Origin of the sequence: Bordetella sputigena, assembly GCF_965137885.1 — a bacterium.
In the GTDB taxonomy this organism is placed as follows: domain Bacteria; phylum Pseudomonadota; class Gammaproteobacteria; order Burkholderiales; family Burkholderiaceae_B; genus Bordetella_C; species Bordetella_C sputigena.
This window is the reverse complement of sequence record NZ_CBCSCA010000007.1, coordinates 1-57,671: the sequence shown is the minus strand read 5'-3', so window position 1 is coordinate 57,671 and position 57,671 is coordinate 1. Positions and strand designations below refer to the sequence as shown.

The 57,671-nt window shown below is 68.0% G+C and carries 42 protein-coding genes (1 of these 42 running past the window's edge); 13 read left to right on the top strand and 29 right to left on the bottom strand.

Annotation, left to right across the window (positions count from 1 at the left end):
* Positions 1-186, top strand: partial view of a GntR family transcriptional regulator gene (locus tag ACNA0R_RS14940; protein ID WP_415826812.1) — the final stretch only. Its footprint begins 525 nt before the window's first position; the window shows 186 of its 711 coding nt (coding positions 526-711); its start codon lies off the left edge, out of view; its stop codon occupies positions 184-186.
* A 1-nt stretch (position 187) separates the two neighbouring features.
* Here ACNA0R_RS14940 and ACNA0R_RS14935 read toward each other — a convergent pair whose 3' ends face one another.
* From ACNA0R_RS14935 to ACNA0R_RS14910, 6 genes are all read right to left on the bottom strand, one after another.
* Positions 188-1,345: an acetyl-CoA acetyltransferase gene (locus ACNA0R_RS14935; protein ID WP_415826811.1), complete on the bottom strand. Its 1,158-nt coding sequence runs from the start codon at positions 1,343-1,345 to the stop codon at positions 188-190.
* On the bottom strand, positions 1,342-1,758 hold the full coding sequence (locus tag ACNA0R_RS14930) for a Zn-ribbon domain-containing OB-fold protein (protein ID WP_415826810.1): 417 nt from the start codon (positions 1,756-1,758) through the stop codon (positions 1,342-1,344). The genes ACNA0R_RS14935 and ACNA0R_RS14930 overlap by 4 nt, the downstream gene beginning before the upstream one ends.
* Positions 1,759-1,770: 12 nt before the next feature.
* Positions 1,771-3,060: a CaiB/BaiF CoA transferase family protein gene (locus ACNA0R_RS14925; RefSeq protein ID WP_415826809.1), complete on the bottom strand. Its 1,290-nt coding sequence runs from the start codon at positions 3,058-3,060 to the stop codon at positions 1,771-1,773.
* 10 nt (positions 3,061-3,070) lie between these two features.
* Complete coding sequence (locus ACNA0R_RS14920; protein WP_415826808.1) at positions 3,071-4,057, bottom strand: Bug family tripartite tricarboxylate transporter substrate binding protein; 987 nt, start codon at positions 4,055-4,057, stop codon at positions 3,071-3,073.
* 66 nt (positions 4,058-4,123) lie between these two features.
* Positions 4,124-4,558: a MaoC family dehydratase gene (locus ACNA0R_RS14915; protein ID WP_415826807.1), complete on the bottom strand. Its 435-nt coding sequence runs from the start codon at positions 4,556-4,558 to the stop codon at positions 4,124-4,126.
* A 10-nt stretch (positions 4,559-4,568) separates the two neighbouring features.
* The gene (locus tag ACNA0R_RS14910; protein WP_415826806.1) at positions 4,569-5,042 is read right to left on the bottom strand and encodes a MaoC family dehydratase; all 474 of its coding nucleotides are present in this window, start codon (positions 5,040-5,042) and stop codon (positions 4,569-4,571) included.
* A 199-nt stretch (positions 5,043-5,241) separates the two neighbouring features.
* On the opposite strand from ACNA0R_RS14910, the gene ACNA0R_RS14905 reads away from it, so the two are divergent.
* Positions 5,242-6,015: an IclR family transcriptional regulator domain-containing protein gene (locus ACNA0R_RS14905; protein ID WP_415826805.1), complete on the top strand. Its 774-nt coding sequence runs from the start codon at positions 5,242-5,244 to the stop codon at positions 6,013-6,015.
* A gap of 75 nt (positions 6,016-6,090) precedes the next feature.
* Here the strand turns inward: ACNA0R_RS14905 and ACNA0R_RS14900 are convergent, their stop codons facing one another.
* From ACNA0R_RS14900 to ACNA0R_RS14890, 3 genes are all read right to left on the bottom strand, one after another.
* Complete coding sequence (locus ACNA0R_RS14900) at positions 6,091-6,417, bottom strand: XRE family transcriptional regulator (RefSeq protein WP_415826804.1); 327 nt, start codon at positions 6,415-6,417, stop codon at positions 6,091-6,093.
* Between the two features lie 156 nt (positions 6,418-6,573).
* Complete coding sequence (locus ACNA0R_RS14895; RefSeq protein WP_415826803.1) at positions 6,574-9,498, bottom strand: autotransporter outer membrane beta-barrel domain-containing protein; 2,925 nt, start codon at positions 9,496-9,498, stop codon at positions 6,574-6,576.
* 226 nt (positions 9,499-9,724) lie between these two features.
* A complete protein-coding gene (locus ACNA0R_RS14890; protein WP_415826802.1) occupies positions 9,725-11,956 on the bottom strand; it encodes an NADP-dependent isocitrate dehydrogenase in 2,232 nt (743 codons plus the stop codon).
* A 361-nt stretch (positions 11,957-12,317) separates the two neighbouring features.
* Here ACNA0R_RS14890 and ACNA0R_RS14885 point away from each other — a divergent pair, with 361 nt between their 5' ends.
* Entirely contained in the window at positions 12,318-13,520 is a 1,203-nt protein-coding gene (locus tag ACNA0R_RS14885) for a cytochrome P450 (protein WP_415826801.1), read from the top strand.
* A gap of 59 nt (positions 13,521-13,579) precedes the next feature.
* Here the strand turns inward: ACNA0R_RS14885 and ACNA0R_RS14880 are convergent, their stop codons facing one another.
* From ACNA0R_RS14880 to ACNA0R_RS14850, 7 genes are all read right to left on the bottom strand, one after another.
* Positions 13,580-15,187 (bottom strand): gamma-glutamyltransferase family protein, encoded by a 1,608-nt coding sequence (locus tag ACNA0R_RS14880; protein ID WP_415826800.1) that lies wholly within the window; start codon positions 15,185-15,187, stop codon positions 13,580-13,582.
* Between the two features lie 32 nt (positions 15,188-15,219).
* The gene (locus tag ACNA0R_RS14875; protein WP_415826798.1) at positions 15,220-16,230 is read right to left on the bottom strand and encodes a Bug family tripartite tricarboxylate transporter substrate binding protein; all 1,011 of its coding nucleotides are present in this window, start codon (positions 16,228-16,230) and stop codon (positions 15,220-15,222) included.
* 118 nt (positions 16,231-16,348) lie between these two features.
* The gene (locus ACNA0R_RS14870; protein WP_415826797.1) at positions 16,349-17,350 is read right to left on the bottom strand and encodes an isopenicillin N synthase family dioxygenase; all 1,002 of its coding nucleotides are present in this window, start codon (positions 17,348-17,350) and stop codon (positions 16,349-16,351) included.
* Positions 17,351-17,399: 49 nt separating this feature from the next.
* Entirely contained in the window at positions 17,400-18,113 is a 714-nt protein-coding gene (locus ACNA0R_RS14865) for an SDR family oxidoreductase (protein WP_415826796.1), read from the bottom strand.
* A gap of 13 nt (positions 18,114-18,126) precedes the next feature.
* Entirely contained in the window at positions 18,127-20,886 is a 2,760-nt protein-coding gene (locus tag ACNA0R_RS14860; protein ID WP_415826795.1) for a branched-chain amino acid ABC transporter ATP-binding protein/permease, read from the bottom strand.
* Positions 20,883-21,761, bottom strand: a complete 879-nt coding sequence (locus ACNA0R_RS14855) for a branched-chain amino acid ABC transporter permease (protein WP_415826794.1) — start codon at positions 21,759-21,761, stop codon at positions 20,883-20,885. Before ACNA0R_RS14855 ends, ACNA0R_RS14860 begins: the two co-directional genes overlap by 4 nt.
* 28 nt (positions 21,762-21,789) lie before the next feature.
* Complete coding sequence (locus ACNA0R_RS14850; protein WP_415826793.1) at positions 21,790-22,977, bottom strand: ABC transporter substrate-binding protein; 1,188 nt, start codon at positions 22,975-22,977, stop codon at positions 21,790-21,792.
* Positions 22,978-23,274: 297 nt separating this feature from the next.
* Here ACNA0R_RS14850 and ACNA0R_RS14845 point away from each other — a divergent pair, with 297 nt between their 5' ends.
* From ACNA0R_RS14845 to recD, 5 genes are all read left to right on the top strand, one after another.
* Positions 23,275-24,198, top strand: coding sequence for a polysaccharide deacetylase family protein (locus ACNA0R_RS14845; RefSeq protein ID WP_415826792.1), 924 nt, complete (start codon positions 23,275-23,277; stop codon positions 24,196-24,198).
* Between the two features lie 134 nt (positions 24,199-24,332).
* On the top strand, positions 24,333-25,055 hold the full coding sequence (locus ACNA0R_RS14840; protein ID WP_415826791.1) for a GntR family transcriptional regulator: 723 nt from the start codon (positions 24,333-24,335) through the stop codon (positions 25,053-25,055).
* A gap of 121 nt (positions 25,056-25,176) precedes the next feature.
* On the top strand, positions 25,177-28,971 hold the full coding sequence (recC, locus tag ACNA0R_RS14835) for an exodeoxyribonuclease V subunit gamma (RefSeq protein ID WP_415826790.1): 3,795 nt from the start codon (positions 25,177-25,179) through the stop codon (positions 28,969-28,971).
* Positions 28,964-32,986 (top strand): exodeoxyribonuclease V subunit beta, encoded by a 4,023-nt coding sequence (recB, locus tag ACNA0R_RS14830; protein ID WP_415826789.1) that lies wholly within the window; start codon positions 28,964-28,966, stop codon positions 32,984-32,986. Before recC ends, recB begins: the two co-directional genes overlap by 8 nt.
* Positions 32,986-35,355, top strand: a complete 2,370-nt coding sequence (recD, locus tag ACNA0R_RS14825; RefSeq protein ID WP_415826788.1) for an exodeoxyribonuclease V subunit alpha — start codon at positions 32,986-32,988, stop codon at positions 35,353-35,355. The genes recB and recD overlap by 1 nt, the downstream gene beginning before the upstream one ends.
* A 26-nt stretch (positions 35,356-35,381) precedes the next feature.
* Here recD and ACNA0R_RS14820 read toward each other — a convergent pair whose 3' ends face one another.
* Together ACNA0R_RS14820 and ACNA0R_RS14815 are read right to left on the bottom strand one after the other, a co-directional pair.
* A complete protein-coding gene (locus ACNA0R_RS14820) occupies positions 35,382-37,376 on the bottom strand; it encodes a hybrid sensor histidine kinase/response regulator (RefSeq protein WP_415826787.1) in 1,995 nt (664 codons plus the stop codon).
* A gap of 197 nt (positions 37,377-37,573) precedes the next feature.
* Positions 37,574-38,476, bottom strand: a complete 903-nt coding sequence (locus ACNA0R_RS14815) for a LysR family transcriptional regulator (protein ID WP_415826786.1) — start codon at positions 38,474-38,476, stop codon at positions 37,574-37,576.
* A gap of 156 nt (positions 38,477-38,632) precedes the next feature.
* On the opposite strand from ACNA0R_RS14815, the gene ACNA0R_RS14810 reads away from it, so the two are divergent.
* The 4 genes from ACNA0R_RS14810 to ACNA0R_RS14795 all read left to right on the top strand — a co-directional run bounded on the left by ACNA0R_RS14810 (position 38,633) and on the right by ACNA0R_RS14795 (position 44,456).
* Entirely contained in the window at positions 38,633-39,619 is a 987-nt protein-coding gene (locus ACNA0R_RS14810; RefSeq protein ID WP_415826785.1) for a Bug family tripartite tricarboxylate transporter substrate binding protein, read from the top strand.
* Positions 39,620-39,684: 65 nt separating this feature from the next.
* The gene (locus ACNA0R_RS14805; RefSeq protein ID WP_415826784.1) at positions 39,685-41,742 is read left to right on the top strand and encodes a hydantoinase/oxoprolinase family protein; all 2,058 of its coding nucleotides are present in this window, start codon (positions 39,685-39,687) and stop codon (positions 41,740-41,742) included.
* On the top strand, positions 41,735-43,447 hold the full coding sequence (locus ACNA0R_RS14800) for a hydantoinase B/oxoprolinase family protein (protein ID WP_415826783.1): 1,713 nt from the start codon (positions 41,735-41,737) through the stop codon (positions 43,445-43,447). Before ACNA0R_RS14805 ends, ACNA0R_RS14800 begins: the two co-directional genes overlap by 8 nt.
* A 157-nt stretch (positions 43,448-43,604) precedes the next feature.
* Complete coding sequence (locus tag ACNA0R_RS14795) at positions 43,605-44,456, top strand: oxidoreductase (protein WP_415826782.1); 852 nt, start codon at positions 43,605-43,607, stop codon at positions 44,454-44,456.
* Between the two features lie 29 nt (positions 44,457-44,485).
* Here the strand turns inward: ACNA0R_RS14795 and ACNA0R_RS14790 are convergent, their stop codons facing one another.
* The 6 genes from ACNA0R_RS14790 to ACNA0R_RS14765 all read right to left on the bottom strand — a co-directional run bounded on the left by ACNA0R_RS14790 (position 44,486) and on the right by ACNA0R_RS14765 (position 52,249).
* A complete protein-coding gene (locus ACNA0R_RS14790) occupies positions 44,486-44,815 on the bottom strand; it encodes a DHCW motif cupin fold protein (RefSeq protein ID WP_415826781.1) in 330 nt (109 codons plus the stop codon).
* A gap of 89 nt (positions 44,816-44,904) precedes the next feature.
* The gene (locus ACNA0R_RS14785; RefSeq protein WP_415826780.1) at positions 44,905-47,868 is read right to left on the bottom strand and encodes a hypothetical protein; all 2,964 of its coding nucleotides are present in this window, start codon (positions 47,866-47,868) and stop codon (positions 44,905-44,907) included.
* A 231-nt stretch (positions 47,869-48,099) separates the two neighbouring features.
* Entirely contained in the window at positions 48,100-49,635 is a 1,536-nt protein-coding gene (locus ACNA0R_RS14780) for a DHA2 family efflux MFS transporter permease subunit (RefSeq protein ID WP_415827047.1), read from the bottom strand.
* Between the two features lie 224 nt (positions 49,636-49,859).
* Complete coding sequence (locus ACNA0R_RS14775) at positions 49,860-50,960, bottom strand: HlyD family secretion protein (protein WP_415826779.1); 1,101 nt, start codon at positions 50,958-50,960, stop codon at positions 49,860-49,862.
* 63 nt (positions 50,961-51,023) lie between these two features.
* Positions 51,024-51,626 carry a winged helix-turn-helix transcriptional regulator gene (locus ACNA0R_RS14770; protein ID WP_415826778.1) on the bottom strand — a complete coding sequence of 201 codons (603 nt, stop codon included), beginning with the start codon at positions 51,624-51,626 and terminating at the stop codon, positions 51,024-51,026.
* A 140-nt stretch (positions 51,627-51,766) separates the two neighbouring features.
* On the bottom strand, positions 51,767-52,249 hold the full coding sequence (locus ACNA0R_RS14765; protein WP_415826777.1) for a YajQ family cyclic di-GMP-binding protein: 483 nt from the start codon (positions 52,247-52,249) through the stop codon (positions 51,767-51,769).
* A 192-nt stretch (positions 52,250-52,441) separates the two neighbouring features.
* Here ACNA0R_RS14765 and ACNA0R_RS14760 point away from each other — a divergent pair, with 192 nt between their 5' ends.
* Positions 52,442-52,960: a DUF2127 domain-containing protein gene (locus ACNA0R_RS14760; RefSeq protein WP_415826776.1), complete on the top strand. Its 519-nt coding sequence runs from the start codon at positions 52,442-52,444 to the stop codon at positions 52,958-52,960.
* A gap of 93 nt (positions 52,961-53,053) precedes the next feature.
* On the opposite strand, the gene cysW is transcribed toward ACNA0R_RS14760, so the two are convergent.
* The 5 genes from cysW to ACNA0R_RS14735 all read right to left on the bottom strand — a co-directional run bounded on the left by cysW (position 53,054) and on the right by ACNA0R_RS14735 (position 57,393).
* Positions 53,054-53,884 (bottom strand): sulfate ABC transporter permease subunit CysW, encoded by an 831-nt coding sequence (gene cysW, locus ACNA0R_RS14755; protein ID WP_415826775.1) that lies wholly within the window; start codon positions 53,882-53,884, stop codon positions 53,054-53,056.
* 51 nt (positions 53,885-53,935) lie between these two features.
* Complete coding sequence (gene cysT / locus ACNA0R_RS14750) at positions 53,936-54,784, bottom strand: sulfate ABC transporter permease subunit CysT (protein WP_415826774.1); 849 nt, start codon at positions 54,782-54,784, stop codon at positions 53,936-53,938.
* Between the two features lie 148 nt (positions 54,785-54,932).
* The gene (cysP, locus tag ACNA0R_RS14745; RefSeq protein ID WP_415826773.1) at positions 54,933-55,940 is read right to left on the bottom strand and encodes a thiosulfate ABC transporter substrate-binding protein CysP; all 1,008 of its coding nucleotides are present in this window, start codon (positions 55,938-55,940) and stop codon (positions 54,933-54,935) included.
* A gap of 110 nt (positions 55,941-56,050) precedes the next feature.
* Positions 56,051-56,842, bottom strand: a complete 792-nt coding sequence (nudC, locus tag ACNA0R_RS14740) for an NAD(+) diphosphatase (RefSeq protein WP_415827046.1) — start codon at positions 56,840-56,842, stop codon at positions 56,051-56,053.
* Between the two features lie 56 nt (positions 56,843-56,898).
* The gene (locus tag ACNA0R_RS14735) at positions 56,899-57,393 is read right to left on the bottom strand and encodes a peroxiredoxin family protein (protein WP_415826772.1); all 495 of its coding nucleotides are present in this window, start codon (positions 57,391-57,393) and stop codon (positions 56,899-56,901) included.
* Positions 57,394-57,671: the final 278 nt, after the last annotated feature.

The following is a 57,671-nucleotide window of genomic DNA, read 5'->3' as shown; positions in this document are numbered from 1 at the left end:
CCCACGCGCCGGGCCACGCATCATGATCACAATGCCATCATCGACGCGCTGGCGCGCCGCGACCTCGACGCGTGTACGGCATTGCTGAAGAAGCACATCGGTCGGCGCCAGGACGAAATCGTTGAAGCCGCGCATGCCCGCGTCGCCCAGCTTTTTACGCAAAGGGCGACCCGCGGACGAGCGTGAATCAGAGCGTCGCCGCGCCGCCCAGGATCACCGTGCTCTGGCTGGACAGCGTGCCGCCATTGCCGTGCGCCAAGGCCGTCTCGCAGCCGGCGATCTGGCGCTCGCCGCAATCGCCGCGCAGCTGACGTACGGCTTCGATCAAGGCGAAGATGCCGTACATGCCGGGGTGGCAATACGACAGGCCGCCGCCGCTGGTATTCACCGGCATTTCGCCGCCCGGGGCGATGCGGCCATTCTCCACGTAGCGTCCGCCTTCTCCCTTGGGACAGAAGCCCAGGTCTTCCAGGAATAGCAGCGTGGTGATGGTGAAGGCGTCGTACAGCTGCGCCACGTCCATGTCGCTGGCCGCCAGGCCCGCCATGCGGTAGGCCAGGGCGCCGGATTGAGCGGCCGCGGTGGTGGTCAGGTCGGGCATCGCGGAAATCGAGTAATGGCTGATCGCCTCGCCCACGCCGAGCACGTACGCCGGCGCGCGCCGCAGGTCACGGGCGCGTGCGGCGCTGGTCACGATCAGCGCCCCGCCGCCATCCGTGACCAGGCAGCAGTCGCGCAGCGTCAGCGGTTCGCTGATCATGGGCGATGCCAGCACCTCGTCGACGGTCAAGGGCTTTTTCTCCCACGCCGCGGGATTGCGCAAGGCCCATTGCCGCGCCGCCACGGCGATTTCCGCCAGCTGCCGCCGCGTGGTGCCATATTCATGCATGTGGCGGGACGCCGCCAGCGCATAGGAACTGGCCGTGTACAGCGGGCGGTAGGGCGTTTCGTGCGGATTGAGGTCGGGCGCGGCGACGTTGGCGCGCCCCATGCTGCGCTGGGTGCTGCCGTAGGCGATCAGCGCGACCTCGCACAGGCCGGCCTCGATGGCCGCCTGGGCGCGGCCGACCATCGTCATGAACGAGGCGCCGCCCATATTGGTGGCGTCGTGATGGCGCGGCTGGATGCCCAGGTACTCGCACAATGCCAGGGTGGGCATGCGGCTTTGCGATGTCGTGGCGAATACGGCGTCCACGTCGCGCAGGGACAGGCCGCAGTCGTCCAGCGCGCGTCCCGTGGCCTGCGCCATGAGGTCGACAGGGCCGAGGCCGGGCGCGACCTTGCCCAGGTCGGATTCGGCGGCGCCGGCGATGGCCACGCTGCCGCGACGCAATGGCTGGTTCATGCCGCCTCCCGCGAGCCGGAGAAGCCGGGCGAGTCCAGCGGGTCCAGGCGCTCGAACACAGGATACGGCTCGCCGCCGTCGGCGGGAGCGTGGGCGCGCATGCGTACCCGCATGCCGATCGCGGGCGATTGCGCCGCATCGCCTTCCACCCGGCTCATCAGGCGAAAGCCTTCATCCATATCCACCAGCACCACGTTGTAGGGATCCTGATCGCGGGGATGCACGATGGTGACGGCGTGGAGGGTGCCCAGGCCCGCGCTGACGCGCCATTCCATGTCCTGCTCGCGCGCACCCGAGCCGGGGGCCAGCACGCGCGGCGGAAACGCGGGGCGTGCCGTCGCCGGGTCGTATTGATAGGCAAGCCGGCCCGCCGCCAGATGGCGGCGGTAAATGGCCAAGGGAGATTCCTGCATGGCTGCTCCGTCTCAAACGATGCGCCGCTCGCGCAGCTCGGCGATCTGTCGCGCGGTATAGCCGAGCAAAGTGCCCAGCACTGCTTCCGTGTTGTCGCCCAGCCGCGGCGGCGGCAGGTCGTAGCGCGGCGGCGTGTCGCGCAGCCGCAGCGGGCTGGCGATGGTCGATACCACGCCATCGATGTCGGCGTTCGCCGGCCGCGGGATGTCGACGCGCAGCCCGCGATGCACCACCTGCGGATCCTGGAATACCTGTTCGTAGTCATTGATGCGGCCGCAGGGCACGCCGCTGGCCTCCAGGCGCTGCAGCCAATCGCCCGCGGTCCGGTCCAGCATGGCGCGGGCCAGCATGGGCACCAGCGTGTCGCGGCCCTGGATGCGGCCGGTGACCTTGTGCCAGCGCGGATCGGCGGCCAGGTCCGGCCGTTCGATGGCGGCGCAATAGCGCTGCCATTGATCGTCGTTGCCCACCGCCACCACGATCTCGCCGTCGGCCACGGTGAAGACTTGGTAGGGCACCAGGCTGGCGTGCGCATTGCCGTAGCGGCGCGGCGCCTTGCCGGTGGCGAAGTAGCCGGTGACCTGGTTGCCGCCCAGCGCGACGATGCAGTCCAGCAAGGCCATGTCGATGTACTGGCCCAGTCCCGATACGTCGCGATGATTGAGCGCGGCCAGGATGGCAATGGTGGCGTACATGCCGGTGATGACGTCGGCGATGGCGATGCCGGCCTTCTGCGGGCCGCCGCCGGGCAGGTCATCGCGTTCGCCGGTAATACTCATCAAGCCGCCGATCGCCTGGAAGACGAAGTCGTAGCCCGGCTTGCTGGCGCTGGGTCCGTCCTGCCCGTAGCCGGTGATGGAGCAATACACCAGGCGCGGATTGATGGCGCGCAGGCTGTCGTAATCCAGGCCATAGCGCTTCAGGTCGCCGATCTTGTAGTTTTCGATGACCACGTCGCTCTGCGCCGCCAGGTCGCGCGCGATGCGCTGGCCTTCGGGTGTGGAGATATCCAGTGTCAGCGATTTCTTGCCGCGATTGGCGGCCGCATAGTACGTGGAGTCGCGTGTGTCCTGGCCGGCGCCGTCGCGGATCCAGGGCGGACCCCAGCCGCGCGTGTCGTCGCCGGTGCCCGGGCGCTCCACCTTGATGACCTCCGCGCCCAGATCGGCCAGGTTCTGCGTGCACCAGGGGCCGGCCAGGATGCGCGACAGGTCCAGTACCCGGATGTGCGACAGGGCCTTCCTGGTCTGCCGGCCCGCGGGATCCTGGTCGCCCGCGGGGATGTTGCTCGTTGCCGTCATTCCGCTGTTCCTACTGGATGGTGATGTGGGCGTCGTTGATGACCTTGGCCCACTTGTCCATTTCGGCGCTGACGAAGCGGGCGAATTCCGGCTGCGTCATCGTGCCCGGTACCGCGCCCTGCTGCGCGAACTGTTCCTTGATTGCCGGCGTGTTCAAGGCCGCCAGGACGTCGTGCGACAGCTTCGCGCTCAGCTTCGGGTCCATCTTGCCGGGTGCGTACAGGCCGAACCAGGCGGTGGCTTCGAAGCCCTTGATGCCGGCCTCGTCCAGCGTCGGCACGTCGGGCAGTGCGGCGGAGCGCGTCAGCGATGTGACGCCCAGCGCGCGCAGCTTGCCGGCCTTGATGTGCTGCAGCACGCCGGGTACCGAGTCGAACATCACCGGAATCTGCCCGCCCAGCAGGTCGTTCAGCGCCGGCGCCGCGCCCTTGTAGGGAATGTGGACCATGCTGACGCCCGTCATCGATTTGAACAGTTCGCCCGACAGATGGTTGGCGCCGCCCGTGCCGGCCGAGCCGAAATTCACTTTGCCCGGATTGGCCTTGGCGTAGGCGATCAGGTCCGCCGCGGTGTTGATGCGGTTGCGCTCGGCGAATTCCGTGTTGACCACCAGCACGTTGGGGACGGCCGCCACCTGCGCGATCGGCGTGAAGTCGGTCTTGCTGTCGTAGCGCAGGTTCTTGTACAGCGCGGGGTTGATAACGTGGTGCGTGGCGGTGACCATCAAGGTGTAGCCGTCGGCCGGCGTGCGGGCCAGCTGTTCGGAAAAGATGGTGCCGCTGGCGCCGGGCTTGTTCTCGATGACCACGGGCTGTTTCCATTCCGCGCCCAGGGCGTTGCCCAGCATGCGCGCCAGGATGTCGGTCGTGCCGCCCGGCGGGAAGGGCACGACGATGCGAACCGCGTGGTCGGGGAAAGTCTGCGCGGCGGCCGTCAGCGGCCCCACGCATAGGGCGCCCAGGAACAGGGCGGCCGCGTTGCGCAACCATGTCTTCATTTTCTGTCTCCTCGTTGGTCCTCTGCCTGCACGTCGCGCGCGCGATGCGAGCGGTGCAGGCTGCGTTCAGTGCGGGAACTCCACCATGGCTTCGCCGACGGCCACCGTTTCGCCGCGCTGGTTCAGCACTTGCACGTCAAGGGTGGCCCAGCGGCTTTTGTCGGTCTTGCGGGTGGCGGTGACCACGCCATGCGGCGTGATGGTGTCGCCCGGCTTGACGGGAGCCTTCCAGCGCGTTTCCAGCCGGCGCTGCACGCCGCCGCGTTCGTACAGCCAGTCGGTCAGCATGCGCGTGATGACGCCGAAATTGTTCATGCCGTGCATGATGATGCCGCCGAAATTGGTCTTGCCGAAGTTGCCCTGCATGTAGTTGTCGTCCCAGTGCAGGGGGTTGTAGTCCAGCGAGGCCTCGCAGAACGCGCGGATGGATTCGCGCGTGGGCGTGAAGGGCTGGCCCTCGATCTTGTGGCCGGGCGCGAGCGTGTCGAATGCTTGTGTCATCGTTGTCTCCTTACATGGGGCGGATGGTCCAGCCGCGGCCGGAGCAGATCACTTCGTTGTTCTGGTTGAAGAAGACGTTGTCGTGCACGACGAACAGGCGGTCCTTGCGGATGAACTTGTCCAGCGCGCGGGCCTCCAGCCGGATGACGTCGCCTGGCCGTGCCGGCTTGTTGTAGCTCCAGGACTGGCCGGCGTTGACGGTGCCGGGACTGCGCATCCAATCGTCGGTGGGTGTGCAGGCGAACATCAGCAGGATGTGGATGGCGGGCGGGGCGATCAGGCCTTTATAAGGCGACTTCTTGGCATAGTCTTCGTCGAAGTACAGGGGGTGCATGTCGCCCACGACTTTGCAGTACTTCTGGATGGCTTCCAGCGTCAGCGTGTAGGGGATGGTTTTGCGGGGCTCGCCGGGGACGATGTCGTCCCAGATCTTCCGCGCCGCGGCGTCTTTCCAGAAATCTGTCTCGAATGTGGTTTGTGTCATGGCCTTTCCAGGGCGGGTGTTGGGAGGAGCCGCGCGTCCGGACGTCGGCCGCCGCACGGACTTGCGCGATGCGGTCGGGCTGCTTATAATGACCGCTAAGCGGATATATTCATCCGCTATACGGTCATTGTGGGGAGTCGGGGCACGAGTGTCAAGCACGCGCGTGCCCGTTCGTCCCATCGTGACCTTTGGAGCATTCATGGCAACGCCGGAAAGCGAGTCCTTCGTCCGCACGTTCGCGCGCGGGCTCAAGATCATCGAAACCATGGGACAGGGGGATGCGCGCCAGACGCTGGCCGACGTCGCGGCGGCGGTGGAGCTGCCGCGCACGGCGGTGCGGCGCTTCCTGATGACGCTGATCGAGTTGTCTTTCGTGAAGACGGATGGCAAGCACTATTGGCTGACGCCGAAGGTGCTGCGGCTGGGCCTGTCGTACCTGTACACGCTGCCGTTCTGGCGGCAATCGCAGCTGGCGCTGGAAGAACTGGGCGCGCGCATCGGGCAATCCTGCGCCGTGTCGGTGCTGGACGAGGAAGACATCGTCTACGTGCAGCGCCTGCACACCAAGCGCATCCTGTCCATGAGCCCCTCGCTAGGCAGCCGGCTGCCCGCCCATGCCGTGTCGATGGGGCGCGTGCTGCTGTCCGGGCTGGAGGATGATGCGCTGGACGCGTATCTGCAAAGCGCGAAGCTGAAGAAGTTGACGACGATCACCGTGGTCGATCGCGATCGCCTGCGCGAGGCCATCGTGCAGGCGCGCGAACGCGGCTATGCCTGGGTGGATGGCGAACTGGACGACTCCATCGCCGGCCTGGCCGTGCCGGTGCGCGACCAGGACGGCACCATCGTCGCCGCCATCAACGTCAGCCTGCCGGCCGGCGCCTATCAGGAGGACGCCGCCGTGGCGGAGTTCCTCCAGCCCTTGCGCCAGACCGCGTCGCAGCTACGGTCGACGATGGTGGGATTGCGGTAGCCGTTGCGCAGGGCGCAGCGGCGTGCCGGTTCATGCCGGCTGCTCGATGCCGGCGGTGGGTTGCCGACCACCGATTCAGGCCGCGGCGTTCTCATCAATCTCCGAGAAATTGCTTATCTTCACCGAGCCATCGGGAAAACGCGCGATCACATCAAGCTCGCCTCCCATGGCCTCGATATGGCTGCGCAGCGTGGAGATGTACATGTCGGTACGTTTCTCCAACTTGGCGATGGAGGGCTGCTGCATGTGCAGCAGTTCGGCGAGCATTTTCTGCGACAGTCCGCGCGCGTGCCGCAGTTTCTGCCAGGGCATCTCCGCCAGCATCGACTGCGCCTTCGCCTCGGCATTCGCCCGAATCTCCGGGTCAAGTCCGGCACGCAGCAACGAAAATTTCTTGGCCATGTATCCCTTCCATTGAATGCACGACGTTGCCAAGGAACGCTCCGCGGGAAAGGCGTTGTATCCATACGCAATGGAAGGTTCCGCCGCGATGTGCGCGGCGGTCTTTCATGTATCAACGTCCGAAACGTATGGCGTGTGCCGATAGCGCTGCAGCGTTCAGAACCGCACTTTGACGTTCGCCATGACGCCGTTCTGGCGGACGCCGTCGCCGAGTTGGCCCTGGTACGACAGGTCCACGCGGACATTCTTGGCGACCTGGACGTTGAGGCCGGCTTGCAGGATGGCGGCGTCCTTGGCGATGGGGACGCCGGAAACGGTGAACGGCGATCCGGCGGGCAGGGATTGCGTGGCGGTGGGCGTGGTGTCGCCGAAGGCGTGGCGCCAGCCCAGCATTGCGTGCAAGAGCGCGGTGGTGCCGCCGGCTTCCACCGCCTTGGTGGCGCGCAGGCCCAGCGTGGTGTAGGTGACGCCGGTGTTGTCGCTACGGCCGGACAAGCCGGTGTCGCCGCCTTCGTCGAAGCCCTGCGTGTGCAGGTTGGCGTAGGCGACGCCAGCAAAGGGCTCGAAGCTGGCGGTGCCATACCGCAAGGTGTAGCCGGCTTCGCCGAAGATCTGCGCCGTGTTGCCGTCGTAGGAGGCCTGGTTCGTGGTCCCCGCGAAGCCGGCGAAAGCCACGTCGCGCTGCGTATCGATCCGATGCCAGGTATTGGCGGCGCCGAAGCGCAGGCCCAGCGCGCCGAGCTGCGTGCCAGCGTAGGCCGCTAGCGTATAGCTGTCGACGTCGGCGCTGCTGGAACGGCCATCCACGTTCAGGTCCGTGCGGTCGTAGCCCGCGGCCACGCCGGCGCGCCATGTGGAAGCCACGGGAAAGTCCGCGCCCACCATGAAGCCGCCGATGCTGCGCTCCAGTTTGGCGGCGTTGCCGTTGCCGTCGATGTCCCCCCAGGCGCCATAGGCCTGGCCCCATACGGCTGGACGGCCGGATGCGGGCAGCACCGCGCCCGCGCTTCCCGCGCTGGCCACGCGCGGCGGCTCGGCCGCGTTGTCCGTGAAGGACGCACGCAGGCGATCGTTGATCGCATCGCGGGCGAAGTGGCTGTCTTCCAGCAGGGAGCTCTTCAGGCTGGCGTGGATCTCGCCGGACAGGCTGTCGAACGCGGCGCGGGCGTCGCGGGGATCGTTCATCAGCGCGATGGTGTCGTGCACGAGCTGTCCATAGGGTTGACTGTCGGCGCCGCGTGCCGCCGCCCGCTGGTTGCCGGTCTCGGCAACGTCGACGTAGCGCGTGGCATTGCGATCGAAGGCCAGATAGACATTGTTGGGGTCGTAGGACAGCGCCGGCTGCAGGAACAGCATCTGCGTCGCGCTCGACACCGATCCATAGCTTCCCGTCACGCCCTGTACGGCGGACAGGATGGTATAGCGCAGGCCCGGGGTTATCTGCGTGCCGGGCAACGGCGTCACGATCACGTTGCCCGCCACCGAGGCGCTGCCCGAGACCTTGATCAGGTCGGACGCGCCGCCATTGGCGATCTCGGCCTGGTACGTCGAACCCGCGAGTTGGGCATAGTTGCCGGTAAACGTCAGGGTGCCGATCGAATGCCCCGGCGCGATGGTGCCGGCCACGTTCGCGCTGCCCAAGGTCCCATTGCCGTTCAACAGCGCGCCCTGGCCGATGGTCAGCGTGCCGGCCAGCGTGCCTTGCACATCCAGGGTGGCGCCCTGGCCGATGCTGACGCCGTTGGCGTATTGCTGGTTGCCGGTCAGCACCCAGCTGCCGCCGCTGACGGTCAGGTTCTCGAAGTTGATGCCGCCGGCGAAGGTGCCGCTGCCTATCAGGTTCACCGTATCGCTGCCGGCGCCGCCATCCACGAGCCCGACGATGCGCGAGCCGGTCAGGATGTTGAGCGTGTCGTTGCCGCCGCCCAGGTCCAGTGCCAGGCCGTTGCCGCCTTCGATCAGGCCCGAGTTGGTGACCGTGTCGGCCTGGTTGCCGATGATCTTGACGCCGAAACCGGTAACGCCGCGTACCGTGCCTTCGTTGACCAGCGTGGTCGCATGCGGCGCGGCGCCTTCCGCGCTGTCGTCGATCAGGATGCCGTTGGTCTGGCCGCTGATCAGGGACTGCGCGGTCAGGTTGCGAATGATGCCGCCGCCTGCCGCGATGCCTTCGCTGTTGTTGGGCGAGCCGTCCTTTTCGCCTTTGGCGCCGGCGCCCTGGATGGTGCCGGTATTCGTGATATCGGCCTTGCCGTCGATATCCACGCCATCGCCGTCGCCGTTTACCGACGTGCTGTCGATGGCGCCGATGATGGTGCCGCGGTTCACGACGGTGCCATCGCCGTCCGATCCGACGCCGGAGCCATTGCGGCCGATGATGGCGCCGCCGGCTTCGTTGATGACGTCGACATTGACGTCGCTGGTAATACCGTGGCGCGCGCCCGAAATCAGGCCGCCCGCATAGTTGTGGACGGCGGCGGCGTGGCCCTGCATATCGACGCCGTCATTGGACGGGTCGTCTTCCGGATCGCCGGAGGTATTGGCGGGCGCGGAGGACACGATCGCGCCCCAGTTGTTGACCAGCCCGCCTTCGCCCGGCCGCACGGCATCGGCGTCCTTGGCCTGGATCAGGCCACCGGCGCGGTTATTGATGATGACGTTGCCGGCGGTATTGATCTTGTCGAAGTCGATGGCCTGGCCGCTCTGCGACGTAATCGTGCCGGCGTTCTCGATGACGATGCGGCCGACCCGGACGTCGTTATTGATGCGGACGCCGTCATCGCTGGTGGTGATGATGCCGCCGGCCTTGTTCGTCAACGTGAAGTTGAAGGACGACCCCGCGGTGCTGCCGCTGGTATCGATGCCGCGATTCCCGGACTTGATCGTGCCCGAGTTGGTGATCGACACGCCCTGCGTCGGGACAGCCGAATTGATCGTCAACGAGGTGCCGGAGGTATTGATCGTGCCGCCGCTTTCCACGGTGACGCTGTCGCTGCCTTGGATGGTGCGGCGTGTCGTATCCGTGACGCCGCTGCCGATGACGACCGGTGGCGACACCGCCTGCGCGGAGAAAGACGTCATCACAGACGCCAATGCGGCGGCCAGGGTGGCGGGCGCCATCGGGCGCTTCAACTTCGGCATGTCTACAGCCCTTTAGGTAGATAGGTCAAAGGGCTGTAACGCTACGTGACGATTATGACCGGGCGGTTAAAGACTGAATGCTTGGTGAACGGAATGATTGATCAACAAATGAAACGGCCCCGGGTTCGACCCGGGGCCTGCTTTCAACGCGACGCGCGTAAGGACCTTACGCGTCCAGCTGCTTCAACGCCTGGTTCAGCGTGGCGCTGGGCCGCATGGCCTTGCTGGTCTTTTCCGTGTTCGGGCGGTAGTAGCCGCCGATGTCCTGCGGCTTGCCTTGCGCCGCGGCCAGTTCCTGCACGATCTTGGCTTCGTTGTCCGACAGGGTCTTGGCGATGCCGGCGAACTTCGATTGCAGCGCTTTGTCTTCCGTTTGCGCCGCCAGGGCCTGGGCCCAGTACAGCGCCAGGTAGAAATGGCTGCCGCGGTTGTCCAGGCCGCCGACCTTGCGGGCGGGCGACTTGTCGTTGTCCAGGAACTTGCCGGTGGCTTCGTCCAGCGTCTTGGCCAGCACGCGGGCGGCCGTGTTGTTGTGGACGTCGGCCAGGTGTTCCAGCGACGCGGCCAGGGCCAGGAATTCACCCAGCGAATCCCAGCGCAGGAAGCCTTCCTCGACGAACTGCTGCACGTGCTTGGGCGCCGAACCGCCCGCGCCCGTTTCGAACAGGCCGCCGCCGGCCATCAGCGGCACGATGGACAGCATCTTGGCGCTGGTGCCCAGTTCCATGATGGGGAACAGGTCGGTCAGGTAGTCGCGCAGCACGTTGCCGGTGACCGAGATGGTGTCCTGGCCCTTGCGTATGCGCTCGATCGAGAACTTGCATGCCTCGGTGGGCGTCATGATGCGCAGGTCCAGGCCCTTGGTGTCGTGGTCCTTCAGGTAGCGCTCGACCTTGGCGATGATCTGCGCGTCGTGGGCGCGGTCCTTGTCCAGCCAGAAGACGGCGGGCGTGCCGGTGGCGCGGGCGCGGTTCACGGCCAGCTTCACCCAGTCCTGCACCGGTGCGTCCTTGGTCTGGCACATGCGCCAGATGTCGCCGGCTTCCACCGGCTGCTCCAGCAACACCTTGCCGGACTCGTCGACCACGCGCACGGTGCCGTTGGCCGGAATCTGGAAGGTCTTGTCGTGCGAACCGTATTCCTCGGCCGCCTGCGCCATCAGGCCGACGTTGGGCACGGTGCCCATGGTGACGGGATCGAAGGGGCCGTTCTTCTTGCAGTCGTCGATCACCACCTGGTAGATGCCGGCGTAGCTGCGGTCGGGAATCACGGCCTTGGCATCGTAGGCCTTGCCGTCCGGACCCCACATCTTGCCGCCTTCACGGATCATGGCGGGCATGGAGGCGTCGACAATGACGTCGCTGGGCACGTGCAGGTTGGTGATGCCCTTGTCGGAGTTCACCATGGCCAGGCGCGGACGCTTGGCGTATTCGGCTTGCATGTCGGCTTCGATCTCGGCGCGCTTGTCGGCGGGCAGGCCGGCGATCTTGGCGTACAGGTCGCCGATGCCGTTGTTGGGGTCGAAGCCCGCTTGCTTGAGCGTGTCGGCGTGCTTGGTCAGCACGTCCTTGTAGAACACGGACACCACGTGGCCGAAGATGATGGGGTCGGAGACCTTCATCATCGTCGCCTTGAGGTGGACGGAGAACAGCACGTCCTGCTTCTTGGCGTCTTCGACCTGGGCTTCCAGGAAGGTACGCAGCTTGTTCTTGCTGAGAACCGCGGCGTCGATGATTTCACCGGCCTTGACGGGGGTCTTTTCCTTCAGCACCTTGGTGGCGCCGTCGGCGGTGGCCAGCTCGATGCGGACGGCGCCGGCATTGGCGATCAGCGCGGATTTTTCGCTGCCGTAGAAGTCGCCGCTGTCCATATGGGACACGTGGGTCTTGGAGTCGGCGGACCAGGCGCCCATCTTGTGCGGGTGCTTGCGGGCGTAGTTCTTGACCGACAGCGGCGCGCGGCGATCGGAGTTGCCTTCGCGCAGCACGGGGTTCACGGCGCTGCCCTTGATCTTGTCGTAGCGCGCCTTGACGTCCTTGTCCTTGTCGTTGGCGGGCTCGTCCGGGTAATCGGGCAGCTTGTAGCCCTGCTGCTGCAGTTCCTTGATCGCGGCCTTCAATTGCGGCATCGAAGCGCTGATGTTGGGCAGCTTGATGATGTTGGCTTCCGGCGTGGTCGCCAGGCGGCCGAGTTCCGCCAGGTCGTCGGAGATCTTCTGGGCGTCGGTCAGCAGTTCGGGGAAGGCGGCGATGATGCGGCCGGACAGCGAAATATCGCGGGTTTCGACGGCGACGCCCGACGAGCGGGTGTAGGCCTGGACGATGGGCAGCAGCGAATAGGTGGCCAGGGCCGGGGCTTCGTCGGTCAGCGTGTAGATGATCTTCGACGTGGTAGACATTTGCTCGTGAACCTCACTCAAACGGTGGAATGGCGGAAATGTTGTCCGGTCCCTGCGACGTGTCCGGCTGGCCGGTGTACGGGCCGCGGGCATGCTCGCGGCGCGCCGCGGCCTGGCGCCGGGATGGCGACCGCGGTCGCGTGCCGTGTCCATATACAACAGGGCGGGGGTCGTTACAGATTCTAGCACCGGCGTCCGGCGCGCCGCCTGGAGCGGCGCCGGCCCGGTTACGGCTTGTCCCTCTTTCAGGAAAGTGTGGGGGACCGCGATGGAATAAACGCCATGAAGTCCGTGTTAACTAGCGCGTTGGATACGCGCCGGGCCCGCCTGGCCGGCGCGGTTTCGAGCTTGGAGCTGTCTTATGAATCTGCAGGACTTGTCCACCCCCGAGTTCTATCGCGATCCCTACCCGCTGTACGAGAAAATGCGCGCGCGCGGCAAGCTGTTCAATGTCGCCCCCCATATCCTGATGACCGGTCATTACGACATGATCGATGCCATGCTGGTGGATCGCCGCATGGGCAAGGGCTATATGGAGAGCATACGCGCCCGCTATGGCGAAGACGGGCCATCGCAGCCTATCTTCCAGGGACTGGCGCGCATGTTCCTGATGATGAACCCGCCGACGCATACCCGTCTGCGCGCGCTGTTGATGAAGGCCTTCGATGCCCGCCGGGTGGACGGCCTGCGCCAGGTCTGCCAGGAAGTCGCCGACGAACTGATCGGCGCTTTTCCGCGCGGCCAGGCTTTCGACCTGGTGCCTGCTTACAGCCAGCCGCTGCCGGTGCGGATCATCTGCCGGTTGCTGGATATTCCGGTCGAAGACGCCGACATGCTGGAGCGCGACGTCAGCCAGCTGGTGCAGGCGCTGGAAGCCGCGCCCTTGGCCGCCCCGGCGCTGGCGCAGGTCAACGCCGCCATGCTGAAGGTCGAGGATTATTTTCGCGGCGTCGTGGAGGCGCGGCGCCGCCGGCCGGGCGAGGATCTGGTGTCCGTGCTGCTATCGGTGCGCGAGGATGGGCAGGGGCTGACCGAAGATGAAATCGTGTCGAACGTGATCCTGCTGTTCGTCGCGGGGCACGAGACCACGGCCAACATGATAGGCAACGCCCTGATCGCGCTGCATCAGCATCCGGACCAACTGCGGCTGCTGGCGCAGCGGCCGGAACTGCTGCCGAAAGCCATCAACGAGTGCATGCGCTACGACAGCTCGGTGCAGTTCCTGACCCGCGTGGCGTTGGAAGACACGGAGGCCGGCGGCATCGCGCTGCCCAAGGGATCCATCGTCTTCATGAGCCTGGGCGCGGCCAACCGCGATCCCGGCCGCTTCGCCGAGCCCGACCGCCTGTCGATCGAGCGCGAGGAAACCGGCAACCGGCTGCTGCCCTTCGGCGGCGGCATCCATTACTGCCTGGGCGCCAGGCTGGCGGCCATGGAACTGCAGATCGGCCTGGGCAGCCTGCTGGAGCGCCTGCCCGGCATGCGCATCGTCGACCTCGATGACCTGCGGTGGCGCAAGCGCAATACGGTGCGGGGGGTGGAGGCGCTGGTGGTGACGCATTGATGAGTGCTGCCCGGAATGAAGTCCGGGCCGCGTCCTGATCCATCAGGCCAGACCTGGCCTCAGCACCCCACCGGATAGCCATCCTTGCGGTGATCCGACGCCGCCAGATAGCCGCCGCTTTCCAGCCGCATCGCCATTTGCGCGCAGCCGAATTCGGTGTCGAAGCGGGGGGATAGGCTGATATCGTGGCCCATGTCCTTCAGGCCCCGCAGGGTTTCCGCGGGCGTGTTCCATTCCATCGCCACGCCGCGGTTGTCGTCCTTGATGCGGAAGCGCGGGGCGTCGCTGGCGGCCTGGGGGTTCTGGCCGTAGTCGGCCAGGCGGCAGAGCACCTGCGCGTGTCCTTGCGCCTGCATGGAGCCGCCCATCAGGCCCAGCGTCATCAAGGGCTCGCCGCCCCGCATGACGAATCCGGGAATGATGGTGTGGAAGGGCCGCTTGCCCGGCCCGACCTGGTTGGGATGGCCGGCGCGGGTGCTGAAGCCCCAGCCGCGGTTGTGCAGGGCGATGCCGGTGCCGGGCACCACCACGCCGGAACCGAACCCCTTGAAATTCGATTGGATGAAGGAAACCATCATGCCGTTGCGGTCCGCGGCGGTCAGGTAGACCGTGCCGCCGCCGTGCGGGTTGCCGTGGCCCGGGTAGGACGCGCGGCGCGGGTCGATGGCGCGGGCGCGGCGCGCCAGGTAATCGCGATCGAGCAGATGGGCGGCGGTGACCTCCGTCATGGAAGTCGGATCGCCCACGTGGGCATACATATCCGCGAAGGCCAGCTTGATGGCTTCCAGTTGCAGGTGCACGCTGGCCGCGGAGTCCACCGGCAGGGCGCCCAGATCGAACGTGTCCAGCATGCCGAGCGCCATCAGCGCGCCTATGCCCTGGCCGTTGGGGCCGATCTCCACGAGTTCGACGTCGCGGTACTTCATGCGGATGGGCTCGACCCAGTCGGCCCGGTGCGCCGCCAGGTCGGCTTCGGTGATACTGCCGCCGGTGTTGCGCGCATGGGCGGCGATGGCGGCCGCCAGTTCGCCATGGTAGAAGGCGTCGCCCTTGGTACGGGCGATCTTCTCCAGGGTGTCCGCCTGGCCGGGACATATGAAGCGTTCGCCGGGCAGCGGCGCGCGGCCGTTCGGCGCGAAGGCTTCGGCATAGCCGGGTTGCGAGACGAGCCCCGGCACCTGCGCCTGCCATTGGCGCTGCACCGTGGGCGAAACCAGGTAGCCGTCGCGGGCCAGGCGGATGGCGGGCTCGAACAGGTCTTCGAAAGGCAGCGAGCCAAACCGTTCGCTGGTCGCGCGCCAGGCCGATACCGCGCCCGGCACGGTGACCGCGTCCCAGCCGCGGAAAGGCATGCTGTCCAGGTGCGCGAAGCGATCCGGTGTCCAGGCGGCCGGCGCGCGGCCGCTGGCGTTCAGGCCGTGCAGTTCCTTGCCGTCCCAGATGATGGCGAAGGCATCGCCGCCGATGCCGTTCATGCAAGGTTCCACCACCGTCAGCGCGATGGCCGTGGCCAGGGCGGCGTCCATCGCATTGCCGCCGCGCATCAGCATGCTCAGCCCGGCGCTGGCGGCCAGCGGCTGCGAGGTGCTGACGACGTTGTCGGCCAGGACCGGCATGCGCTGCGAGGTGTAGGGAAAGGACCAGAACTCCGGCTTGAACGTCGTCATTGGAATTAGCCTAGGCGTGGGGAGGAGCCATCTTACTGGATGGAGATCTTCGCTTCCTTGACCACGTCCGACCAGGTTTTGTGTTCCTTGGCGATCGCTTCGGCGAACGGCGCCGCGGGGGTGTAGATCAGTTCGGCGCCCTGCGCCACCATGGCGGCTTTCAGGTCCGGCAGGGCCAGCACCTTCTGCAGCGCCTGCGAAATGGTATCGATGGCGGCCTGTGGGGTGCCCTTGGGGGCGACGAAGCCGAACAGATTGTCGGCCTGCACGCCGGCGATGCCGGCTTCCTTCATGGTGGGTACGTCGGGCAGCAGGCCGACGCGCGACCCGGACGCCACCGCCAGGACCTTCAGCTTCTTGGCCTGGACCAGCGCCATGGAGCCCGGGATGCTGTCGAACATGAAGCTGGACGAGCCCGACACGAGTTCGGGCAGGGCCTGGCCGCTGCCTTTGTAGGGGATGTGCGTGACCTTCACGCCGGTCTTCAAGGCGAAGAGCTCGGCCTCCAGGTGCGACAGCGTGCCGGTGCCTTGCGACGCGAAGTTGTACTGCCCCGGCTTGGCCTTCAGATAGGAAACCAATTCCCCCACGTTGCTCACGGGCAGGGTTTCCGGCACCACCAGGATGTGCGGGACGATGCCGACGCCCGCGATGGGCTTGAAGTCCTTGCTCAGGTCGGCCGGCCAGTTCGGGTACAGCGCGGCGGCGACGGCCACATTGGTGACCGCGGCGAAGTACAGCGTGTAGCCGTCGGCGGGCGCCTTGGCGGCGGCCTGGATGCCGATGGCGCCGCCGGCGCCGGGCCGGTTCTCCACGATGACGGATTGCTTGAGTTCGGCGGACAGCTTCTGGCCGATGGCGCGCGCCAGCACATCCGTGGCGCCGGCCGGCGGGAAGGAGATGATCACCTGGATGGCGTGGTCCGGGTAGGCGGCGCGGGCGGCGCCGACATGGCCGGCGGCCAGGCCCAGCGTCAGCGCGAGCATGCCCAGCAGACGGACGGCCAGTTGCCGGGGCGAGAAGGCGGATGATGGAGTACGCATGCGTGGTCTTTCCAGATAAAGCGCGCCCACGGATGGCGGGCGCGCATGGGCACGATTACGTGCGGAGTGGTGGCATCCGGTCATAAGCAATAGCCATGCCATTTTCCGATGGGACGGCCTACATCGTGGCGTTCTGCGTGGCCACGAACATGGCGCGCAGGTGTTCGCCCGACGTGGTGGGCGGGTATTTCGCGGGCACGCCGTCGCGCGCGCAGGTCGGCAGGCACTCGATGCGCGCGTCGTAGTTCGGATTATGGAAGAACACGATGGACTGGCGCCGGCTTTCCGCCTGGGCATCCGGCGGCGGGTTCACCACGCGGTGCAGCGTGGACACCCAGCGATCGTTGGTCCAGCGCGCCAGCAGGTCGCCGATATTGATGATGAAGCAGTCCGGCACGATGGGCACGTCCACCCATTGGCCTTCGGCATTGAACACCTGCAGACCGCCAGGCCGGTCCTCGGTGGCCAGGATGGTCAGGCTGCCGTAGTCCGAATGCGCGCCGGCGCGGATCTGCCCGGGTTGCGGCGGCTTGTCCTGCGCGGGGTAGTTGCGCAGGCGCAGGCGGCTGATGTGGCGGTCCACTTTGTCGTCGAAATAGTGTTCGTCCAGCTCCAGCGCCAGCGCGAAGATGCGCATCAGCGTGCGCGCCAGGTCGCCCATCGCGCGGTAGTACTCGGTCCAGGTCGCTTGCAGATCGGCGGGTTCGTCCGGCCAGATGTTGGGCGCGAAATGCCTGCCGGCCGCGGGCGCATGCGCATAGGCCGGGTCGGGCATGTCGACCGGGCCTATCATCAGGCTTTCGTTCAGGTCGCCCGCCATGGCGGTGGCGTCGCGCGACCGTCCCACCGATTCGTCTTCCATGCCGATGTAGCCGCGCGCGACGTCCATGCCGGGCCGCACGACTTCCATCTTGCGCGCCAGGGGCAGATCGAAGAACCGGCGCGAGACGTCGCGCATGCGTTCGATCAGCGCGGGGTCGATGCCGTGGCCGGAAATGATCAGGAAGCCGATGTCGCGGCAGGCCTGGTCGACGGCGCGGGCGATGGTCTGCTTGTCGGCGGCGGCGCCGGAGGCGAACCGGGATATGTCGATGACGGGGACGTGGAGAAGCTTCTGCATGGGAGACGGCTCCGGGGAAGGTGGGGTCCAGGCGGGGACGGCGGCGGTGTCAGGCGATCGCATCGCCGCAGTCCACGCGCAAGGTCGAACCGGTGATGGCGGGATTGGTCGCCACGGCCAGAATGGCGCGTGCCACTGCCGCCGGTTCGGCGACGTGCCCGAGCGGCACGTGGGCGGCATAGGACTCGAACTTTGCCCGGCGTTGCGCATCGTCCAGCTTGTTCCACAGCGGCGTATCGGTAACGCTGGGGGAAATCGCGTTGACGCGCAGGGGCGCGAGTTCAAGCGCCAGCCCGCGCATCAAGCCTTCCAGGGCGGCGTTGATGGCGCCTTGCAGCACCGCATTGCGGTCGGGACGTATGCTGAACACGCCGGACACCAGGGTCAGCGATCCGCCGGGGCGGATGCGGCAGAAGCGCGCGGCGTGATAGGCGCTCCAGAACTTGCTTTGCATGGCGTCGTAGGCATCGTCCAGGCCCAGGCCGCGAACCGGTCCGGTGCGGGTCTGCGAACCGCAGGCGACGACGTGGTCCCAGTCATCGTGGGCGGCGAAGAACTGTTCCACCGCCGACGCGTCGGTCAGGTCCAGCGTGGCGCTGTCGGCGATTGCCGGATGCGCGGTACGCGCGGCCGCCAGTTTGTCGGCCGACCGTCCGGCGATCAGGACGTGGGCACCGTCCCCTGCCGCCAGGACGGCCGTGGCCAGGCCGATGCCGGTGCTGCCGCCCAGTATGGCGATGCGTTTGCCTCGAAGGTCGTTCATGCGTGGAGTGTCCTTATGATCCGGCGGGCGGTGCGCTGGCAGGCGGATGCGTGGCGGGCTCGGCGGTATCCGCGCCGCCCGTGGCCCGCGCGGGAGCACTGGCGCTCACGGGTCCAGGATCCGGCGGCGCCGCGCCGAGGTAGGCGCGCGCCAGCATTTCGTCGGCGGCGATGTCGGCCGCCGTGCCCTGCGCGACGATGCGGCCGCCTTCCATGACGTAGGCGCGATCGGCCAGCGACAGCGCCAGCCCCGCCATCTGGTCCACCAACAGCAGCGTCATGCGTTCGCGGCGCAACGCATCCAGCGATTCGAAAAGTTCGGCGATGATCCTGGGCGCCAGGCCCAGCGATGGTTCATCCAGCAGCAGCAGGCGCGGCCGGGCCATCAGGCCGCGCGCCAGGGCCAGCATCTGCTGTTCGCCGCCGGACAGCAGGCCGGCGCGCTGGTGCAGGCGCTCGCGCAGGCGCGGGAAGCGGTCCAGCATTTCCTGCACGCGGGCTTCGCTGTCGCGCGGATGCAGGAAGGCGCCCAGGCGGATGTTGTCCAGCACGGACAGGTCCGGGAAGACCTGCCGGCCCTCGGGTACCAGCACGATCCCCAGCCTGACGATGGCCTCGGCGTCCAGCGTGTTCAGCGGGCGGCCTTCGAAGTGCAGGCCGCCCGCGCTGGCGCGATGCAGGCCGGCCAGGGTGCGCATCAGGGTCGATTTGCCGGCGCCGTTGGCGCCCAGCAGCGCGACCATCTCGCCTTCGCGGACCTGCAGGTCGATGCCGTGCAGGACCGGATCGGCGCCGTAGCCGGCGACCAGTTCGCCGATGCCCAGTACCTCGTGGCCGCCCGCGCGGGCAGCCGCCGTGGGCGCCGGCGATCCGGCGGCTTGCGCTACGGCGGCGGGCGATCCATTGGCCGCGGTTCCGGGGGCAGGCGATCCGGCCGGCGAACCGTCGGCGGGGGTGTCGGTTTCCGGATGCCGGGCGGCGGGGCTGGCCTGCTCGCCCAGATAAGCCTGCCGCACCGCCGGATCCGCCTGGATCTGCGCGGGCGTGCCCAGCGCCAGGCGGCGCCCGGCGTCCAGTACGACCACCCGGTCGGAGATCCCCATCACCAGCGCCATGTCGTGTTCGACCACCACCACGCCCGGGCCCGCGTCGGCGATGCGCCGCAGCAGCGCGCCCAGCGCTTCCTTGTCCTCCCGGCTGAGGCCGGCGGCGGGTTCGTCCAGCAATAGGACGTCAGGATCCGTGGCCAGTGCACGGGCGATCTCCACCAGGCGTCGATCCACATGCGCCAATCCGGCCGCGGGAGCGTCCGGGTCGCCGCGATAGCCGCAGAACGCCAGCAGCGCGCGCGCCTGGCGGCGCTGCGCGGCATCGGCATGCGCGCCGCCCGATAGCAATCCGCCCAGGCGGCCGCGCGCCATCGCCAGCGTCACGTTGCGCAGTACGGTCAGGCTGCCGAATAGCTGCGATGTCTGGTACGTGCGGGCGACGCCGTGGCGGGCGATGCGAAAGGCAGGCAGGCCCTGCAGTTCGCGGCCGTCCAGCATGATGCGGCCGCTGCTGGGAACGTAGAAGCCGCTCAACATATTCAGCGCGGTGGTCTTGCCGGCGCCGTTGGGGCCGATCAGCGAAGTGACCTGGGCGGGCGCGACGTCCACGTCCAGTTCGGTGACCGCCCGCACGCCGCCAAAGATCATCCCCAGGCCGCGCGCGCGCAGGGCGCGGCGCGCGCGTGTTTGCAGCATCGCCGCGCCGTCGACAGCGCTGCTCGCGTTCGCAGCCATGGCATACGGTGCATCGGCGTCATTCCAGGGCTTCTCAATAGTCCCAACGCTCCCGGCACGGGTGCGGCGGCGCGCGCTCAGCCAGCCTCCCGCCAGGCCGACGACGCCTTCCGGCGCCAGCCATAGCACCACCAGCAGCAAGGCGCCGAAGAACAGCAGCCGGTAAGACTCCAGCGACGCCAGCAGCTCCGGCAGAATGCCGACGATGACCGCCCCGGCGATCGGCCCGGCCACCGTGCCCGCGCCGCCGATGACCACCACCAGCACGAACAGAATCGACTGCATGAAGCTGAAGGTATCCGGCGTGACGAAGCCCGACAGGGGCGCGAACAACCCGCCCGCCAGACCGGCCAGCGCCGCGGATAAAGCGAAGGCCACGGTCTTGATGACCAGCGGATTCAGCCCGATGGATTCGGCGGCGGTCTCGCTATCCATGATGGCCCGCATGGCGGCGCCCCAACTGCCGCCCGCCAGCGCCGCATATGCGGCCAGCAATAGCAGCACCGCGACGATGGCCACCATCGCCACGGCCTGCTCCGGCGCGAATCCCGCCAGCGCCAATGGCGGAATGCCCATGATGCCGTTCTGTCCGCCCGTCAGCGCCGGCATCTCGACGATCGCGTGCTGCACGATAAAACTGAATGCGATGGTGATCATCGCCAGATACGGACCCTTGACGCGCAACGCCGGCAGCGCGAGCAGCACGCCCGCCATGGCGGAAAGCAGCGCGCCGGCGATCCACGCCGGCCAGAAGCTCCATCCGGCCTGCGTGGTCAGCACCGCCACGGTGTATGCGCCCAATGCATAGAAACCGACGTGGCCGAAGGACACCTGTCCCGTCAAGCCGAGCAGCACGTTCAACCCGATCCCGACGATGGCGATCAGCGCAACGTTGGCGAGTACGAACACGTAGTAGCTGTTCAGCGTGGCGGCGAGCACCAGGCATAGCACCGTGAGCAGCACGGCGCCGGGGATGGCGGCGCGCTTCATACCTTGCGCACTCCCGCTTGCCCGAGCAGCCCGTCCGGGCGCATTGCCAGCAGCACGATGACCAGGCCGAAGGTAATGATCTGTGTATAGCCGGAGCCGATATAAGTGACTATCAGCGCTTCCGCGATGCCGAACAGCAGCCCTGCCACCATGACGCCCCAGGCGCTGCCTATGCCGCCCAGTATGGCAACCGCGAAAGCCTTGATACCGAACAGCGTGCCCATCTCCGCGCTGACATTGAACAGCGGCGCGATCAGGATGCCGGCGATGCCGGCAAAGCAGGTGGACAGGGCGTACGAGGCGATGATCGTGCGCCGGATGGGTATGCCCATCAGCCGCGCGGCGTCGCGGTTCTGCGCCACCGCCAGCACCGCCTTGCCCCAGCGTGTGCGTCGCGATACGAGGTGCAGCGCCGCCGCCATGGCCAGGCCGATCGCGGGAATGACCAGATGCAGCGCATACACACCCAGCCCGACGCCGCCGAGCTCGATCTGCCGGCCCACCAGCGGCGAGGGCAGGCTGCGCGGCTCCTTGCCGAAGGTATGCATGACCAGGTTATCCAGCACGATGCCCAGCGCCACCGTCGACATCAGCCAGGCATTGGAGCCGCGGCTGGCGAACGGCCGCACGGCCAGCGTTTCCACCGCCATGCCGTAGGCCGCGCAGACCGCCAGCGCCAGCAGCACGGCCAGCCACATCGGCAGGCCGGCCGACTGCGAAAAGGCAAAGCACAGTACCGCCCCCAGCATGACCGAGCTGCCCTGCGCGAAGTTCACCGTGCCCGACACCGCGTACGTCATGGTGAAGCCCAGCGCCACCACGCCGTACATGCTGCCCAGGCTCAGGCCGGTGATTAGCGCCGATATCAGCTGCATCGCGGCTCTCGTCCCTGCGGCGTATCGATCAGGGCTTCATGCCGACCGGCACGATACGGTTGTCGATGAACTGCGCCCAGACGTAGTCGTTTTCGGTCAGGGCATCATGCTGTGCCGGGCTGAAGGGATGGGAGTAGGTCTTGATCAGGCCTTGGTACGAGTCGATGGCGTAGTAGCCCTTGCGGATGGCGTCGCCATCGGTGGAGCCGGCCTTGGCGATGGCCAGCGCGGTCAGGCGCATGCCGTCGTAGGCATTGGCCACGCCCACGGCCGGCGTGATGTCGCCGGGCTGCTTGATGTCGGGATACTTTGCCTTGAGTTCCTTGACGACCTGCTCCCCGACCGGCGAGAGCTTGCCGTAGAAGCTGTAGGTCTGCACGAAGTGGACGTTGCTGGCGTTCGGCCCGCCCAGTTCGGTGAAGCGCCCGCCCGCCACGCCCCAGTGCGAGACCACGGGCACTTTCCAGCCCATGCGGTCCATGGACTTGACGACCTGCGCGGCGGGGCCGACGTTGGCCACCAGTACGATGGTATCGGCGCCGGCCGCCTTCAGGCGCGTCAGCTGCGGAACGATATCGACGTCGGTGGCTTCGAATTTCTCGCTGCCGACCGGCGCCATGCCTTTTTCCTTGAGCGCCGCGATCAGGCCCTTCTGGTTGGACTCGCCCCAGGGGTTGTTGATCATCAACAGGCCGAATTTGGACGTCTGGAAGGTCTTCTGGGCATAGGCCACCATGCCTTTGTCGACCAGTTCATCCACCGCCGAGACGCGGAACACATAGTTGGGATCGGCGCCGTTGCGCGTGATCGCGGTGCCCGCCGCCCAGGGGTTCATGAAAGGCACCTTGGCCTGGTTGGCCAGCGGGGCGATGGCCAGCGCCACCGGGGTGTCGATGCCGCCGAAGAACACCGCGACTTTCTCGCGGTAGATCAGTTCGCGCGCGGCGGTGACGCCCTTGGCGGGATTGGATTCGTCGTCGCGGCGCACCAGCACCAGTTGACGGCCGCCCAGCAGGCCGCCCTGCGCGTTGATTTCATCGATGGCGGTTTGCAGGCCGCGGGTGATGGCCTCGCCCGACAGCGCGGACTGGCCCGACAGTGCGGCCACCAGGCCGATCTTGATCGGTTCGGCGGCGCGGGCGGCGGGCAGCCATCCCAGGCCCAGCATGACGGCGGCGGTAAGGGCGGTGAACGTACGGCGGGATGAGCGGATCATGGTTTCCCCTGGATTGGCGATGACGCGTCTTCAATCAATGCAACATCCATGCCAACATCGGGCTGTGTCGCGCGATCGACACGTTCAAATTTTTGTCGTCGATTACGCTTAATTTTTGTCGGCAAAAAATAAGCGATTGGAGATAATGTCGCGGCGTGCCGCGGCGCTGGCGCGGCCGGTCATTGCGGCAACCATGCGTCAATGCGGTGCGGAAAGCGGCGCGATCGGTGCATGGTGCACCGGCATGTCGCATCGCCGGTGATGCGGCGCGTTCACCGCGAGCTGGAGGTTCTGCCCATGACTACGGTTTCCCGCTTCGACAAACTGGCCACGCATGACCGCTTCGACTACTCGCCCATCCACCAGCGGCCGGACTACGCCTGGCCCGGCAAGGCGCGGCTGGCGGTCTACCTGGGATTCAACATCGAGCATTTCGCCTTTGGCGAAGGCCTGGGCGCCCGGCTCGGCGCCGCGCTGGCCGAGCCGGACGTGCTGAACTATTCATGGCGCGAGTACGGCAACCGCGTGGGCGCCTGGCGCTGCCTGGAGCTGTTCGACGAACTGGGCTATCCCGCCGGCATCATCGCCAATACGTCGGTGTTCGACCATTGCGGCGGCCTGATCGAAGCCTGCGTACGGCGCGGCGATGAACTGATCGGCCATGGGCACACCAACTCCGACCATCAAAGCAAGCTTCCCGAGGACCAGGAGCGCGCGCTGCTGGAACATTGCCGCGATCGCATCGCCGCATGGGGCGGCCGCGCCGACGGCTGGCTGTCGCCATGGATCGCGGAGTCGCGCGTCACGACCGATCTGCTGGCGGAGACGGGCTACCGCTACACCCTGAACTGGGCGCACGACGATCAGCCGGTGCGCATGCGCACGCGCGGCGGCCAGCCTTTCTGGTCCATCCCGTACCCGCAGGAATTGAACGACATCCCGATGATCATCGCGCGCCAGATGGACGCCAAGGATTTCGCCCGGATGATCATCGACAACTTCGACGAGATGCGGCGGCAGTCCGTCCGCCAGCCGCTGGTCATGGGCATCGCGCTGCATCCCTATCTGGTGGGCCAGCCTTATCGCCTGCTGCATCTGCGCCGCGCGCTGGAGCACATCGCGCGGGCGCGCGACGACGGCGATATCTGGATCACCACGCCCGGCGCGATATGCCGCCACGTCGATATGCTGGACGCCGACGCGGCGCCGGCGCCGCGCTGATCCCGCGCGCCGCGGCGGACTCCGGTGCCGGCGCGCATATAGTTACGGCTTTGCAGTGCGCCGCCGCCCGTCATGCCATGACCACCGCTACCAAGAAAACAATCGCCAAACCCCGGCCGAGAGGCCGCCCGAAAGTGCGTCCCGATCGCCTCGTCGCGGCCCGCGCCGTATCGGGGCAGGCGGCGGCCGGCGGCGACGGCGAAGAGCGCATTTACCAGGCAGTCCTGCAAAGCGTCCTGGGCCAGCGCCTGAAGCCCGGCACCAAGCTGCCGGAAGCGGCATTGTGCGAATTGTTCGGGGTCGGCCGATCGCTGGTGCAGCGCGTGCTGCAACGGCTGGCGCGCGACCACGTCGTCGAATTGCGGCCCAACCGCGGCGCGGTGGTCGCCGTACCGACACCCGAAGAAGTGGGCAAGCTGTTCGAGGCCAGGCGCGCGCTGGAAGCGGCCATCGTCCCGCTGGTTGCCCGCCATGCCACGCGCGCCGACTACGCCATGCTGCGCCGGCATCTGCGCCAGGAGCACCAGGCCTTGCGGCACAGCGGCCAGGCGCAGTGGGCGCTGCTGGCCAGCGCCTTCCATACCAAGCTGGCCGAGCTGTCGCGCAATCCCTTGCTGCAGCGCTATCTGCTGGAAACCGTATCGCGCTGCGCGCTCGTGGTGGCGATCTACCAGCCGCCGGGCAACGCCACCTGCGAGCATGACGAGCATGCCCATGTCGTGGACCTGATCGAACGCGGCGAAACCGCCGCCGCGGTACGCGCGATGGAGCAGCATCTGCGCGACCTGGAGGCGCATATCAACATCGTGCAGGAAACCGGGTCGGCCAGCCTGGCGGACATGCTGGGGCTGGGTTGATCGCCCTTGCGCAAGGGCGGGCGCAAGCATACGCCCGGGCGGATGGCGGCAGGCCGACGAGCCTATCGGTGGCGGATCCGAGTTATCGTTCCGGGTTGGATCCATTCATGCAGATTTCCCGGTGCCCATCGCTTCGCCGCCACCCCTGCCACCCGGCCTGATCGTCATCCACAGCAATCTGTCGGAATCGCTGCGCGACGTGCTGGTCGGATGGATGCGCGCCCACCCGCTCGGGCCGCTGGAACGTGAAGTGGTACTGGTGCAGAGCAGCGGCATCGCGCAATGGCTGAAGCTGGCGCTGGCGGCCGATCCGCGCGATGGGTCGGGCGGCGGGGCGGGGATCGCCGCGGCCTTTGAATTCCTGCTGCCGTCGCGCTTCCTGTGGCGCGCCTATCGCGCCGTACTGGGCGCGGCGGCGGTGCCGGAGGCGTCGCCTTTCGACAAGCCGCGCCTGATGTGGCGCCTGCTGCGCCTGCTGCCGGAAGTGATGGACCAGCCGGTGTACGCGCCGCTGCGCCGCTTTCTGCGCGACGACGCGGATTGCCGCAAGCGCTATCAGCTGGCCGAGCGGCTGGCCGATGTGTTCGACCAGTACCAGGTGTACCGGGCCGACTGGCTCGCCGCGTGGGCGGCCGGCCACGATACCTTGCCGCGCGACGGCGCCGCGGATCTGGGCGGAATGCGTACGGAACTGCCCGCCTCGCAGCGCTGGCAGGCGGCGCTGTGGCGCGCGGTGCTGGATGACGTCAAGGCCATGGACGCGCCCATCGGTGTCGCGCCTTCTTCGGACGGCCGCGCGGCGGTGCATGGCGCTTTCCTGCGCCGCGCCGACGCCTTGCCGGACGACGCCGCGGTGCCGGGCCTGCCGCGGCGGCTGATCGTGTTCGGCATTTCGACCTTGCCGCGCCAATCGCTGGAAGTCCTGGCGGTACTGTCGCGCTGGACGCAGGTGCTGATGTGCGTGAACAACCCCTGCGAACACTATTGGGCGGACATCATCGAAGGCAAGGATCTGCTGCGGGCCGCGCAGGCCCGTCAGCGGCGCCGCCCCGGGGGGCCGGAGCGCATAGGCGAGGACGAACTGCATCTGCACGCGCATCCGCTGCTGGCGGCATGGGGCAAGCAGGGTCGCGATTTCATCGGGTTGCTGGACGAGCACGACAGCGCCGACGCCCGCGCCCGCATGACCGCGGCGCTGGGCGGCGCGGCGCGGCGCCTGGACCTGTTCGAGTCGGCCGGCGGCGATACGCTGCTGCGGCAGTTGCAGGACGACATCCGCGATCTGCGGCCGCTGCGCGAGACGCGCGAGCGCTGGCCCGCCGTGGATCCGCGGCGCGATGCCTCGATCCGTTTCCATGTCGCGCACAGCCGTCAGCGCGAGGTTGAAATCCTGCATGACCAGCTGCTGGCGGCTTTCGACCAGGATGCGGCGCTGCGCCCGCGCGACGTCATCGTCATGGTGCCGGACATCGAGGCCTATGCCCCGCACATCCAGGCCGTGTTCGGACTGCACGATCGCGACGACCCGCGCGCCATTCCCTACACCATCGCCGACCGCGTGAAGCGTCACGCCGATCCCTTGCTGCACGCCGTGGAGCAACTGCTGCAGTTGCCGCACGCGCGTTTCTCGGTCAGCGAGTTCATGGACCTGCTGGAAGTACCGGCGGTCCGCCATCGTTTTCGGATCGCCGAAGACCAGTTGCCGTTGCTGCATGCGTGGATACGCGGCGCCAACATCCGCTGGGGCCTGCACGACGCGCAGCGGCAGACGCTGGGCCTGCCCGCCAGCGGCAGCGCCGCCGCGCAGAACACCTGGCTGTTCGGCCTGCGGCGCATGCTGCTGGGATATGCCGTGGGCGCGCGCGCCGATGACTGGCAGGGCATCGAGCCCTATGACGATATCGGCGGGCTGGACGCAGCGTTGCTGGGACCTTTGATCGAGGTCGTGGACAGCCTGGAACAGGCCTGGCTGGCGCTTTCGGAACCCGCGCCTCCCACGGTATGGGGCGAACGGCTGGCCGCGCTGCTGGAGCGTTTCTTCGAGCCCGGCGAAAGCACGGACGCCTACACGGTGCAACAGCTGAATGCGGCCTTGCGCGAATGGCTGGACATCTGCGCGGAAGGCCGCGTGACGGAAGCGTTGCCGCTATCCGTGGTGGCGGAACACTGGCTGTCGCGGCTGGATGAAGGCGGCTTGTCGCAGCGTTTCTTCGGCGGCGCCGTGACCTTCGCCACGCTGATGCCGATGCGCGCGATCCCCTTCCGCATCGTCTGCCTGCTGGGCATGAACGACGGCGAGTATCCGCGCATCCGCATGCCCATGGATTTCGATCTGATGGCCTACGACTATCGCCCCGGGGACCGTTCGCGCCGCGAGGACGATCGGTATCTGTTCCTGGAAGCGCTGTTGTCCGCGCGCGATCGCTTGCTGATCTCATGGGTCGGCCGCAGCGTGCGCGACAACACGCCGCGGCCGCCTTCCGTGCTCGTGGGGCAACTGCGCGATCATCTGGCCACGGGCTGGCGGCTGGCGCGCCAGGGCGCGAATGGTGTCGAAGGCGACGCCGCCGCGCACGGCCCGGGCGCGTTGGCCGGTCCCGCGGGCAAAGCGGGCGCGCCGATCGCGCCGGACGAGGCGCTGCTCGATGCCTTGACCACCGAGCACAGGCTGCAGCCTTTCAGTCCCGCGTATTTTTCCGCGCCGGGGTCCACGGATTTTTTCACCTACGCCCGCGAATGGCGCGACATCGGCGGCCGCCGGGCGAACGCGCGCCAGCCCTTGCCGCCCCTGGCGCGCGAAGAGCCGCTGACGCTGCGCGAGCTGGCCGACTTCGTGCGCGCGCCCGTGGACGCGTTTTTCAGGCAGCGCCTGCAGGTCAGCTTCACGCTGGAAGATGCGGCGACCGAAGACGTCGAACCCTTCGTTCCCGATGCCCTGGAGCAATGGCAGTTGCAGGATGCCTTGATCCGCGCGCAATGCCGTGCGCTGGAGACCGGCGGCGATTACGTTGCCAGCCGTGAAGCCGAAGTGGCCCGCATCGGCCGCGCGGGGATGTTGCCGGACGGCGCTTTCGGCGCGCTGACGGCGGAAGACCTGATCGCGCCACTGGACGACATGGCGGAACGTTATGCCAAGGCCCTGGCGCGCTGGCCGCATGTGGTCCGGCAGGAGTTCCCCGTGCTGCTGGCCGGCGTCGAGGGCGCGCCCGCGCTGGAAGACAGCCTGGGCGGCTTCCGCCGTGATGACGATGGGCAGCGCTGCCGTCTGCTGGTGGATAGCAGCAGCCTGATCCCCAAAGGCAAGTATCGCGCGACGCGGGTCGTGCCCCATTGGGTCGCGCATGTCGCCGCGCAGCTGGCCGGAGCAGGCGTGACCACCGTGGTGGTCAGCAAGGCCGGCGATGTGACTTTCCCGCCTTTGCCGCGGCGCGCGGCGATGCGTTTGCTGCGGGTGTGGCTGCGTGGATGGCAGGCCGGCATGTCGCGGCCCTTGCCGCTGGCGCCGGCGGCCGCCTTCGAATGGCTGACGCGGCATCCGACGCCGCCGGAAGCGCCGGTGGCGGACCTGGAGACGCAGGTCCACGCGGCCGCCGACGACGGCGATGCAGATGCCGGCAACGATGTGGATACGGCGCCCGACTGGGACGCCGAGCACGACGGCGGTATCGCGGCGCTGCTGGCGGCGCCCGCCGCCCAGTCCGCGCGCAAGGTCTACGAGGGCGCGGCGGAACAGCGCGGCGAAGTTGACGATAGTCCCTATCTGCAGGCGGTCTATCCCGATTTCCAGGCATTGGCCCATAGCGGCGAGTTCTTCGCGCTGGCGCAATCCTGGCTGCGCGCCATGCGCGCTTCGCTGTACGCCGACCGCAACAAGAACAAGCCGGCCGCCGATGGCCAGGAGACCGCGCATGGCTGAGTCCGCTCGCACCGCCGCGCCGACGCCGCTGGACGTGCTGTGCTTTCCGCTGCACGGCAGCCGCTTGATCGAGGCCAGCGCCGGCACCGGCAAGACCTTCACCATCGCCACTTTGTACGTGCGCCTGGTGCTGGGGCATGGCGGCGAGCATGGCTTCGACCGGCCCTTGATGCCGCCGCAGATTCTCGTGGTCACCTTCACCGAAGCCGCCACGCAGGAATTGCGCGATCGCATCCGCGCCCGGCTTGCCCAGGCGGCGGCATATTTCCTGGTCGATCCGGCGGTGGTGGCGCCGCGCGCCGCGGGCGAGGATCCCTTGCACGATTTGCGCGACGACTATCCGCCCGACACGTGGGCGGCCTGCGCGCGCAAGCTCCAGCTGGCCGTGGAATGGATGGACGAGGCCGCCGTGTCGACCATCCACGGCTGGTGCAACCGCATGCTGCGCGAGCATGCCTTCGACAGCAACAGCCTGTTCCAGCAGACGCTGGAACAGAACACCGCGCCGCTCATGGCGGAGGTGGTACGCGATTACTGGCGCGCGCATATCGCGCCGCTGGATGCGATTTCCGCGGCGGAGGTCCGCGCCTGGTGGCCGGGGCCCGACGATCTGCAGGCGCAGCTTCTGCCCGTGCTGCGCTTCGCGCCGGAACTGAAGGCGCCCGGCGGCATCGCCATGGCCGACGGCCTGGACAGCGCGGCCGCGGGCGATCGCCGGCGCGCGCATGATGTCGGCCACATGGGCGGTGCCGGCCATGGCAGCGCTGCCGGCAATGCCGGCGCCATCGACGACGGACCCGCCGCGGGCACGCCCTGCGATCTCCTGCATACCGCGCGCCGGCGCCGGCAGGCGCTGCTGGGCGAACTCAAGCAGCCCTGGCGGGCATGGCTGCCGGAGTTGCGCCAGTTGTTCGACGACGGCGTCGCCGCCAGGCGCGTGAACGGCCGCCAGATCCAGGCCCGCTACTACCAAACGTGGCTGGAGAACCTGCGGGCCTGGTGCGAGGACGCCGATGCGCGCGTCCCGCAATTGACCGACACCGCGTGGCTGCGCCTGGGGCCCGGCCTGAACGAAGCCTGGAAGGGCGATCCGCCCGACCATCCCGCCTTCGTCGCGCTGGCGGAATTGCGCCAGCAGACGCAGGCCCTGCCCGAGGCCCGCGACGACGTGCTGCGCCATGCCGCCGACTGGGTCAGCCGGCGCTTTGCCCGCGAGCAGGCGCAGCGCGCGCAAATGAGCTTCGACGCCTTGCTGGACCAGCTCGATGCCGCGCTGGCGGGCCCGGGCGGCGCTGCGCTGGCCGAAACGCTGCGCAAGCAGTTCCCCGTTGCGCTGATCGACGAGTTCCAGGACACCGACCCTGTCCAGTACCGCATCTTCGACGCCGTCTACCGCGTGGCGCGGAACGACACGGACAGCGGCCTGATTCTGATCGGCGATCCCAAGCAGGCGATCTACGGTTTTCGCGGCGCCGACATCTACACCTATCTGCGCGCGCGGGCCGCGGTGGACGGCCGCCTGTATGTGCTGGGCCGGAACTTCCGTTCAACCCAGCCCATGGTGGATGCGGTGAACCACTGCTTCCTGGCCGCCGAACGGCGCGAGCAGGGCGAGGGCGCCTTCCTGTTCCGCCAGGGCGAAAGCAATCCCGTGCCCTTCATCCCCGTGCAGGCCCACGACCGGCCCGATCGGCTGGTCGTGGAGCATGCCGCGACGCCTGCCCTGACGATGTGGTGGCTGGCGCAAGCCGAAGACGGCAAGGCCATGGGCGCCGGCGTGTATATGGAAACGATGGCGGAAGCCTGCGCCGGCGAGATCGCGCGGCTGCTCGATCTGAGCCAGGCGGGGCATGCGGGCTTCGCGGCGCGCCATCCGGACGAGTGGCGGGCCTTGCGTCCGGCGGATATCGCCGTGCTGGTCGACACCGGCCGGCAGGCGCGCGCCGTGCGGCGGGCCTTGTCCCGCCGTGGCGTGCGCAGCGTTTATCTGTCGGAGCGGCAATCCGTCTTCGCCAGCGCCCAGGCCGGGGAGATCGAATTCTGGCTGCGTGCCTGCGCGGAGCCCGACGACGCCCGGGCCCTGCGCGCGGCGCTGGCGACGCCGACGCTGGGCGTGGCCTGGCAGGACCTGGACCGCATCGGCCAGGATGAACTCGAATGGGAAGCGCGCGTGCAGCAGTTCCGCGGGTATGCGCGCTATTGGCGCGACAAGGGTGTGCTGCCGATGCTGCGGCGCCTGCTGGATGATTTCGGCGTGCCCGCGCGCCTGCTGGCACCGGCTGCCGGGGCGGCCGGCGGCGACGGCGAACGGGTGATGACCGACATCCTGCACATCGCCGAACTGCTGCAGCAGGCCAGCACGGGGCTGGACGGCGAGCATGCGCTGCTGCGCCATCTGGCCGAGATGCGGCATGCGGCCAGCCAGGGCGAGGAAAACGACGCCCTGACCATCCGGCTGGAAAGCGATGCCGACTTGGTGCGCGTTATCACGGTCCACAAGTCCAAAGGGCTGGAATATCCGCTGGTGTTCCTGCCCTATGCCGCCGCCTTCCGCCCGGTCAGGCCGGATGCCGTGCCGCTGTCCTGGCACGATGAAAACGGCCGCCTGCGAGTGTCGCTGACCCCCGATCCCCACGGCCATGCGCGCGCGGACAGTGAACGGCTGGGCGAGGATTTGCGCAAGCTGTACGTCGCGCTGACGCGCGCCCGCTACGCCACGTGGGTGGGCGTGGCGCCGGTCGCCAATCTGGAGGCCAGCGCCATCGGCTATCTGATCGGCCGCGGGCTGGCGCCAGCCGATCAGTCCTTGCCCGAGGTCCTGGAAGACTGGCGCGCCGGGCATGCCGATATCGCGGTCACCGAGGCGCCGCCGCCCGGCGACGTCCGCTACCGTGCCGATGCCGGCGCCGCCCAAGCCGATGCCGCTCAAGCCGCCACCGCCCAAGCCGGCGCAGTCCAAGCCGGGACGCCACCGGCGCGAGCTCGCCGCGCCGCCGCCGACGCGACGGCCACCGGCGCGCGCATGATGCGCCGCGCCGTGCGCGATCCATGGTGGATCGCCAGCTATTCCTCCCTGCGCACGGCCGGCAACGACGACAGGCCCGAAGCCGAACCGGAGACCGCGCGCGAGGACGTGTTCCTGGAAACCGCCGAAACCGACGCCGCGCCGGATGCCGGCGACGACGCGGGCACCGTCCAGCCGTGGTCCCCGGCCCGCGCGCAACCGGCGATTCTCACAGCCGCCGATACCCCGGGAGCCCTGCATGCCTTTCCGGCGGGCGCGCAGGCCGGTACCTTCTTCCACGAACTGCTCGAATGGGCGGCCGCCCAGGGCTTCGCCGCGATCGCGGACCAGCCCGAGGCCGTGCGCGTAGCCGTCGCCCGCCACAGCGAGGTGCGCAACTGGTCGGCCTGGACTGAACCGCTGACCGCCTGGCTGCTGGACGCCGTCGCGCGGCCCATGGCCCTGCCCGACATGCCGGACGGACCCGTGGCGCCGGTGGCGCTGGCCGGCGTCGGCGACTACATCGCGGAAATGGAATTCTGGCTGGGCGCCGATGACGTCGACGTCGCCCGGCTGGATCGGATCGTGCGCGCGCACACCCTGGACCAGGCGCCTCGCCCGCCCCTGGAACCGGCGCGCATCAATGGCATGCTGAAGGGCTTCATCGACCTCGTCTTCGAACACGAGGGCCGCTATTACGTGCTGGACTACAAGTCCAACCGGCTGGGCGACGGCGACGCCGCCTATACGTATGCCGCGATGCGCGACGCCATACTGAATCATCGCTACGAGCTGCAGTATGCGCTGTACCTGTTCGCCCTGCATCGCCTGCTGCGCGCGCGGCTGCCGGACTACGACTACGACCGTCACGTCGGCGGCGCGGCGTATGTGTTCCTGCGCGGCACGTGGGCGCCGCTGGGCGGCGTCTTCGCCGAGCGTCCGCCCTTCGCGCTGGTGCATGCGCTGGACGAACTCTTCGCCGCCGCGCCGGCGCGGCGGGAGGTGGCCTGATGTTCCTGTCCGCCGATCATCCCTCGCGTCCGGCCGAACCCGGAGATGCGCCGCATTCACGCGGCGATGCGCTGGCCGGCCGCCGGGAACTGCTTGCCTTGATGGACGAATGGGTGGCGTATCGCTGGATACGCCCGCTGGATGCGGTGTTCGCCCGTTTCCTGTGGGACGAAGTGCCGGACGCGCCCGCGCTGGCGATCCTGGCGGCGATGCTGGCCAGCCATCAGTTGGCTCACGGCCATGCCTGCCTGGATCTGGACGCCGCGCTGGCGGATCCGGAGATGACGCTGGCGCTGCCGCCCGAGGGCGCCGAGCAGCCGGCTTCCGGCGTGCCGCTGCGTTCGCCCGCGGCGCTGCTGGCGCAGGTTTCGCCGGGGCAATGGCGGGCGGCGCTGGACGTGCCCGCCCTGGTCGGCGCCGGGCCGGGCGGTACGCCGCTGGTGCTGGTCGAACAGCGCCTGTATCTGCGGCGTTGCTGGCAGTACGAACAGGACATCAATGCCGGTATCGCCGCACGCCTGGCGCGCAATCCCGCACTGCAGGCCGCGCTGCCGCCGGCCGGGCTGCGCGCCATGCTGGATGCCCTGTTCCCCGCCGATGCGGCCGCGGCCGGCGGCGGCCTTTCCGCCGACGCCGACTGGCAGAAGATCGCCTGCGCGGCGGCGGCGCGTAGCGCCTTCACCATCATCACCGGCGGCCCCGGCACGGGCAAGACCACCACGGTGGTCAAGCTGCTGGCCGTCCTGCAGGCGCTGGCGCTGCAAGGGATAGACACCGGCGCCGCCACGGCGGCCACCAGCCCCAATGCGGCCTCGACCGCCACAAAAGCCACAAACGACGCGACCACCACAACCGGCGCGACCGCCGACGCCACCGACAGGACCGCCTCGACCGCCGGTTTCGGCGCCGTCCGCCCGCTGCGCATCCGCCTGGCGGCGCCGACCGGCAAGGCGGCGGCGCGCTTGAGCGAATCCATCGCCGGCGCGGTATCGCGCCTGCCGCTGGCCGGCCTGCCGGCGGGCGCCGCGCTGCGCGAGGCCATCCCGACCAGCGTATCGACGCTGCACCGCCTGCTGGGCAGCCGGCCCGGGTCACGCAAATTCCGCCACGATGCCGACCATCCGCTGGTCCTGGACGTCCTGGTGGTCGACGAAGCCTCGATGATCGACCTGGAAACCATGGCCGCCCTGCTGCAGGCCCTCCCGCCGCGCGGCCGGCTGATCCTGCTGGGCGACAAGGACCAGCTGGCGTCGGTCGAAGCAGGCGCCGTACTGGCCGACCTATGCCGCGATGCGCGTGGCGGCCGCTACACGCCCGCCACGCGCGATTGGCTGGAACAGGTCAGCGGCCAGCGCATCGCCGACGAGCTCATCGATCCGCGCGGCACCGCCCTGGACCAGGCCATCGTCATGCTGCGCCACAGCCACCGCTTCGCCTCCGATAGCGGCATCGGCCGCCTGGCCGCCGCCATCAACGCCGGCAACCGCCAGCAGGTGGCGCGCTTCTGGCGCCAGCCGCATGCCGGCGTAACCCGGCTGGCGGGACGCGACTGCGACCGCGATTTCGCCGCCCTGATCCTGAATGGCCAGGCGCAGACGGAGCTGGAGCAGGCCATGGGCGCCGCCATCATCGCGGACGACGTCCACGTCGCCGGCGACAGCGCTACGGCAGGCCACCACCGGACGAAAGATCGCCGGGTGGACCATGGCCGGGTGGACCACGATCACCATGGTCCCCATGGCTACGCCCGCTACCTGCGCCTCATGCGCGCGCGCCGTCCCGCGGCGGGCGCCGGGCAGGAGGACCTGGACGCATGGGCCCGGCAGGTCCTGGCCGCGCACGGGGCCTTCCAGCTGCTGACGACGCTGCGCCATGGCGACTGGGGCGTGGAGGGCCTGAACCGCCGCGTGACGCGGCTGTTGCACGACCACGGGTTGATCGATGCCACGGACGGCTGGTACGCCGGCCGGCCGGTGCTGGTTACCCGCAATGATTACGCGCTCGGCCTGATGAACGGCGACATCGGCATCACCCTATCGCTGCCCACCGCGCCGGACGCCGCGCCCGTGCTGCGCGTCGCGTTCCCGATGACGGACGGCAGCGGACGCATCAAATGGGTGCTGCCCAGCCGCCTGCAGGCCGTGGAAACGGTATTCGCGCTGACGGTGCACAAATCGCAGGGTTCGGAGTTCGATCACGCGGCCGTAGTGCTGCCGGAGCGGCTCAGTCCCATCCTGACCCGCGAACTGCTTTACACCGGCATCACCCGGGCGCGGGCTTTCCTGACCTTGCTCAGTCCCGGTGGCGACCATGTGCTGGAACAGGGCATCGCCCGGCAGGTGCGGCGCGCCAGCGGCCTGCTGGCCTAGCCGCCGGACACGCACCGCGCTGCGCATCAGCGCCGCGGCGAGGCGCCGCCCGGCTGCGGCCTGGCGTGCATATCCAGCCCCAGCATCTTGACCAGCGCTTCCGCGGAATACGGCTTGGCCAGGAACTCGAAGCCGTGCGTGCCTTGTTCCGCCAGCACATGGCTGTAGCCGCTGGTCAGCACCACCCGCAGCTCGGGCCAGCGGCGGCGGGCGGCGGCGGCCAGCTCGATGCCGCTCATCCCCGGCATGACGACGTCGGAGAACAGCAGATCGAAGCGCCCGTTGCGCGCATTGAGCAGCGACAGCGCCGACTGCCCATCGGTGGCCCAGTGCGCCGTCAGCCCAAGTTCGTGCAGCAGTCCCAGCGCGAAGCGTCCCACGGTTTCGTTGTCTTCGACCAGCAGGACCGACATCGGCGTATCGCTGGGTTCGATGGCCACCGGTTCGCCGTCGTCTTCTCCGGGCACGACGCCCGCCTTGGCGCACGGCAGATACAGGGTAAAGGTGGTGCCCGTTCCCATGCTGGTTTCCACGCCGATCTCGCCGCCCGACTGCTTCGCGAAACCATAGGCCTGGCTCAATCCCAGGCCGGTGCCTTTGTTGACGGCCTTGGTGGTGAAGAAGGGCTCGAAAATCCGCTGCAGCGTACCGGGTTCGATGCCCGTGCCGGTGTCGGTGACCGACACCGCGATGAAGTCACCGCTGGCGCCGGCATGGCTGCGCACCGGCGGTATGTGGTCCACCTGGCGCGCGGTGATGGTCAGCTGGCCGCCGCGCGGCATGGCGTCGCGGGCATTGATGACCATGTTCAGAATGGCGGTCTCGAACTGATTCGGGTCCGCCTCGATGGGCCGTATGTTGTCCGGGAGTACCAGGCGCAGCTTGACCGGCGACCCGATCGACGTATGGATCAGATGCTCCATGCCGCGCAGCCGGGCGGGCACGTGGAAGACTTCCGGCATCAGCGGCTGCTTGCGGGCGAAGGCCAGCAGCTGGCGCGTCAGCTGGGCCGCCTTGTTGGCGGTATCGGATATCGCGTTGATATAGCGCAGCCGCTTTTCTTCCGGCAGCGCGGGCCGGCGCAGCAGTTCGGCGGACGACCGGATGATGGTCAGCAGATTGTTGAAGTCGTGCGCCACGCCGCCGGTGATGCGGCCGATGGCCTCCATCTTCTGTGCCTGGTTCAAGGCATCGCGGCTGCGATCCAGGGCCAGCTGGGCCTCGCGCCGTTCAGTCACGTCGCGGGTGATCTTGGCGAAACCGATGAACTTGCCGTTTTCGTCGCGTATGGGGTCCAGCACCACGCTGGCCCAGAAGCGCGTGCCGTCCTTGCGCATGCGCCAGCCTTCGCCCAGGAAACGGCCGTCGCGCAGGGCGGTGGCGATGGCGCGCTGCGGCTCGCCGCGCTCGCGGTCTTCCGGCGTGTAGAAGCGCGAAAAGTGCTGGCCGATGATCTCGTTCGCCGTATAGCCCTTGATGGCCTGCGCGCCGGCATTCCAGTTGGTGACCCGGCCTTCTTCGTCGAGCATGAAGATGGCGTAGTCGCGCACGCCCTGCACCAGCAGGCGGAAGCGTTGTTCGGCGGCGAACAGTTCTTCCTGCGCACGCTTCTTGTCGCTGATGTCGCGCGTGACCTTGGCGAAGCCGACCAGCTCGCCGTTGTCGTCGTAGACCGGGTCGATCACGATGCTGGTCCAGAAGCGCGTGCCGTCCTTGCGCACGCGCCAGCCCTCGGCTTCGTAGATGCCGGATTCGGCGGCGATGCGCAGGGCTCGCTGCGGCAGGCCGTCGCGGCGGTCCTCTTCCGTGTAGAAACGGGAAAAATGCTGGCCGATGATCTCGGCCGCGGTATAGCCCTTGAAGCGTTCGGCGCCGGTGTTCCAGTTGACGATGTAGCCATCCTTGTCGAGCAGATAGATGGCGTAGTCGCGGATCGCCCGCAGCATCAGTTCGACACGGCGTTCGACGGAGAGGGACTGCAGGGGCGAGCTTGGCGGATTCGGGGAACTCGGGTGATTCATGGCGCTCTCGTGGGCCTTGGTGGCACGGCGTCCCGTGCGGAGCGTGGCGGGGCCCGTGGGCTGTGCCGGCCAGACGGAACGGCATGGCGGCAGGGAAAGAATACTGGGGGAAGTCTATCCTTAAAGCGGGCAAAAATCAGCGATGCGGCAGAGCAGCGACCGCCACGCATGAGCAGCACGCCGGCGCGGCCGCGCGCTCATGGCTGCGTGGCCCGTTCGGCGATGTACTGCCGCAGCCAGCCGTGGCCCGGATCTTCCTGGTGCCGTTCGTGCCAGTACAACGATACCGACAGGGCAGGCAGCTTCAGCGGAACGTCCAGCAGCACCAGGCGTGCCGAGCGCTGGACGGCCTTGGCCACACTGCGGGGCACCGTGCAGATCAGGTCCGAGCCGGCCACCACGTAGGGGCCGACCAGATAGCTGGACAGCGTCGCGGTGACCGTGCGCTGGCGCCCCATCGCCCGCAGCATGCGATCGATGGTGCCGCTGAAAAAACCCGTATGCGCGGACAGGTCGACGTGGGGGTATCGCAGATAGGCGTCCAGGTTCCAGCGCCGCCGCAGGCAAGGGTGATCTTCGCGCACGATGCACACGGCGGGTTCTTCGTACAGGAAGCGGGCGCGCAGGCTCTGCGCCGGCTCGGGAAAATAGCCGGCCAGCAGTTCGACGTGATTGGTGTCCAGCATGCTCAATCCATGCTGCAGCCGGGCCGGGATGAGGCGCAGCTGCAGGTGGGGCGCGTCGCGCGCCAGGCCAGGCAGCACGCGCGGCATCAGCGTGAATTGCATGTAGTCGGTCGCGTACAGCGAAAACGTGCGCGCGGTCAGGCGCGGGTCGAAGGCCGCGCGCGGCCCCGTGGCGCGCTGCCAGCGGGCCAGCAGGGGCTGGAATTCCAGGTGCAGCGCCAGCGCCTGCGGCGTCGGCTGCCAATGGCTGGCCTCCCGCACCAGCAGCGGGTCGTTGAACAGCTTGCGCAACCGGCTCAGCGCCGCGCTCATGGCCGGCTGGCTGACGCCGACCTGTTCGGCCGCCCGCGAGATCGACCGGCACGTCATCAGTGCGTCGAAATGGATGAGCAGGTTCAGGTCCGGATATTTCATCGCGCGTCATCATCAATGGCATTGATGTGACTATAAATGGAAATGACTGCCGTCCGCGCCATGCCAGGCCTAGGATTCCCCTGCAACATCTACGAGCCCGGAATTCAGCGGACAGCGAGCCGCGTCCGGGCGTCCATGGACACAAGGGGAATTCACATGAAAGCACGCACCTTACGCCGCTGCCGCGGCATGCTGGCCGGCATGGTCATGGCGCTGTCCAGCGCCGCCGCCATGGCCGCCTGGCCCACCGATAAAGTCGTCCGCCTGGTGGTGCCCTTCGCGGCCGGCGGATCCACCGACCTGATCGCCCGCAAGCTGGCGGAGGGCTTGAGCAAGAACCTGGGCGCCAACGTGATCGTCGAAAACCGTCCGGGCGCCGGCGGCACCGTCGGCACCGACTACGTCGCCCGCCAGCCGGCCGACGGCTACACCATCCTGATGGGTTCGGTCAGCACGCACGGCAGCGCGCCCTGCATCTATCCCAGCCTGCCCTATAACGCCGCCAAGGACTTCACGCCGCTGGCCGTGGTGGCGACCATACCCAACGTCATCGTCATCAACGACAAGAAGGTGTCGGCCCAGGACCTGCAGTCCTTCGTCGCCCTGGCCAAGAAAGACCCCGGCCGCTACACCTACGCGTCCAATGGTCCCGGCACGTCGAACCATCTGGCCTCGGCCTTCTTTACCAACGCCGCCGGTATTTCGATGACCCACGTGCCGTATCGCGGCTCGGGTCCCGCGCTGATCGACCTGCTGGGCGGACAGGTGGACATGATGATGGACGTCATCATGACGTCCTACCCGTACATCAAGGAAGGCAAGCTGCGCGCGCTGGCCGTGACGTCGGCCCAGCGCAGCCCCATGCTGCCCAATGTGCCCACCGTGGCGGAATCCGGCTATCCCGGCTTCGAGGCCATCGTGTGGTTCGGCATGTTCGCGCCGGCCCATCTGCCCGCCGACATCACCACGCGGCTGAGCCAGGCCATCGTCACGGTGCAGAACGGGCCGGAGATGAAGCAGTATCTGGAAAGCACGGGGTCGCAGGTCTCCTCCATCACCGGCGATGCCTTCGCCGCCATGATCAAGGACGACAACGCCAAGTGGTGCAAGGTGGTCCAGCAGGCCAAGATCAAGCTCGACTAGTTCCAGCGATGCGCGGCGCATGCCCTGCGCCGCGCCAGATTGACTCTTTTCAGGAAGACAACGATATGTACCGTATCGGCATAGACGTCGGCGGGACGTTTACCGACTTCACCATGATCGACGAGACCGCCGGGGTGGTGCATTTCCATAAGGTGCCGTCCACGCCCGACGATCCGTCGCGCGCCATCGCCACCGGCATCGCCGGCCTGCTGGAGATGCACGGCGTCGAACCCTCGCAGGTATCGCACGTGGGCCACGGCACCACGGTGGCGACCAATCTGATCATCGAACGCAAGGGCGCCCAGGTGGGCCTGATCACCACGCGCGGTTTTCGCGACGTGCTGGAAATCGGCCGCCAGACCCGCCCGCACCTGTACGACTACGGCGTGGGCAAGCCGCCCGTCGCCGTGCCGCGCCAGTTCCGCATCGAAGTCGCCGAACGCGTGCAGGCCACCGGCGAAGTGCGCGAGCCCCTGGACGAAGCGGCGGTGCGCGACGCGGCGCGCTATTTCAAGCAGCACGGCATCGGCGCGGTCACCATCTGCTTCCTGCATTCCTATCGCAATCCGGTGCATGAACAGCGCGCCCGCGAGATCGTCGCGCAGGAAATGCCGGACGCCTACATCAGCCTTTCCTGCGAAGTGCTGCCCGAATTCCGCGAGTACGAACGCCTGTCGACCACGGTGCTGAACGCCGCGGTCGGGCCGCGCATGGCCGGCTATCTGGAGCGCTTCCTGCAGCGCGTGCGGGAACTGGGCATCCCGCACGAGCCGCACACGGTGCATTCCAATGGCGGGCTGATGTCCATTGCCAGCGTGCGCCAGTTCCCCGTGCGCACCTGCCTGTCCGGCCCCGCCGCCGGCGTGGTGGGCGCGGCCGCGGTCGGACGCGTGATCGGCAGTCCCAACCTGGTCACGTTCGACGTCGGCGGCACCAGCACCGACGTGTCGCTGATCGTCGACGGCAAGCCGCTGTTCACCTCGCATCGCCACGTCGCGGGCTATCCCGTCAAGACGCCCATGGTCGATATCCACGTCATCGGCGCGGGCGGCGGCAGCATCGCGTGGATGGACGACGCCGGGGCGCTCAAGGTCGGTCCGCACAGCGCGGGCGCGGTGCCGGGCCCCGTGGGCTACGGCCGCGGCGGCGTCGAGCCCACCATCACCGATGCCGAGATCGTGCTGCAGCGCCTGAACCCCGTATCGCTGCTGAACGGCCGCATGCCGGTCCACGCCGAAGCCGCGCGCCAGGTCATCCAGGACAAAGTCGCGCGACCGCTGGGGCTGGGCATCGAGGACGCCGCCGAAGGCATCCTGCGCATCGCCACGGCCAATATGAGTCGCGCCATCCGCGCCGTATCCACCGAACGCGGCTACGATCTGTCGCGCTTCGCCCTGTTCGCCTTCGGCGGCGCCGGGCCGCTGCATGCGGTGGAAGTCGCGGAAGAGTGCGGCATCCCGCGCGTCATCGTGCCGCAGGAGCCGGGCACGATGTGCGCGCGCGGCATCCTGCTCAGCGATATTTCCTTCGACTTCGTGCGCAGTGAAATCGCCCTGGCCAATCCGGCGAACTGGACCCGCGTGGCCGCCATCTTCGAGTCGCTGCGCCAGCAGGCCGACGAATGGCTGGCGGCGGAAGGCGTGGCGCCGGATCTGCGCGCCGCGCATTGCGCCATCGATGCACGCTACGAAGGACAGAACTTCGAAGTGCAGGTGCCGCTGGACGACACCGCGCAAAGCGGCTTCCAGGAGTTTCTGGCGCGCTTCGCCCAGGCCCATATGCGTGAATACGGCTACGACGTGGACGATCGCGCCATCCAGATCATCAATTGCCGGGTGCAGGCCACCGGCCAGGTCATCAAGGCCCCCCTGTCGCCGCGCACCGTGCGCGGGACCGTGGCCGAAGCCCGCATCGGCGCGCGCGACACCTGGTTCGGCGCGGCCCACGGCTGGCTGGAAGCGCCCGTGTACGACCGCGGCCGGCTGCCCACCGGCGTGGCCTTCCAGGGCCCCGCGCTGGTAGAGGAAATGAGCTCCACCACCGTGGTCGGCGTCGGCCACCATGCGGTGGTGGACGATTACGGCAACCTGATCATTACCCTGCAAGGCAACGCAAATGGCTGAACCTACCCGCACGGACGATGTGCTGGCCGATCCCATCGGCATGGAAGTCTTCTGCAACCGGCTGCTGTCGATTACGGAAGACATGAACAACACGCTGGTGCGCGCGTCCTTTTCCACCAACATCAAGGAACGCAAGGACTGCTCCGTGGCGCTGTTCGATGCGCTGGGCCGGCTGGTGGCCCAGGGCACGCAGATTCCGCTGCACCTGGGTTCGCTGAACGGCGCCATGCAGGCCATCCTGGAACGCCACCCGGTGGACACCATCCAGGAAGGCGACATCTTCATCTGCAACGATCCCTACCTGGCCAACGGCAGCCACCTGCCGGACATCAACATCGTTACGCCGGTGTTCTGGGAAGGGACGCTGCGCTTCTTCGCGGCGAATATCGCCCACCATTCCGATGTGGGCGGGCCGGTGCCGGGATCCATCGCCGGCGGCTTGAACTCGATCTTTGCCGAAGGCATCCGTATTCCGGTCACCCGCATCGCGCGCGCCGGCCAGATGGATGAGGACCTGCTCAATCTGATCTGCGCCAATACGCGCGATCCGGAAGAGCGCCTGCTGGATCTGCGCGTGCAGATGGCCACGAATCGGCGCGGCGCCGCGGCCATGCAGGGGCTGATCCGGCAGATGGGGCTGCAAGCCGTGCTGGACTCCGTCGACGACGTCATCCGCTATACGCGCCGCCGCCTGCTGAACCGCATCGCGGAACTGAAGCAGGGCAGCTATACCTTCCAATCCGACCTGGACGACGATGGCCTGGGCGGCGATCCGGTGCGCATCCAGGTGACGCTGACCGTGCATCCGGACCGGCTGCATTTCGATTTCACCGGCTCGGGGCGGCAGGCGCGCGGCGCCATGAACCTGCCGGTGAATGCCCTGCGCGCGTCGGTCTATTACGCGGTCAAGGCGCTGCTCGATCCGGACATCGCGCCGAACGCGGGGCTGTTCGAGCCGATCGATATCCATGCGCCGCTGGGCACCATCACCAATCCGGAGCATCCCGCCGCCGTGGGCGCGCGCTCGATCACCGCGCAGAAGGTGGCGGGCGCGATCTTCGGCGCCTTCCGTGGATTGCTGCCGCCGGAAAAAATCATGGCGTCCGGCAACGATTGCTGCCCGGCCATTGTGTTTTCCGGCAAGTGGTCGACGCGGCCCGGGCAGTTCGTGTATCTGGAAACGCTGGGCGGCGGCGCGGGCGCGCGCCATGACAGCGACGGCATGGACGCCATACACGTGCACATGACGAATACGTCCAACCTGCCGGTGGAGGCCCTGGAAAACGAGTATCCGCTGCTGATGGACGAGTATTCGATGATCGCCGATTCCGGCGGCGCGGGGCGTACGCGTGGCGGCTTGGCGATCGCCAAGCAGATCAGCGCGCTGGTGCCCGGCATCGTGTTTTCCGCGCGCTCGGATAGCCATACCGTGGGCGTGGCGACCGGCGTCGATGGCGGCCTGGAAGGGCGCCGCGCGCGCCTGGTGCGCAACCATGGCACGGACCGGCAGGAAGAGTTGTTCTCCAAGACGGCGAATATCGTGCTGGACGCGGGTGAAAACGTGCGCATCGAAACGCCCGGCGGCGGCGGCTACGGCGCGCCGGCGCTGCGCACGCCGGAGCGCGTGCGGCGGGATCTGCTGGACGGCAAGATCAGCGAATCCGCGGCGCGGGACGTCTATGGGGCGGTCGTCAAGCCCTCCTGATCCCTCCGCCGTATCCTCCGCCTGACCATCGCCGGATCCCTCGGCCTGATCCATCAGGCCGGGCGCCCCATGCTACGCCGGTTGCGGCGGGACCGGCGCCTGCGCTAGCCTGGACCGATCGGCCGCGGCCAGCGCGGCCCCGTCAGGAGAGCGCCTCATGTCGACCGCTACGCAAGCTTCCCCCGTCTGGTTCATCACCGGCTGTTCCACCGGCTTCGGCCGCGCCCTGGCGCAAGCCGTCATCGCGCGCGGCTGGCCGGTGGCGGCCACCGCGCGCGACGCTGCGCGTCTGGCCGATCTGGTGCAACAGGCGCCCGATCGCGTCCTGGCCCTGGCCCTGGATGTGACCGACAACGTCGCCATCGACGCGGCCGTGCGCGCGGCGCAGGCCCGCTTCGGCCGCATCGACGTGCTGGTCAATAACGCGGGCTACGGCTATCAATCCACGGTGGAAGAGGGGGTGGAGGCAGAGGTGCGCGCGCAGTTCGACGCCAACGTCTTCGGCCTGTTCGCGCTGACCCGCGCGGTGCTGCCCGGCATGCGCGAGCGGCGGCGTGGGCACATCATCAATATCACGTCGGTGGCGGGGCTGGTCGGCTTCCAGGGCTCGGCCTATTACGCGGCATCCAAGCATGCGGTCGAAGGCTTTTCCGATTCGCTCGCGGCGGAGGTCGCGCCCCTGGGGATAAAGGTCACCTGCGTGGAGCCGGGCCCCTTCCGTACCGATTGGGCGGGCCGCTCGCTGCGGCAGACGCCGACGCGCATCGCCGACTACGCCGATAGCGCCGCCAGGCGCATGGAGGCCACGCGGCAGAATAGCGGCAAGCAGATCGGCGATCCGGATCGCGCCGCGCAGGCGATGATCCATATCACCGAAGTCGACACGGCGCCGCGCCACCTGGTGCTGGGCGCCTTCGGCGTGAAGGCGGTGACGGACAAGCTCAAGGAGCGCCTGGCCCAGATCGAGCAGTGGCGGGATGTGGGGCTGGCCGCGGATTTTCCTGAATAGGTTGGGCGGCGGGCCGCGGCCCGCCGGCATCAATCCACGATGAACAAGGTGGCGCCGGTGGGTGTCGAAGACCGATGCGCCTCGGCGCCATCCGCCACCTGATAGCTCATCCCCGGCCGCAGGGTGTAGCGCCTGCCGTCTTCCAGTTCGGTTTCCAGCACGCCCGCCAGGCACAGCAGGATATGCCCCTTGCTGCACCAGTGATCCGCCAGATAGCCCGCCGTATATTCGACCATCCGCACGCGTATTTCCCCGAACTGCCGCGTACGCCACAGCGCCTTGCCGGTAATGCCGGGATGTTCGGTCGGCTCGATGGTCGACCAGTCAGTGGTGCCGAACGGGATCTCGGAAAGTTTCATCGTCGAATATCGCCAGGGTCGCGCACAGGCGCGTATGCCGGGCATTGTAGAGCCGCCGCCGTCCGCGCCCCGCTTGTGTCAGGGTTTCATTATCGCGGCAGTCGAGTCGCCGCCAATCTGTATCGCAGGTCTACCGTCTCGCGCAGGGCATACATGCGCCCTTGCGCGTCGGCCGCCAGAACGAAGGCCGCCTTGACGAAACTGCGCGACGGATCCACGGCCTTCGCGCCGGGCAGCGGCAGGTTCGCCGTTCCCGTCCAGGTCAGGAACACGGCTACGCTGTACTCGCCGTCCGTCTCGCGCCGGACGCGGAACTCGGTGGCGGCGGGCGGCGTCGTTGGACATCCCACGCGCGATCCGTCCGGCAGATGCAGCAGCAAGCGTTCCGGTCCCGCCGCGATCGCCGCCGTATAGGCCTTCGGTATGCCGCGATGCAGGCATTGCAGCAGCGCGGGCATGGCGCCGCCGCTCAGTTCCCGCAAGGCGTGCATCGCCGCGCCTACCGCGGCGAATCTGGCGTCCTTGTCCAGGCGTACGGAAAAACCCGGGCTGCACACCGTTATGCCCTGGGCATTGACGCCTTCCACCGCCAAGGCCATGCCGGGACCGCCGAGCATGTCGTGCTCGAAGCGCTGGTCCACCAGGAACCAGGCGGACTCGCCATCCGCCGCGTAAAGCCTGATCGAGCGCGCCGGTCCCGCATGGCCGCCACGCTCGCCACTTCTGCCGGGATCGCCGCCCAAGCCATGAGGCAGATGCTCCCATCCGGCCTCATCGGGGTCATCCGCATTGTCCGCCTCATCGGCATCATCGGCATCATCAGCATCATCGGCGCCGAGGTCGCCGATGGCGGCCTTCAATCGGGCTTCCACCGCCGCATGTGTCGCACGGCTTATGCAGGGGCGCGCAAGGAAGTTCCCGGCCTCCCACTCGATGCCATACTCCCCGGCCAGCACCGCGCGCAGCGCGTCGTCATCCGATTTGTCCGGTGCGTCGTCCGTCTCGCCCTGCCGGCAAAGGGCGTCATGCAGACTGTGTTCCAGCCGGCGCGCGATGGTCAGCCGCGCGGCGCAGCGGTCCAGCCGCAGCGCTTCATCGCGCGGTTGACGCGAGATCCAGTCCGCCAGCGCGTACAAGGGCTCGAACAGGGTAGCGCCCGTAAGCCCCAGGCGCTGCATCGACTGCCGTTCCACAGGGACCGCCGCGCGGGCTATGGCGCGCTCCACCACGTCGGCAACCAGCGCGTCGTTGGCATCGGCGGAGGTTTCCTCGCCCATGGCCACGCGCCGCTCATTCAGGCGCACAAGGACGTCGGCGACGTCGCGCAGCCGGGCATGGACGTCGGCCAGGCTCGCGCCGCCATCCGCCAGGGAGGCCAGCAGCGCATCCATTGCCTGGTCGGCGCGCGCCGGTATCCCGGAACGCAATGCGATCGCCGACTTCAATGCGTTCCTGTCCAGCAGCGTCCCGTAGGGCGACAGCTTGGACGCCGCTTGCCGCAGCGCGCCCAGTTCGGCATCGGACAGGCCGCGCAAGGCCTTGCCGTTTTCCTTGTCCCCGCGACCGCCGGGCAGCAGTGAGCGCATGCGGTCGAGCAGTTGCCGCAGCGAATCGTCCAGCGTCGCCGGCATATCGATACTGAAGGCCCGCAGCGTCGCGTTCAGCTCCTGCAAGGCATCCACCAGCGCGCCGAGCCGACTGACGGCCACGGTCCGGTCGCGTACGGCGATGGCTTCGTGCAGGGCGGCGAGCGCGGCCTCGACCGACCGGCGGTCGGTGTCCAGCATATCTTCCTGCACGGAATTGATGAGCGCGGTCACCGACGTGTCCATCGCCGTCAGTCCCGGGGAGTCGGCCAGCGACGACTTGATCGACGACAGCTCGCGCGCGCGCAATGCCCGCAGGCCCTGGCCGCGCCAGCTTTCGGGCAGATGACGTAGCACCTGCAGCAATACGTCCGTGCGTACGCTGGCGCGCAGCAGATTGGCGTTATGCAGCTTCCCGGTCAGCACGATGGCGGCATTGTCCAGCTGGCCATACACGGCGCGCATGGCTTCGCCGAGCCGGCCAGGATCGACGACGCTGTCGACCACGTGCGCGGTGCGCACCGCCACCAGGCGCTTGCGGCCGTCCAGCTGCAGTTGCACGGCCGCGCGCCAGGTCGCCAGCGCCTCGCCTTCGCAGACTTCAAGAAAGGCGAGCGCCGCGCGCAGCCGCGGCGCCTCGGCGCCGTAGTGCTCGTCGCGCACCGAGAGCTCGGGCCAGGCTTGCGCGGCCAGTTGCCCAAGTTCGTCGTCTGTCAGGATGTCCAGGGTATGCGACAGAATCCGCGCGGGAGATCGCGATGCCGAAGACAACCAGAGCCCTATCCCGTGCAGTTGCTCCAGCGTTTCGCGCACCTTGTGCGCGGCGTCGCGGCTATGCTCGCTTATAACGAGCAGGCGTCCGAGCAGGGGCGTGCCTATCCGTTCGGCCAGCGCCTCGGCCAGCGCCTGTTCCAGCGCGTCCAGCATGTGAGCGGCGACGTCGCGCAGGCTGGCGCTCTGGCGATCGGCCAGCGCCCGCGTCACCGGCCGCGGCGCCACCAGGTCGTTGTACAGCTGGGACAGCTCTTCCGGTTCCTTGATCGCGGCAAGGCAGTGGCGCAGTATCGCCATCATCGCGGATTGCGCGATCTCCTGGCCGGACGGCCGGGCCGCCGCGCAGGCCTCGCCCAGCAGCCTCGCGCCCTGATGCGGACGCAGTTCGTCGATCTCGCGCCGCTTCCATTGGTCGATGAAGCGGTGCATGGACACGGTCAGCCGCGCCTCGGCCCGCTCTATCCGCATGGCGGCGCGCTTTTGCCTGCCGGCCAGGAAGTACCGTACGGTGTAGCTCAGCCCGCCGCTGCCCGCCTGCGTCGACATGCCCGGCCGGCGCGCGTCCGATGCGCGGCGCGGACGGCCGGCGCGCACCCGGGCCGGCAGGGTGGCTGCATTGCGATTGATTTCGAATGGGGCGTCGGGGCCGGTCAGGCGGTCGGGCAGCGTGCCGCTGCAGCCGTGGATGGGCATGGGGTGCTGCTCCGGAAGGTCGGTACTTCCGGCGCCGTCCGGCTGGACGGTCAGCGGGAAGCCGGACAAGGATGGGCAGGCCTGATGGAATCTTCGGCCCACGCTTAGGCGACGTGCGTGGGTGTCGCCAGGCGGGCGGGTGTTCCTGCGCCGGCCGTACGCGTTGCCTCCAGGGCCCTATGCGCCCGCGCCCATGCACCCCCTGCGCACTGCACCGGTACACCGCGCCTCTCAATGCGCGTCGGCCGACGGCGCCTTGGGCGGCCGCACCTTGCGCATCAAGGGCACCAGCGCGGTAGCGAAGACGAAGCAGATCATGATCGCCAGAAAGGCGTCCGAATAGGCCAGCGTCTGGGCTTCCCGATATGCCAGCGACCACAGCCGCGCCAGTCCCGCCGTGGCGGGATCGACGGCCCAGTCGGTGGCCTGCGCCGTCATGCGGGCCAACACTTCGTTCATGGCCTCGTTGCTGGTGTTCAGATGCTCGGCCATGCGATAGAAATGCAGGTTCGTGCGATCGTTCAGGATCGTCGCGCACACCGCGATACCGATCGCGCCGCCCAGATTCCGCATCAGGTTGAACAAGCCCGAGGCCAGCTTCAGCCGCGCCGGCGGCAGGCTGCCCAGCGTCAGCGTGACGGTCGGCGCCACCGCGAACTGTTGCGCCATGCCGCGAAAGGCCTGCGGCAGCAGCAGCTCCGCCGAACCCCAGTCGTGCGTGATGGGCACGAAATTCCACATGGAAAACGCAAAGCAGGCCAGCCCGGCCATCAGCAGCCAGCGCAGATCGACGCGGTTGGCCAGCATCGTGTACAGCGGGATCGACAGGATCTGGAAGACCCCGGTCGAGAAGATGGCCGTGCCGATCTGCAGCGCGCTGTAGCCCCGCACGTGGCCCAGGAACAGCGGCGTCAGATAGATGGTGGCGAAGATGCCCACGCCGGTGGTGAAAGAGAACACGCAACCCAGCGCGAAATTGCGATCCTTCAATGCGCGCAGGTCGACGATGGGCTGCGCATAGGTCAACGTGCGCCAGATGAAGGCGATGCCGGCCAGGCCCGACACCCAGGCCGTGGTCAGGATGGTCGTATCGTCCAGCCAATCCCAGCGCGGGCCTTCCTCCAGCGTGTACTCCAGGCAGCCCAGGAACAGGGCCAGCAACGCCATGCCGGGATAGTCCGCGCCGCGCAGCAGCGACGGTTCGGGCCTGTCGATGCGCACGAACAGCGGCACCATGACGGTCACGAAGATGCCCGGCGCCAGGTTCACAAAGAACAGCCAATGCCAGGAGTAGTTGTCCGTGATCCAGCCGCCCACCGTCGGTCCGAGCGTGGGCGCCAGCGAGGCCAGCCCGCCCACCGTGGCGGCGGCCAGCACGCGTTGCGGCCCGGCGAAGAAAGCGAACGCCGTGGTGAATACCAGCGGGATCATCGATCCGCCCAGAAAGCCCTGCAAAGCCCGGAACGCGATCATGCTCTGGATGTTCCAGGCCCAGCCGCACAGCAGGCTGGCCACCGTGAAGCCCGCGGCGGACGCGGCGAACAGCCAGCGCGTCGACATAACCCGGGCCAGCCAGCCGGACAGCGGGATGACGATGATCTCGGCGATCAGGTAGGCGGTCTGCACCCACACTGTTTCGTCCACGCCCGCGGACAGCCCGCCGCCGATGTCCTTCAGCGATGCCGATACGATCTGGATGTCCAGCAGCGCGATGAACATGCCCACGCACATGGTCGAAAAAGCGAAGACTTTTTCGCCGACGGACATGTCGGTCGGCGAGCGCAGGCCGCCGCCCGGCGCGGCCGCAGCCGGCGTGGACTCGCCCGGCGTGGACTCGCCCGGCGTGGATTCGCCCGGCGTGGACACGCCCGGCGTAGCTGCGCCTGCGCGGGCAGCGCCCGACCTGGAGACGTGCGCCGGATCCTGGCCGGTCGTGGCGACGTCGCGCGCGGCCGGCTCACGCGCGGGCAGGCGGGCGCCGGCGCCGGCGCTCACGGCCGCGTCCGTTCGTCGACTTCCGCCCGTACCGACAGGCCCGGACGCAGCAGCCCGAGCCGCGCGTCGGCCTCGTCCAGCACGATGCGCACGGGCACGCGCTGCACGATCTTGGTGAAGTTGCCCGTGGCGTTCTCCGGCGGCAGCACGCTGAATTGCGCGCCCGTGGCCGGCGCCAGGCTGGCGACCTTGCCATGGAAGACACGGTCCGGCACGACGTCGGCAACGATGGTGACGCGCTGGCCGGGCGCCATGCGGGCCAGCTGGCTTTCCTTGAAATTCGCATCCACCCACAGTCCCGCCGCCGGCACCAGCGACAACAGCTGCGTGCCGGCCGGCGCGTAGGCGCCCTGGCGGGCGCGGCGATTGCCCACGGTGCCATCCACGGGGGCGCGCACCTCGGTATAGCCGAGGTTCAGGCGCGCCTGCTCGCGGTCCGCCACGGCTTGCGCCATCGCCGCGCGCGCCTGGCCCTTTTGCGTATCGATGACGTCCAGTTCGCGCCGCGCCGCGACCAGCGCGGCTTCGGCTTTCTGCTGATTGGCCGCCGCCTGCTTGTAGTCGGCGTCGGCCTTTTGCCAGCTCTGCACCGACGCCGCCGCGCTGTTGGACAGCGTCTTGTAGCGGGCCTGGTCCTGGCGCGCGCGCACGGTTTCCGCCGCGGCGGCGGCGACGCTGGCGCGTGCCTGCAGGATCATGGCTTCCTGCAAGTGCCGATTGGCGTCCAGATTCGCCAGCAGGGCCTGCTCGGCCGCCACGGTGCCTTCAGCCTTTTCCAGGGCCGCTCGATAGTCACGATCATCCAGCCTGACCAGCAGATCGCCGGCGCGCACGGCCTGGTTGTCGCCCGCCGCCACTTGGGCGATATAGCCCGGCACCTTGGTGCCCAGCACGGTGATGTCGCCGCCCACGTAGGCATCGTCGGTCTCCTGGACGTAGCGGCCTTCGGTCCACCAGTGGTGGCCGTACCAGGCGGCGCCCACCGCCGCCAGCAGGGCGACGCCCGCGTAGAGGTGCTGGCGGCCTGCCTTGCGTTTGGCGGGCAAGGCGGAAACGGGAGTCACGGGAGGCGCGGTCGCCCCGGCGGTGGTGGACATGACGATCTCTGCGTAGCGATGTGTTGCTGGAATTGCGCCGTGGAAGGCAGTCACGCGGCCCGCTCAGCCGTCGGCGGCCTTGCCCGATCGCGCGGTCGCGAGCGCCGTCCGGGCCGCGCGCGCGGCGCCATCGTCATACCCATCCGGATCGAACCGTTCGTCCGGCGCCAGGCCTTGCCGCTTGCGCGCCGCGAATTCCATCCGATACCGCGCGCGCGGCGTCGCCGCGGGGCCGGGCACGATGGTGTATTCGCCCGGGCCCAGGGTCCGGCCGTTGGAGGTATCGACCAGCCGCTGTTCCACCGGCGCGCCGGTGTCGCGCGCCACCAGCATCATGGCGGGGCCTTCCGGCGAAAAGTGACGGGTGCCCCAGGCCATCATGGCCACCATCACGGGCCGGAAGTCATGGGCGATCGCGGTCGGCACGTATTCGTATCGCGTGGGATGCCGCGAGTAGACCCGCTTTTCCAGCAGGCCGGCGCTGACCAGCTCTTCCAGCCGCCGCGTCAGGATATTGGGCGCGATGTCCAGGCTCCTGCGGAACTCGTCGAAGCGCGTCATGCCCTGGAAGGCATCGCGCAGGATCAGCATGGTCCAGCGTTCTCCCACGCGCGCAAGGCTGCGGGCGATGGGGCAGGGCATGGTGGCGAAATCGGTCGGTTGCATAGGGTGTCACTTGCAAAGTGAAAGTGATGTTAGCCGAGCAACTTGCATTTTGCAAGTTGCTCGCCGTTCGGACCGCGGCGCGGTGGGCGCCAAAAAAATGGCCCGCTTGTGCGGGCCGTGGGGGCAGGGGGGAGGCGCGCCTAGTCGCGGAAATTCTGGAACTGCAAGGGCAGGTCGACGTCCGTCTTGCGCAGCAGCGCGATCACCGTCTGTAGATCGTCCCGCTTCTTGCCCGTAACGCGCAGCTTGTCGCCGTTGATCTGGGTTTCCACCTTCAGCTTGGCGTCCTTGATGGCGGCGATCAGTTTCTTGGCGATGGGCTGCTCTATCCCCTGCTTGATGGTGACCTTCTGGCGCGCCCCGCCCAGGTTCACCACCGGGTCGGCGGCGTCCATGCTGCGTGGATCGATCCCACGCGCCGTCAGGCGGCCGCGCAGGATATCCAGCATCTGCTTGAGCTGGAAGGCCGATGGCGCGCTCTGCGTCACGACGAACTCCTCCAGCTCGAATTTGGCATCGGTGCCCTTGAAGTCGAAGCGCGTCGCCAGTTCCCGGTTGGCCTGGTCGACGGCATTGCTCAACTCGTGCTTGTCCACTTCGGAAACGACGTCGAAAGAAGGCATGGTGCGGTCCTCTGTAAATATCCGGAGGCGATTTTCCCATGGCCGACGGCCGCGGGGAAAGCCGCTATGCTATGGGACCCGGCGGCGCACGCGGCCGCGCGGCACGGTTCGCCTCCCTGCGCACGCCGGCGGCTGATGTCCCGGCCACGCCTCGAACCGACGCCCTGTCCACGACGCCCCACTCACATCGCCATGAGCGCCCCCCATTACGCCGCCCCCGCCCGACCCGTCAGTCACGTCACCACGCGCCAGCGCACGCAGCGCCTGATCGCGCTGGTGGAGGCCGCCAAAGGGGTGGGTGCGCTGGCGGCCAGTATCGGTTTGCTGGGCCTGCTGCATCACGATCTGCGCCACATCGTCAGCGTGCTGATCGGGCATTTCGGTCTGGATCCCGGCGGCCACTATCCCGGCGAGCTGCTGCGCTACGCGACGATTCTGCAGGACACCAGCCTGCGTACGCTGGTGGGACTGGCCGCGGCCTACGTCATCCTGCGGCTGGTGGAAGCCTATGGCCTGTGGCGCGACCGCGCCTGGGGAGAATGGCTGGGCGCGCTGTCCGGCGCGATCTATGTGCCGTTCGAAGTGCGGCATCTGCTGCACCGGCCCAGCGTGCTGGCGGCCGCCGTGGTGCTGTTCAATGTCGGCATCGTGGCTTTCCTGGCGTGGCAGCTGTGGCACCGGCGGGAAGCGGCGCCGGCAATGCGCGGCTGAAGCGGCCGTGCCTTACCGGCCGTGCCTGACCGGCCGTGTCTCACCGGCCGTTCCCGAACCAGCCGTGCCCCCGGCGCGCCTGGCCGGCCGCCCTCAGTGCGCCGGCCCGCGCACCGTCACGCGCTGGCCCCATTCCATCGCTGTCTTCACCAGCATGGTCAGCAGCGCCATGCAGGCCAGCAAGGCCGCGGCCGTGAACGCCGCCACGGTTTTGTAATCGTCGTTCAGCTGCTCGATCAGCAGGGGCAGCGTCACCGTCTTGCCGCGGATGGCGCCCGACACCACCGAGACCGCGCCGAACTCGCCCACCGCGCGCGCGTTGGTGATGATGGTGCCGTACAGCAGCGCCCACTTGATATTCGGCAGCGTGATACGCCGGAATATCTGCCAACCGCTGGCGCCCAGCGTCAGCGCGGCGTATTCCTCGTCCGAGCCCTGCGCCTGCATCAGCGGGATCAGGATGCGCGCCACGAAGGGCGAGGTCACGAACACGGTGACCATCACGATGCCCGGCCAGGCGAACATCAGCTGGATATCGTGCTGGCCCAGCCAACCGCCCACCACGCTCTCCATCCCGTACACGACCAGATAGCACAGCCCCGCCACCACCGGCGACGTGGCGTACGGAATATCCACCAGCGTCGTCAGCAACTGCTTGCCGCGGAAATCGTAGCGGGTGACGCACCACGCCAGCAGAATGCCGAACACCACATTGATCGGCACGGTCAGCACGGCGGCCAGCAGCGTCAGCCCGATCGCATGGCGCATTTCTTCGTCGCGCAGATTGTCGAACAGCGCCTGCCAGCCGGCCGACAGCGCCTGCTGGAAAATCAAGGCCAGGGGCAGCACCAGCAGCATGACGGCGCCGGCGACCCCGATGGCGATCAGCGCCCACTGGCGCCAGTTGCTCGGTGTTTTACGCATCAGATACCGCCCTTTTTCCAGTTTCCGCCATGCGCCCTGCTCCCGTCATGGTCAGCGCCCCGGCCGCTGCCAGGGCAGCAGGCGCCCCTGCAGCACATGCAGTCCGAACAGCAACAACAGCGACGCGGCCAGCACCACGGTCGCGATGGCCGAAGCCGCCGGATAATCGAATTCCGACACGCGCACGAAGATCATCAGCGAGGTGATCTCGGTCTTGAAGGGGATGTTGCCGGCGATCATCACCACCGCGCCGAACTCGCCCAGGCTGCGGATGAAAGCCTGCGACGCGCCGGTGAACAGGGCGGGCGTCAGGGCGGGCAGCAGCACGCGCCACAGCGTCTGGCGGTCATTGGCGCCCAGCGTATGCGCCGCTTCTTCATATTCCGGCCCGATCTCTTCCAGCACCGGCTGCACCGAGCGCACCACGAAGGGCAGGCTGGTGAAGATCATGGCCGACACCAGTCCCGGAAAAGCGTAGGAGATCTTGATGCCCGCCTGGGCGAACCACTGGCCAATCCAGCCGTTCGGACCCAGCAGCACCGACAGCGTCAGGCCCGCAACCGCCGTCGGCAGCGCGAAGGGCAGGTCGACCAGGGAATCCAGGAACAGGCGGCCCGGGAAGCGGTAGCGCACCAGGATCCAGGCCAGCAGCAAGCCGAACAGCACCACCACGATTGTGGACAGCAGCGCGCCCAGCAGGGTGACGCGATAGCTGGCCAGCACGCGCGGATCGGTAATGGCCTGCCAGTACTGCGACGTGGTCATGTCGCTGGTATAGGCCAGCAGCGCCGCGATGGGAAACAGGATCACCAGCGAGATGAACAGGCTGCTGACGCCAAAACTCAGTCCAAAGCCTGGCAGCGTGGGATGTTGTTTGAAGAAGCTCGCCATACCCGTCATGGAAAAGCCGCGCGGCCGCTTGTCGCGGCCGCCCGGCACTGAAGCGCTTGTGGTCGTGGGCCCTTCGGCCCCTTGCGCCCTCGGCGCGGGCACATAGGGCCAGGCCGTCAGTGCAAACCCGGCAGTCTACGCCAAGTTCGTCCGCCGATCAGGACTTGCCGGCCAGCAGCTGATCCAGCACGCCGCCGTTCTTGAAGTGCGTTTCCTGGATCTCGTCCCAGCTGCCCAGCTTCTGCGGATCGAGCAGCTCCACCTTGGGATAGCGGCTGGCATTGGCCTTGATCACGTCGGGATCGCGCACGCGATAGTTGAAGCTGGCCAGCAGGTTCTGGATCTCCGGCGAATATTGGTATTGCAGATAGGCTTCGGCGAGCTTGCGCGTGCCCTTGGCGTCGACCACCTTGTCGACCACCGCCACCGGAAACTCGGCCAGCACGCTGACCGGCGGAACCACCACCTCCAGGCCCAGCGGCTTGAATTCCTCGCTGGCGGCGATGTTGCGCACTTCCGATTCGAAGGTCAGCACGGCGTCGCCCTGGTTGTTCTGGGCAAAGGCCACCGTGGCGCCACGGCCGCCGGTGGGGAAGCTTTCGACGTTGTGCAGCAGCTTGCCGACGAAGGCGCGCGTCTTGGCCTCATCGCCATTGAACTTCTGCTGCGCGTACAGCCAGGCGGCCAGATAGGTGTAGCGGGCATTGCCCGACGTCTTGGGATTGGGGAACACCACCTTGACGTCGTCGCGCACCAGGTCATCCCAGCTCTGGATGTGCTTGGGATTGCCCTTGCGCACCAGGAAGGCGATGGTGCTGTAGTAAGGCGAGCTATTGCCCGGGTACTTCTTCTGCCAATCCTTGGCGACCAGCCCGCGCTTGGCCAGGATGTCCACGTCCGGCACTTGGTTGAAGGTGACGGTGTCGGCTTTCAGGCCCTGCAGGATGGCTTGCGCCTGCCGCGACGTGCCGCCGAAGGACTGCTCGACCGTCACGGTTTCGCCGGTCTTTTCTTTCCAGTACGCGATGAATTTGGGGTTGATCGCGGTGAAGAGCTCGCGCGCGACGTCATAGGAGGAATTCAGCAGGGTCTGCTGGGCCGACGCGGCGCCCGCGCCCATCAGCAGGGCGGCGGCGATCGACGTGGCGAATAGGCGCTTGATCAAGTAAGGGCTCCACGGGAAAACGGTGGCGTTCAACGTGAACGGCCGACGCATCATGCCGGTGCCGCTTATTTACTCAAACGAATTAATTTCGTTTTATATATTTTCAGGAGTTATAAGGCGCCGTCGTGCGGCCGCGCGCCAGGCGGGAGATGGGCTCGTATGAGCGAGCCCGCGACCGAGTCGGTCGGGGGAATGTCGGGCAGGCGGTCGCCGGGGCCGTACCACTGCGCGTCGACGATTTCCTTGCCGTCCACGCGGATGTCGCCGCCGTCGTACTCGGCCGTGAAAGCCAGCATCAGCGAATGCGGGAAAGGCCAGGACTGGCTCTTGAAGTATTTAAGATCGCGTACGCGCAGGCCGACTTCTTCCTCGACCTCCCGGTGCACGGTGGCTTCCAGCGATTCGCCGGCTTCGACGAAACCGGCCAGGGCGCTGTAGCGGCCGGCCACGAAGTTGGCATTGCGCGCCAGCAGGATGCTGTCGCCCTTGCGGATCAGCACCATCATGGCCGGTGAAATGCGCGGATAGGCCGACAGGCCGCAGTTCGGGCATTTCATGCAGAACTCGTGGGGCACCCGCACCGTGGGCGTGCCGCAGTGACCGCAATAGCGGTGCGTACGCGCCCATTCGGCGATCTGGAAAGCCCGGCCGGCCACCGCCGAGACATGCTCGCCCAGCAGCGGGAACATCTCGCGCAGCCGCTTGAAAACATAGCCGGCCGGCGGCGCCGAGTCGCGCGCCAGAGCCGCGCTTACGCAGGCCTGGCCCAGGTGTTCGCCGATGGCCTGCCATTCGATGTCCGTGGCCCAGTCATGGCCGTGCAGATCGTCGCCCGGCAGCGCCAGATCCTCGGCCCGCACCAGCAGTTCGCTGCCCCGGAACACGAAAACCCGTCCGGACATCGTGACGACCGTGCCGGCGATGCTGGAAGAAGATGATGCGGAGTTGTCGGCCATGGTCAGCCCGCGGCCAGCGCCTTTTCGATTTCCGCGTGGAATTCCTTGGGATCGTAGTCGCCCAGGTAACGCTTGATGATCCTGCCCTGCTTGTCGATCAGAAAGGCAGTGGGAGTCAGCCGCACGTCACCGAAGGCTTGCGCCGCCTTGCCCTGCGTGTCCAGCGCCACCGTGAACGGCAGCTTGCGGGTCTGGGTGTAGTTCAGCACGTAGTTGGGCGGGTCGTACTGCATGGCCACCGCCACCGTCTGGAATCCCTTGGACTCATAGCGGTTGTAATCGGCGATCGTGTCGGGCATCTGCTTGATACAGGTGACGCAGTCGGTCGCCCAGAACTTGACCAGCACCACCTTGCCGCGCAGGTCCTGCATCGACACCTTGCGGCCGTCGATGGACGCGAAGGTGACGTCCGGCGCCGCCTGCGCCGGCCGCAGCACAAACCAGCCCGCGATCCCCGCAAGCACCACCACCATGACCGCGACAACGAGCTTTTTCATACCATCTTCCTTGACGCATCAACCCGCTCTAACCCGATCCCGCACTACCCGCCCGGCCACCGCCGACGCCCGCCAGCACCGCCCGACCCCGATGCCGCCCNACCCNGGACGCCGCGGATCCGGGNGGCCGGCNGGCACTCCGCCGGTCCGCNGGTNNCGCCCTCTTTTGAGGGGGAAGCGCGTAGCGCTTCGGGGGTGGGCCTTCCCTCCGGTCCGCTGGCGTCGCCCCCTTNAGGGGGAAGCGCGCCAGCGCTTCGGGGGTGGGGCCTACCCTGGGG

Bases quoted from the DNA above. Each gene is read 5' to 3' on its own strand.
- ACNA0R_RS14935 (WP_415826811.1), bottom strand. From the start codon at position 1,345: ATGAACCAGCCATTGCGTCGCGGCAGCGTGGCCATCGCCGGCGCCGCC.
- ACNA0R_RS14930 (WP_415826810.1), bottom strand. From the start codon at position 1,758: ATGCAGGAATCTCCCTTGGCCATTTACCGCCGCCATCTGGCGGCGGGC.
- ACNA0R_RS14925 (WP_415826809.1), bottom strand. From the start codon at position 3,060: ATGACGGCAACGAGCAACATCCCCGCGGGCGACCAGGATCCCGCGGGC.
- ACNA0R_RS14920 (WP_415826808.1), bottom strand. From the start codon at position 4,057: ATGAAGACATGGTTGCGCAACGCGGCCGCCCTGTTCCTGGGCGCCCTA.
- ACNA0R_RS14915 (WP_415826807.1), bottom strand. From the start codon at position 4,558: ATGACACAAGCATTCGACACGCTCGCGCCCGGCCACAAGATCGAGGGC.
- ACNA0R_RS14910 (WP_415826806.1), bottom strand. From the start codon at position 5,042: ATGACACAAACCACATTCGAGACAGATTTCTGGAAAGACGCCGCGGCG.
- ACNA0R_RS14905 (WP_415826805.1), top strand. From the start codon at position 5,242: ATGGCAACGCCGGAAAGCGAGTCCTTCGTCCGCACGTTCGCGCGCGGG.
- ACNA0R_RS14900 (WP_415826804.1), bottom strand. From the start codon at position 6,417: ATGGCCAAGAAATTTTCGTTGCTGCGTGCCGGACTTGACCCGGAGATT.
- ACNA0R_RS14895 (WP_415826803.1), bottom strand. From the start codon at position 9,498: ATGACGTCTTTCTCCGCGCAGGCGGTGTCGCCACCGGTCGTCATCGGC.
- ACNA0R_RS14890 (WP_415826802.1), bottom strand. From the start codon at position 11,956: ATGTCTACCACGTCGAAGATCATCTACACGCTGACCGACGAAGCCCCG.
- ACNA0R_RS14885 (WP_415826801.1), top strand. From the start codon at position 12,318: ATGAATCTGCAGGACTTGTCCACCCCCGAGTTCTATCGCGATCCCTAC.
- ACNA0R_RS14880 (WP_415826800.1), bottom strand. From the start codon at position 15,187: ATGACGACGTTCAAGCCGGAGTTCTGGTCCTTTCCCTACACCTCGCAG.
- ACNA0R_RS14875 (WP_415826798.1), bottom strand. From the start codon at position 16,230: ATGCGTACTCCATCATCCGCCTTCTCGCCCCGGCAACTGGCCGTCCGT.
- ACNA0R_RS14870 (WP_415826797.1), bottom strand. From the start codon at position 17,350: ATGCAGAAGCTTCTCCACGTCCCCGTCATCGACATATCCCGGTTCGCC.
- ACNA0R_RS14865 (WP_415826796.1), bottom strand. From the start codon at position 18,113: ATGAACGACCTTCGAGGCAAACGCATCGCCATACTGGGCGGCAGCACC.
- ACNA0R_RS14860 (WP_415826795.1), bottom strand. From the start codon at position 20,886: ATGAAGCGCGCCGCCATCCCCGGCGCCGTGCTGCTCACGGTGCTATGC.
- ACNA0R_RS14855 (WP_415826794.1), bottom strand. From the start codon at position 21,761: ATGCAGCTGATATCGGCGCTAATCACCGGCCTGAGCCTGGGCAGCATG.
- ACNA0R_RS14850 (WP_415826793.1), bottom strand. From the start codon at position 22,977: ATGATCCGCTCATCCCGCCGTACGTTCACCGCCCTTACCGCCGCCGTC.
- ACNA0R_RS14845 (WP_415826792.1), top strand. From the start codon at position 23,275: ATGACTACGGTTTCCCGCTTCGACAAACTGGCCACGCATGACCGCTTC.
- recB (WP_415826789.1), top strand. From the start codon at position 28,964: ATGGCTGAGTCCGCTCGCACCGCCGCGCCGACGCCGCTGGACGTGCTG.
- recD (WP_415826788.1), top strand. From the start codon at position 32,986: ATGTTCCTGTCCGCCGATCATCCCTCGCGTCCGGCCGAACCCGGAGAT.
- ACNA0R_RS14820 (WP_415826787.1), bottom strand. From the start codon at position 37,376: ATGAATCACCCGAGTTCCCCGAATCCGCCAAGCTCGCCCCTGCAGTCC.
- ACNA0R_RS14815 (WP_415826786.1), bottom strand. From the start codon at position 38,476: ATGAAATATCCGGACCTGAACCTGCTCATCCATTTCGACGCACTGATG.
- ACNA0R_RS14810 (WP_415826785.1), top strand. From the start codon at position 38,633: ATGAAAGCACGCACCTTACGCCGCTGCCGCGGCATGCTGGCCGGCATG.
- ACNA0R_RS14805 (WP_415826784.1), top strand. From the start codon at position 39,685: ATGTACCGTATCGGCATAGACGTCGGCGGGACGTTTACCGACTTCACC.
- ACNA0R_RS14800 (WP_415826783.1), top strand. From the start codon at position 41,735: ATGGCTGAACCTACCCGCACGGACGATGTGCTGGCCGATCCCATCGGC.
- ACNA0R_RS14795 (WP_415826782.1), top strand. From the start codon at position 43,605: ATGTCGACCGCTACGCAAGCTTCCCCCGTCTGGTTCATCACCGGCTGT.
- ACNA0R_RS14790 (WP_415826781.1), bottom strand. From the start codon at position 44,815: ATGAAACTTTCCGAGATCCCGTTCGGCACCACTGACTGGTCGACCATC.
- ACNA0R_RS14785 (WP_415826780.1), bottom strand. From the start codon at position 47,868: ATGCCCATCCACGGCTGCAGCGGCACGCTGCCCGACCGCCTGACCGGC.
- ACNA0R_RS14780 (WP_415827047.1), bottom strand. From the start codon at position 49,635: ATGTCCGTCGGCGAAAAAGTCTTCGCTTTTTCGACCATGTGCGTGGGC.
- ACNA0R_RS14775 (WP_415826779.1), bottom strand. From the start codon at position 50,960: ATGTCCACCACCGCCGGGGCGACCGCGCCTCCCGTGACTCCCGTTTCC.
- ACNA0R_RS14770 (WP_415826778.1), bottom strand. From the start codon at position 51,626: ATGCAACCGACCGATTTCGCCACCATGCCCTGCCCCATCGCCCGCAGC.
- ACNA0R_RS14765 (WP_415826777.1), bottom strand. From the start codon at position 52,249: ATGCCTTCTTTCGACGTCGTTTCCGAAGTGGACAAGCACGAGTTGAGC.
- ACNA0R_RS14760 (WP_415826776.1), top strand. From the start codon at position 52,442: ATGAGCGCCCCCCATTACGCCGCCCCCGCCCGACCCGTCAGTCACGTC.
- cysW (WP_415826775.1), bottom strand. From the start codon at position 53,884: ATGCGTAAAACACCGAGCAACTGGCGCCAGTGGGCGCTGATCGCCATC.
- cysT (WP_415826774.1), bottom strand. From the start codon at position 54,784: ATGACGGGTATGGCGAGCTTCTTCAAACAACATCCCACGCTGCCAGGC.
- nudC (WP_415827046.1), bottom strand. From the start codon at position 56,842: ATGTCCGGACGGGTTTTCGTGTTCCGGGGCAGCGAACTGCTGGTGCGG.
- ACNA0R_RS14735 (WP_415826772.1), bottom strand. From the start codon at position 57,393: ATGAAAAAGCTCGTTGTCGCGGTCATGGTGGTGGTGCTTGCGGGGATC.